The following is a 57,671-nucleotide window of genomic DNA, read 5'->3' as shown; positions in this document are numbered from 1 at the left end:
AATGAACATCAAGCGTTTGGTCGATTTGGGTTGCTACCGTGGTCTTCGCCATCGTCGTGGTCTGCCTGTAAATGGTCAACGTACTAAAACTAACGCGCGTACCCGTAAAGGTCCACGCAAAGCAATTAAAAAGTAACTAACTTAGGAAGCTAAAAGATGGCAAAAGACACTCGTAGCCGCAAAAAAGTGGCTCGTCGTTCGGTATCTGAAGGTATCGCCCACATTCATGCGTCTTTTAATAACACCATTGTAACGATTACTGATCGTCAAGGTAATGCATTGGCTTGGGCCACTTCTGGTGGACAAGGCTTCCGCGGTTCACGCAAATCTACACCATTTGCTGCACAGGTTGCAGCTGAAGTAGCTGGTAAAGCTGCTCAAGAAACATATGGTGTTAAGAATGTCGATGTCTTGGTTAAAGGTCCAGGACCAGGTCGTGAGTCTGCGGTTCGTGCATTAGGTGCATTGGGTTATAAAATTAACAGCATCAGCGATGTAACACCAATTCCACACAACGGCTGCCGCCCACCTAAGAAACGCCGCGTTTAAGGAGATAGACTTATGGCCCGTTATATTGGTCCAAAACTAAAACTATCACGTCGTGAAGGCACTGATCTTCAATTGAAATCAGGCGTTAAAGCTTACGATGTGAAGACTAAGAAAGCAGGTCGTGTACCTGGTCAGCATGGCAACAGCCAAAATAAAACTTCTGAATACGCATCACAGCTTCGCGAAAAGCAAAAAGTTAAGCGTATGTACGGCGTACTAGAGCGTCAGTTCTCTAACTACTATAAAGAAGCTGCTCGTCAGCGTGGTGCTACTGGTGAAAACCTACTAGTAACCCTTGAGCGTCGCCTTGACAACGTTGTATATCGCATGGGCTTTGGTGCTACTCGTGCAGAAGCGCGTCAGTTGGTTAGCCACCGTGCTATCTTGCTTAAAAAAGCAGGTCGTGATGAGTTTGTTCGTGTAAACATTCCATCAATTCAAGTTCAAGACGGTGATGTGATTGCTGTTCACGAAAAATCAAAAGAACAACTTCGTATCAAAAACGCAGTTGAACTTGCGACTCAGCGTGGCATTCCAGCATGGTTGGAAGTTGATCACAGCAAACTACAAGGTACTTTCAAATCTGCGCCAGAGCGTAGCGAATTGCCTGCTGAAATCAACGAACACTTGATTGTTGAGCTATATTCTAAATAATCCGAATTAAATCGAGGTGACACTATGACAAATGCAACTGAGTTTCTAACACCGAGCGCGATTAACGTGGACACGGTTAATGAAACGACTGCAAAGGTCACGCTCGAGCCGTTAGAACGCGGTTTTGGGCATACCCTTGGTAATGCTCTTCGTCGCATTCTGCTTTCTTCATTGTCTGGTGCAGCGGTAGTTGAAGCTGAAATCGAAGGCGTAGATCATGAGTATTCTACCCTAGAAGGCTTGCAAGAAGACGTTTTGGATTTGCTATTAAATCTAAAATCGTTGGCAATTATCCTGCATGACCAGAATGAAGCTTATTTGACTTTGGATAAAAAGGGTGCAGGTGTTGTAACTGCTGCAGACCTAGAACTACCACATAATGTCGAAATCGCCAATCCAAACTTGGTGCTTGGTACATTGAGTGAGCGTGGCCATCTGAAGATGCGCCTGCGTGTGGTGACTGGTCGTGGTTATGAGCCTGCAAATCAGCGTCGTGAAGATGCAAATTCGAAGGTGATTGGTCGTCTAAAACTTGACGCTAGCTTTAGTCCGATTTTGCGTGTTGCTTATGATGTTGAGAATGCTCGTGTTGAACAGCGTACCGACCTTGATAAGCTAATTATCGAGCTTGAAACGAACGGCACGATCGACCCAGAAGAAGCTATTCGCAAAGCTGCGACTATTCTACAACAGCAAATCGCTATCTTTGTAGATCTAGAAGCAGAAGAAGCACCTGAGCCAATCAAAGAAAAAGAAGAGATTGATCCTGTACTACTTCGTCCAGTTGATGATCTTGAGCTAACGGTTCGTTCAGCAAACTGCTTGAAAGCTGAAAACATTTATTACATCGGTGATTTGGTACAGCGTTCAGAAACTGAACTGCTTAAGACACCAAATCTAGGTAAGAAATCATTGACCGAGATCAAAGATGTGTTGGCATCTAAGAATCTTGAACTTGGTATGCGTCTAGAAAACTGGCCGCCAAGTGATTTGCGTGTCGATGATCGTTTCTCTTATCGTAGCCGCTAATTTTAAGGATACTTGACCATGCGACATCGTAAAAGCGGAGTCAAGCTGGGTCGCACCAGCAGCCATCGTAAGGCTATGTTCCAGAACATGACTAACTCATTGTTCGAGCATGAGCTAATCAAAACCACTTTGCCAAAAGCAAAAGAGCTTCGCCGCGTTGCTGAGCCACTAATCACTTTGGCAAAAGAAGACAGCGTTGCAAATCGTCGTCTAGCATTCAGCCGTATGCGTAACAAAGATATGGTAGGTAAACTATTTGCTGAGCTTGGTCCACGCTACCAAACTCGTCCAGGTGGTTATCTGCGTATCATCAAGTGCGGTTTCCGTGATGGTGACAATGCACCTATGGCATATGTAGAGTTGGTTGACCGTCCATAATCAACCACACTGCTAAAAAACCCTGATTATTTAATCAGGGTTTTGTTTTATCTTTGATTTACTTTTCTTATTGTTAATCAATTTGTGCATCACCTTGTATAAGTACGGTGGCACTCTCATCGATAAGACTGACAAGCGTCGGTGTGCTTTGAGCAATTTCACCGGCATTGATATAGCCATCCACCAAATTTTCTACTGCCATTTCCACTTCATAGCTACTGTCATAATTAAGTGGCTCGCCATCGATGATGATGGGTAGGCTCACAAATGCTTCGCCAAGTTTATCAACCAATGCCTGTTCAATGGCTGTGGTGGCTTGTCGTACGGCGATGGTTTTGGTTTTGTCATGGATGAATTTTTTGGGTGTCAGCTTGGTAGGATTAAGGGCAAAATCAATGCCCGTGCCAAGCTTTGATTTCATGATGCGATGGGCAAAATTATCCATGTCAGCATAGTGGGTGATTTGGCTTAAGTTTTGGCAAATAAGCACAGCGTGCGGCATAGTTTGCCAATTGCCCATACGAGATGCTTGTGTATGGGCATCTTTGGCAGATAGGCTCATGGCAAGCTGATAGCCGTGCTGACTTGGATAGACGATCAGTTTGTCATTTTGCAGGGCATCAATGATTTGGTTGATGATGCGCTCTTGTGGGTTGTCGGGGTGTGGATAGTAGGTGTTCATGCAGTTTCCTAGTTGATGGATTGATAAAATGGCGTGTGCGTCAGTGTCAAAAACACCCACAACAGCCGTCTGGCATCTCTTGGCAGGGTGTGTGGCTCATTCAGATAATGCAGTGCTTTGGCATAGACATCTTGGGCAAAGGTGCTTTTGGATGTGTCAAAATCGGCATTGATATTGTCTTGCGAGACATAAAAATAACGCCCAAGTGCAAGGCTTAATAAGCACTCGATGGCTTGTGGGGTGATTTCAACTTGCTCAAAAATCGCCTGCGTCGTCTCATTGCGACCGTCTGCTTCGTACCAATAGCCAAAGTCATTCAGCGTGCGTCTGTGTCTGCCCGCCACGCACCAGTGGCTAATCTCATGTAGCGCACTTTGAAAAAATCCATGTGCAAACTCAATGCGTGCCACATCCTGCTCATCGGCAGGAAAATATTCAGGTTCGCCATCACCACGCACGAGCCGTGTCGGCATTTGCATCAGCTGTGCATTATTAAACAGGGTATCAAACAATCGGATAAGCCAATCGGTGAGTGCGACTTCGGCCTGCGTATCGTGCTTGATGGCTTGCCAAGTGTGATAAAAACTTTGCCAATCATCAGCGCTGATTTGGGCAAATAGATGCTCGGCATCAACAATCAAGGCGTTATTTTGGTGAAAAGCTTGCCATAGTGTATGAATACGATGGGCGTGCGTCGTATCGCTGGCTGCTGTACAGATGTCAATGTCGGGCGAGAGCTGATTAAAGTCAATCATGATTCATCAAAGGTCAAAAACTGTTATTATAATATCTTTGGCTGATTTTGTTTGAGAAATTTTACTTTTGAAATTGGCAAAAATATGCCATAATGCTAGCTTATCCCAAGATTTTGACGACCATGACACACACGCACAAACACCCCGATAATCAAACGCTACCAAACAATATCCTGCTTGAAAAATGGGCGGATATTGGCTTTCATTGGCAAGGTGAGATTGCCATTGATGAATTGCCACGCCTAAATGAGCAGATGGTGGGTGGCGACGCTTTGCAGGTGGTGTTTGATTTGGCAAAACAAGACGGCGTATTGTGGCTGGATTATCAAGTAACAGGCAGTGCCAATGTCGGCTGTCAGCGTTGTCTTGAGCCGTTTACGATTGATTTATCGGGCGAATATCGCTTGGCGTTATTGAGTGATGAGAGCGAAATCGGCTTGGTTGATGGCGCTGAATATGTGCTGATTGATGAGCTTGGTGAATCTGCTCGCCGATTGCTACCTGTCAAAGATTTGCTCGAAGATGAGCTGATTTTGGCATTGCCATTATCGCCACGCCACGCCGACTGTGAGATGCTGGTGGAGTCGGTCGGTGACGAAATCGAAGAAGAAATCCAAGAAAATCCCTTTGCAGCACTGGCAGCCTTAAAGGGTAAATTATCATAATATCAATCACTTAATGAGATTGAGTGTGATTGAAAATACAATTTGATGAAAAGTTTTGTAAATTTTTGCGATTAGGCTTTGAAATTTGCAAGATTTTTGCGTATAATACAGCGTTTATTGTGCATAGGTCTATGATGGACGGCGATTGATGCTTAATCGCATTGACACAAATTGACAAAGACGCACGAACCGTTTATTTCTTGATGGGCACAAACTGCCCACTGACTTAATTAGGAGCTATCATGGCAGTTCAACAAAACCGCAAGAGCCGCTCACGCCGTGACATGCGTCGTTCACACGACCATATCGCTATTGCTGAGCTAAGCATCGATTCTACTACTGGCGAAAAACACCTTCGCCACCACGCGACCAAAGACGGTTTCTACCGTGGTCGTCAGCTATTCAAGGTTAGCCAAGATAGCTAAGCATCACTGTGTGATGATGAAGCCAAGCCAACATTGCAAGTCAATGGGCTTGGTTTTTTATTTGGGTCGGAATAAGATTTTGTGAATTGTGCGGCCAGTTGATACATTTGGGTAAACAAATGTATTTTTTTGTGATAAAATTGGCAAAATATTTTTATTGAATTTTCCAATCAAGCCAAGCGTGTGTTGGCTAAATTTTACATAGGTGAATTATGACACAAGACATCACCACAGTTGCCAAGCGATTGGCGGTGGTTTTCCCTGGTCAAGGCTCGCAGACAGTCGGCATGATGAATGAGCTGGCTGAGACTTATGATGTGGTGCACAAGACGTTTGATGAAGCAAGCAGTGCGCTTGGCTTTGATTTGTGGGAAGTGACCCAAGATGACAGCCGTCTGAACAAGACCGAATTTACACAGCCTGCGTTATTGACCGCAAGCATTGCCATTTGGCGTATTGTTGAGCCGCTACTTGCCAAGCAGTCATTGAAGCCCCTGTATTTGGCAGGACATTCACTCGGTGAATATAGTGCGCTTGTGGCGTCAGGCGTGCTAAGCCTAGGCGATGCTGCCAAGCTTGTGCATGAGCGTGGCAAGCTGATGACTGAAGCGGTCAAGGGCATGGATACGCAGATGGCGGCTGTTTTGGGGCTTGAAGATGAACAAGTGGCAAGCCTATGCGAAGAAGTCAGCGGTAGCACAGGCATCGTCAATGCGGCGAATTTTAATAGCCCGGGGCAAGTCGTGGTCGCAGGCACAGAAGTGGGCGTGGCAGGTGTGCTATCGGCTGTTGAAGCACTTGGCAAAAAAGCCGTACCGCTCAAAGTCTCTGTGCCATCGCATTGTGAGCTGATGAATCCTGCTAGCGATGCATTGGCTGAACTACTAAACCAAACCGCCTTTGGTGAAGCCAAAATTGCCGTTATCCAAAACCGCCATGCCAAAGTGCATTCCGATGTAGCGGATATCAAGCTTGCTTTGACCGAACAGCTGTCTATGCCTGTCCAATGGTCAAAAACCATGCAAAAGCTTGCTGACCAAGAGATTGAGCTGATTATCGAATGTGGCCCGGGCAATGTATTATCCAACCTTGCCAAGCGTCAAGCTACCCCAATCACAGCATTGCCAACGGATAAATTGGCACGATTAGAAAAATTGGAGAATTTGGTATGAGTCGTAAAATTGTACTAGTAACGGGCGCAAGCCGTGGTATCGGTAAGGCAATTGCACAGCGTTTCGCCGACGAAGGGCATTTTGTCATCGGTACAGCCACGAGCGAAAAAGGCGCTGACGCCATCGCAGAATACTTGAGCGAATCAGGCGGTATCGGCCGTGTGCTGGATGTCTGCAGTGATGAAGATGTGGATAAACTGTTTGAAGAAATTGACAGTGTCTATGGCGGTATCAATGTGCTTGTCAATAACGCAGGCATCACTAAAGACGGTCTGTTGATGCGTATGAAAGATGAAGACTGGGCAAGTGTTATCGATACCAACCTAACTTCTATCTATCGCATGAGCCGTCGTGCGGTGCGTGGCATGATGAAAGCCCGTCATGGTCGTATCATCAATATCACATCAGTCGTCGGTCAAATGGGCAATGCAGGTCAAACCAACTATGCCGCCACCAAAGCAGGTGTCGAAGGCTTTAGCCGTGCGCTCGCTCGTGAAATCGGCTCTCGTGGCGTGACGGTGAACTGTGTTGCACCCGGCTTTGTGGAAACTGACATGACCGAAGAGCTGGATGAGCGCCTGCTCAACTCAATGCTAGATGCCGTGCCAATGGGTCGCATGGGTCAGCCAGAAGAAATCGCCGCAGCGGTGTCATTCCTAGCCAGTGATGATGCAAGCTATATTACGGGAGCGGTGCTAGCAGTTAATGGCGGTATGTACATGTAATCGTCTTGCTAATCGTGGCTATTGCGTCGTTAGACTCGCTCGATGTACTAAATGTACACCATCGCTCGTCTGCCTAGCACTAGCCCCGATTAGTGTGACGATGGATTGTGCTTATACACCTGCGTTCGCCTGCCTAGCACTAAACGCCAGCCACTTCGATAACCCGATTGCCTAAACCTAATATATTTGATAACCATTTGTTCCGTGTGTTTAGCGGTTGGTATGGCTTGGCAAACATTGATTGGACTTAAGCGATGATTGCTTAATGTCATAAATTAGTTAAAAGCATTGACAAAGTACAAGTTTGCCATTATCATTGAAAAAAGTGTACATATGTATTCATAAACGCTTGCACTTTTTGGGCAAATGTTTTATGATACGATTCAAGTTTCATATGAGCCAACTTTCAGCGTGGTGCTGATGGCTCTTTTATTCAAAGGAAATTACCCATGAGCGATATCGAAGCCAAAGTAAAAGACGCAGTAGCTGAGCAACTAGGTCTAAGCGTTGATGAAATCAAAAACGACGCATCATTTATGGATGACCTAGGCGCTGACTCACTAGACCTAGTTGAGCTAGTGATGGCATTTGAAAGCAGTTTTGGCATCACCATCCCTGATGAAGATTCTGCAGAACTGACCACAGTTCAAAAAGCAATCGACTATGTAACTGCAAAAGTTGCTTAATAGCGATTATATACTTGAAAAACCGTTGATATCATTATCAACGGTTTTTTGTTGAGTTACAATATCGCTTAGCTTGAGTGCTGATGCTACATAAATTAACACTTCTACTAATATTGCGGATGATTTCTGTTGGGATTGTGCTTTATGATGAAGGTATCCAATGAGTTATTAACAACAGTAGGAGAAAGTACATGGGTATTTTTAGTTTTGCCAAAGACATCGGCGATAAAATTTTTAATCGTGATAAATCAGCACAAACAACCGCACCAGTGGCGAATGAACCAGCCACAACTACACCAGCGACAAGCAGTGAACCAAGCGCACAGCAAATCGCCGAACTGCTATTGGCTCGTATCCAAGAACAAAATGTCAATATCGCAGGTCTAAAAGTGAATTATAACAGCGACAGTGACACCGTCACGCTATCAGGCACTGCTAAGACCCAAGAAGACCGTGAGCGTGCACGCCTAGCGGTGGGTAATGTGCAGTATGTCGAAACTGTCGTTGATGACATCGAAGTAGAAACGCCTGCTGAAGAATCACGCTTTTATACCGTTGTCAAAGGTGATACACTATCAAAAATCGCCAAAGAAATGTACGGCAATGCCAATGATTATATGAAAATCTTTGATGCCAACAAGCCAATGCTAAGCCATCCAGATAAGATTTATGTTGGTCAAGTATTGCGTATCCCTGCTTAATTTGGCACGATAAACGCTCAATCCCCAGGCCATGCGGTTTGGGGATTTTTATTTAAGCTCATCAATCGCCCAATAAATATGCTCATCAAGCATCGCATCCATGCCAAGCCGTGATTGCAGTGCGGTGATGGTGTCTATTTTGGTGGTGTCATCAGGCTGACTGTTGCCAAGAGCAATAGCGGTGTTACGCAGTAGATTGAGATAGCCTGTACGCCGAAGTGGTGAGCCTTCGGTCTTGGTCATAAACTTATCTTCATCCCACGCCCATACATCGAGCAGACGCACTTCATCAAGCCCATGTCGTGGTGCGTAATCAGTCACAGTGGCAATCTTGGCATAGCGATTCCACGGACAAATCAGCTGACAGTCATCACAGCCAAAGATGCGATTGCCGATGGCTTTGCGGTATTTGACATCGATACTGCCCTTGTGTTCAATCGTCAGATAAGAAATGCACGCTCCAGCATCGAGCGTGTGCGGTGCGATGATGGCTTGGGTCGGGCAAATGTCAATGCAAGCGGTACAGCTACCGCAGTGCACCTTGACAGGGTGGCTCTCGGTATCGCCCATCAAATCAAGGCTAATAAACAGCTCGCCCAAGTTAAAAAACGACCCTGCTTGGCGATTAATCAGCAAAGTGTGCTTGCCCGTCCAGCCAAGCCCTGCGGCATCAGCAATCGGGCGCTCAAAAATCGGCGCAGAATCGCTAAACGGCCGAAATACAAAGGGCTTATCAGCACCGATGGATAGGTGTGTCCAATTGGGCAGCTCCGATTCGATGGCACGAGCCAGTTTTTTGAGCTGTTGGCGGACGGTCTTATGATAATCTCGCCCCCGAGCGTAGCGCGCGATGATGGCATGATTGGGGCGTTCATTATCTTCGATGCGTCGTGGTGCAGGCAGGGTATGCAGATAATCCATGCGTACACTGATGATGGTCTTTGCGCCATCAACGAGCTTATGCGGATTGGCTCGCAGTTCGTGATTGTCGTGCATAAAATCCAGCGTGCCGTGCAGTCCTTGATTGAGCCATGCTTTGAGCGCTTGGGTTTGCTCGGCAAAGAGCGGATGATGTACGCTTAAGAATCCGCAATCAGCAAAGCCAAGCTCGTACGCCTTGGCACGAATCCAGTCCTTGACATCATCGACATCGGGCAAGGTGGTGCTGTCTATGCGTGATGGCTGTGATGGTGATGGTGGCGATGATGGCTTAGTCATGGCAGTACTGCGTGAGTGCATCACGGATTTGTGCTTGGCGTTCGCTGACTTGAGCGGGGCTTAGCTGTGTTTTGTTGCCTGATGCGTCAATCTCATGGATGACACCGCCAGCGTTTAGGGTGGTTAGATGTCCTTTGAGTTTTTGGCAGTCTTGTTGCATCTTGTCGCTTTTGGTGGCACTGTGTAGCACGCTGATGGCTTGATAGGGCTTGCCAATGGGCGGTGTTTGGCTATACACCATCTCGCCAAATTGCCCTGTATATTGATAAATAGGTGCAGCGATGGCTGTGGCAAAGATGCCTGACAACCAAGATGTGTGCAAAATCAGCCAAAATAATCGCTTGAGCATGGGTTTTATTTATCAAATCAAAAGGGCTATTTTATCATGCGTTCGGTGGCTTTATTATTTATTTTTTGTCATAAAATTGGATAGATAATAATTAAAATTTATCATACTTGACAAAAATGCGCCAATTTTTACAAAATTTAAAAAAGAACGCCAAAAATAGCAAAATACGCTTGGCAAGGGCGGATTTTTGGGGTAAGATATTCATATTGTTTTGATGACGCTTATAAACCATACTAAAAGTTATAAGCATTATCATGAGTCGGCGTAGCTATTTATCAGGTGCTGCGTTTGTGCGATTGGTGCCGTCGGATTACCGTTCGATGACGCAAGATTGTACATTGCAATAGGACTTATCGGTCTGCAAGACACAAGAAATTATTCCAATTCCTTTCTTGTTGGCATTGTCATGATGCCCTTGCTTTGAAGTCATCTTGTATTTGACAGTCCGTTACTGACCCACGCTACGCCATTTCGTCTGTATATTGCCGATATGATTGGCAAAAGGATGCAACTGATGACGCAAATTACCCAAAAAGATGCGACTGCACATTTTCACGAAGCCCAAGAACGCCTAGCCCGTGGTGAGACGGTGATGATGTCTGGTGGCGAGATGTTGGTTCAAGCCTTGATTGATGAAGGCGTTGAGTACATTTTTGGCTATCCAGGCGGTGCGGTACTGCACATTTATGATGCCCTTTTCAAACAAGATAAAATTGAGCATATCCTAGTTCGCCATGAGCAGGCGGCAGGTCATATGGCAGATGCCTATAGCCGTACCACCGGTAAGACAGGTGTGGTGCTCGCCACTTCAGGTCCAGGTGCGACCAATACCGTGACCGCCATTGCTACCGCTTATATGGATTCTATCCCGATGGTCATCCTAGCAGGTCAGGTACCGACCACGCTCATCGGTGATGATGCTTTCCAAGAGTGTGACATGGTGGGTATCTCTCGCCCAATCGTCAAGCACAGCTTCCAAGTACGCAGTGCCGAAGAAATCCCTGAAATCATCAAAAAAGCATTTTACATCGCAGGCTCAGGTCGTCCAGGCCCTGTCGTGGTCGATATTCCAAAAGATATGACCAACCCAAGCGATAAATTCGCTTATCATATGCCTGAATCGGTAGCGATGCGCTCATATCAACCGACACACAAAGGGCATGGCGGTCAAATCAAAAAAGCCATCGAAACCCTACTTTCTGCCAAGCGTCCAGTACTGTACTCAGGCGGCGGTGTGATTTTGGGTAATGCCAGTGATGAATTACGCCAATTAGCGGATATGCTTAAGCTGCCTGTCACCAATACCTTGATGGGTCTGGGTGCGTATCCAGGTTCAGGTGAGCAGTTCATCGGTATGCTGGGTATGCATGGCACTTATGAAGCCAACATGACCATGCACCATGCGGATGTGATTTTGGCGATTGGTGCACGCTTTGATGACCGTGTGACCAATAATGTCAAAAAATTCTGCCCAAATGCAACCGTCATCCATATCGATGTCGATCCTGCAAGCATCTCAAAGACCATCACAGCACACATTCCAATCGTCGGTGATGTCAAGCTTGTGCTGACTGAGATGTTATCACTGCTCAAAGAAACTGATAAGCGTATCGATGAGCACGCACTGAACGACTGGTGGCAACAAATCAACGAATGGCGTAAGCGTCACGGACTACACTATGATGCTGATGATATGGAAGCTGAAATCCACGCCATCAAGCCGCAGCACGTCGTTGAGACATTGTATAAGCTAACCAAAGGTCAAGCCATCATCACATCTGATGTCGGTCAGCACCAAATGTTCGCTGCACTGTACTATAAATATGATGAACCACGCCAATGGCTGAATTCAGGTGGCCTAGGCACGATGGGTGTCGGCTTGCCGTATGCAATGGCGGCCAAGCTTGCTCGTCCCGAAAAAACAGTCGTCTGTATCACGGGTGAAGGCTCGATTCAGATGAATATCCAAGAGCTGTCAACCTGCTTACAATACAATCTACCTGTAAAAATCCTAAACCTAAACAACGCTCAACTGGGCATGGTCAAGCAGTGGCAAGATATGCTATACGAAGCACGCCATGCACAGTCGTATATGAAGTCGTTGCCTGATTTTGTGAAGCTTGCCGAAAGCTATGGTCATGTGGGTGTCAAGATTACCAACCCTGCGACGATGGAACAAGAGCTGGCAGCGGCGCTAGCGATGGATGATAAGCTTGTATTTATCGATGTCTATGTCGATAAGAGTGAGCATGTCTATCCGATGCAAGTGGCAGGCCAGTCAATGCGTGATATGTGGCTATCAAAAGGGGAGCGCACCTAATGTCAAATCAAGTCCATAAACATCTGATTTCTGTATTGATGGAAAACGAAGCAGGGTCACTATCTCGTGTGGTTGGTCTGTTTTCACAGCGTGGCTACAACATTGATACGCTCAATGTCGCTGCAACCGACGATCCGACGATTTCTCGTCTGACGCTGACGACCATCACTACCAATGATAAGATTGAGCAAATCACCAAACAGCTACACAAGTTGATCGAAGTGGTCAAGGTGCAAAACCTGTCTGAAATTAGTGGCGGTAGTCAAATCGAGCGTGAGCTGATGCTGATCAAAGTGCGTGCTACAGGCTCGCACCGTGAAGAAGTCAAGCGTACGGCGGATATTTTCCGTGCCCAAATCGTCGATGTCACCCCAAATCTTTACACCATCTTGATCACCGGTGATGCCGGTAAGCTGGATGGCTTTATTGATGTCATCGGTCGTGATCGTATCCTAGAAGTGGTACGCTCAGGTGTGATTGGTATTGCTCGTGGTGAGAAGACTTTATCTTTATAAGATAAGGAGCAAATTGTGATTGTGGAATTGGCAAGCTTGCCACCTGTTGTGCAGGCATACATCAAAAATGAGCAACAAGTGCAAATGGTCATCAAAGATGGGCAGGTGCATATCAGCCCTTTGTCGCAACAATTACCGCAATCACAAGGATTAAAACCCAGAGTGGCAGGTCAATTGGCACATCTGAATACTCAAACCGATGATAGTGTGTGGTTTGAGCCGATGAGTGATGAAGAATTGGCTTGGTGGCGTGGCGATCATACTGATGAGTATGGGCTTAGTCAATGAACGGCTATTTGCTAGATACCCATGTATTGATTTGGTGGTGGCAAAATCCAAAGCAGTTATCTGAAGCTGTCCGTCAAACAATTGAAAATCCCCATAACCAAATTTTTGTCAGTGCGATAAATTTGTGGGAAATGAGTATTAAATACCACAAAGGCAAATTGCCAATTGCCAAGCTGATGATTGATGATTTTGAGCATTTGGCGATGAGTAATAGTTTTGATGTATTATCCATAACTACCGCTCATGCAAGATTGGCAGGTGAATTGCCACAAATACACGCTGATCCGTTTGATCGAATGTTGGTTGCCCAAGCCATCAGCGAAGGACTGACATTGATTAGTAAAGATGATAAAATTTATCAATTTGATGCAAAAATTCTTTGGTGAGTTTTATCAATGAATCGTTTGATTTTAACTTGTTGGTGTATTTATACTTTATACACCGTAAATATTTAACTTCACCCTGACTGGATTATCCAGTGTAATTATCAAGGAAACTCTTATGAGCCTAAATATCTATTATGACAAAGATTGTGATTTGTCGATCATCCAAAGCAAAAAAGTTGCCATCATTGGCTACGGTTCTCAAGGTCATGCACACGCATTGAACCTAAAAGATTCAGGCGTTGATGTGACTGTTGGTCTGCGTGCTGGTTCTGCTTCTTGGAAAAAAGCTGAAAATGCTGGTCTAAAAGTCGCTGAAACTGCGGATGCGGTTGCTGGTGCGGATGTGGTGATGATTTTGACCCCAGACGAATTCCAACGCCAACTTTACCGCGATGTCATCGAGCCAAACATCAAACAAGGCGCAACTTTGGCATTTGCCCACGGCTTTGCGATCCACTACAACCAAGTTGAGCCACGCGCCGATCTTGATGTCATCATGGTTGCACCAAAAGCACCGGGTCACACTGTACGCTCTGAGTTCACCAAAGGTGGCGGTATCCCTGATCTAATCGCTGTATGGCGTGATGCGTCAGGCTCAGCTAAGCAGCTTGCGCTATCTTATGCAGCAGGCGTGGGCGGTGGCCGTTCTGGTATCATCGAAACCACTTTCAAAGACGAAACCGAAACTGACCTATTCGGTGAGCAAGCGGTTCTATGCGGTGGCGCAGTTGAGCTTGTGAAGATGGGCTTTGAGACCCTAGTTGAAGCAGGCTATGCACCAGAGATGGCATACTTTGAATGCTTGCACGAGCTTAAGCTAATCGTTGATTTGATGTACGAAGGCGGTATCGCTGACATGAACTACTCAATCAGTAACAACGCTGAGTACGGTGAGTATGTGACTGGCCCAGAAGTCATCAACGAAGAATCACGCAAAGCAATGCGTAACGCTCTAAAACGCATCCAAGACGGCGAATATGCCAAGATGTTCATCGCTGAAGGCATGACCAACTACCCATCAATGACCGCTCGTCGTCGCAACAACGCAGCGCACCCAATCGAAACTACTGGTGCTAAGCTGCGTGCGATGATGCCTTGGATTGGTGGCAACAAAATCATCGACAAAGAAAAGAACTAATTTCTCGGTTCTAATTTGTCCAAAACAGTCATCCTACAGGGTGGCTGTTTTTTTGCACCAAAAAACTTGCAAACTGATAAAGGTGATGCCATCATAGATATCAGCAGGCAGTTTTTGCTGTTTGATTGATTAACAACCCAAGGATAACCATGAAACATTATGACTATATCGCCATCGGTGGCGGTAGTGGCGGTATCGCATCCATCAACCGTGCAGCCAGCTATGGCAAAAAATGCGCCATCATCGAAGCCAAGCACATCGGCGGCACTTGCGTCAATATCGGCTGTGTCCCCAAAAAAGTAATGTGGTATGGGGCGCATATTGCTGATGCGATTCATAAATACGCACCTGATTATGGCTTTGATGTGACGGTGAATCGCTTTGATTTTCAAACTTTGATTGCCAATCGCCAAGCGTATATCGGGCGTATTCATCAGTCTTATCAAAATGTCTTTGCCAAAAATTCGGTGGATGTCATCACAGGCTTTGCCAAGTTGATTGACAAAAATACCATCGAAGTTGGTGGCGAGCGTATCACGGCTGAGCATATCTTGATTGCGACAGGTGGTCGCCCAAGCCGTCCTGATATCACAGGCGCTGAGCTTGGTATTGATTCGGATGGATTTTTTGAATTGACCGAATTGCCACAGCGTATCGCCATCGTCGGTGCAGGCTATATCGCTGTAGAGATGGCAGGTGTGGTCAATAGTCTTGGGGCAAAGACGCATCTGGTGGTGCGTGGTGATAAGCCGCTGCGTAAATTTGATGCTGATATCGTCGATGTACTGGTTGATGTGATGAAAAAAGATGGTATCGAGCTACACACCCAAGCCAATCCGCAATCACTGACCAAAAACGATGACGGTAGCATCACCATCATGATGGCGGATGGGGCAAGTCTTGTGGTGGACTGCGTGATTTGGGCGATTGGGCGTACGCCTGCCACCGATGGTATCGGGCTTGCAGAAGTTGGCGTAGCGATGAATGAGCGTGGGCAAATCATCGTCGATGAATACCAAAACACATCGGTCGATGGCATCTATGCAGTGGGTGATATCATCGCAGGCGGTATCGAGCTAACCCCTGTGGCGGTGGCGGCAGGTCGCCGTCTGTCTGAGCGACTGTTTAATAATAAACCGAACGAAAAACTGGATTATTCGCTCATACCGACGGTGATGTTTAGCCATCCGCCGATTGGTACGATTGGCATGAGTGAAGCGGACGCTCGGGCAAAATATGGCGATGATGCCATCAAGGTCTATCGCTCAAACTTCACGCCGATGTATAGTGCCATCACAGCACATCGTGAGCCTTGCCGTATGAAGCTAGTTTGTCTTGGTGATGATGAGAAAATCATCGGACTGCACGGCATTGGCTTTGGTGTCGATGAGATGATTCAAGGCTTTGGCGTGGCAATCAAGATGGGCGCAACCAAAGCAGATTTTGATAATACTGTCGCTATCCATCCAACAGGTGCAGAAGAGTTTGTAACCATGCGCTGATTGTCCGCTGTTAAGACTGCTGATATCAAATACGATAACAAGCACGACAATAAACAAAAGCCACGATATGTATAAATATCGTGGCTTTGTTGTCTGCTATCGGCGTGCTGTGTTATTGTGCTTTTTTGGCATCAAACATCAAGCGAGCAGTTTCAAGCACATAGGCTTCGCTCTCGGGCAGCTTAGGGCGTTCATTTTCTTTCATTGCACCACGCTCTTCACTGATGGCATCAAGACTGGCTTGATAAGTGGACCAATCAGTATAAGGTGCTTCGCCAGTGGCTTGACGGCGAGTATTTTCGGCCGCCAAGGTCTGATTTTCGATCGAAGTTAGCTTGGCGCGGCGTTTATCCAGGCTTACTTCGGCAGGTTTTTTGTCATCATCAAGCGCACGAATGTCATTGAGTTTATTTAAGAAAACAAACTGCGGATCTTTGGCTTGGCGAGCCTTTGACTGTGCTTGAAGTGTGTCAATCAGCGCCTTAGAATATTTGCCGGCTGCGACATAGTTGGTCGAGTCGATGGTATCCCAAGGCAGTGGATTCTTGTATTCTCGTTCGCCAAATTCTACGCCTTGATAGATATTGACAAGCTCGACATCAGGGACGACGCCTTTGTTCTGCGTACTGCCACCATTGATACGGTAGAATTTGTTTTGGGTGATGGTCATTGAACCAAGCGCTAGATCATCACGCTGTGCTTGGGCTGAGCCTTTGCCTGTGGTGGTACTACCGACGATAAGTCCGAGTCCATAATCTTGGATAGCGGCAGCAAAAATCTCACTGGCAGATGCCGAACCAAGATTGACAAGCACCGCCATATCGCCATTATACAGCTGCTTGCCACCATCGCCATCACGATACACTCGGACATTGCCACGGTTGTCACGGATCTGTACAAGCGGGCCTTCTTTGACAAAAAAGCCAAGCATCTTTGCCACTTCATCGAGCGAGCCGCCCGGGTTGTTACGCAAATCCACCACCAGGCCATCGATGCCTTGGGCGGTGAGGTCTTTTAGGGCTTTTTCGGTGTCATTGCTGACGCTGCGATATTGGCTGGCATCCAGCCCTTCTCGGCGAGCTTGGAAATTCAGATAAAATGATGGAATCTCAAGCACGCCCACACGCTTGGTGCCGCCTTCATATGGTATCTCGATCACTCGGTGCTGTACGCCCGACTCTTCTTGTTGAATGACATCACGGGTGAGCGTCACGGTGCGAGCTTGTGAATCGGGCGTGTTAGGCTGTTTGACCTTGACGGTGACATTCGTGCCACGCTTACCACGAATCAGCGCGACGATCTCACGAGTGGTATAGCCGACCGTATCGACCATCGGCTCACCATCTTGGGCGACGCCGATGATCAAATCATTGGCACGCACCTGTCCTGACTTGGCAGCAGGGCCACCATCGACTAGGCTGATGATGCGGATGTAGTCAGGATTTTTGCGGTCGGGACGGATAGAGACGCCAATACCTTCAAGCTGTAGGCTGCTTTGGATCTGCATATCTTGCGCTTGCACAGGGGCAAAGTAGTTACTGTGCGGATCATAAGTCAGCGTCGCCGAATCAAGGATGTATTCCATGATTTCATCATTTTTTAGGCGAGCTAATTGTTCTTGTTGGCGGTTTAGGCGATTTTGCAGAATCTCAGTTGGCGTGCGAGATTCTGCCTTGACCAAATCTTGACCACGAGACAGATCAGGATTATTCAAAAATGCTTGGTCTTTTGCCTTGTCATCTTCTTGGCTGATGGTCAAATTGATGAGTGAATAGGTCAGCTGATTTTGCCAATAAGTGCGCTGTTCGGCGGTGCTGGTAAAGCGTGGCGCATCTTCACGATCGATGACGATGCTTTGATCGGTGTTGAGATTGACGGGTTTTGCCAAAAATGCTTTGGCAAAGTCATAATACTCATTTGAGCGAGTGCGATAACGCTCAAAAATCTCAATGCCTGCGCTCAAATCGCCACGCAACAGACGCTGAGCGTAGTTATTGCCATATTTGGCGGTAAATTCGTCAATGTCGGACTGCAAAAATAGCGTACGGCTTGGATCAAGCTTATCAAAATACATTGCCAAAATCTTCTGGCTCATCTGTGCATCCATGCGAGCATCGACATAGTGCGCACGGTCGAGCAGTAGGGCAACTTGGCGCGCGGTGATGCGCTGAGCTGGTGTCGGCTCAAAGGCGGCTTGGTCAGCGGCGCTGGCAACTGTCACATAACTTTGGGCAAAAATAACGCCTGCAACCGCAGTGGCGATGCCTGAAAGCAAATATTGGCGTTTTGACATAAGATTATCCTAACTATTGTTATCAATGGGTCTGTCTATATTAGCACAATTTTCCCAAATATTTTTTGCATTCATGAGAGTTTTTGTAGATGGAATTGGGTGGTGGGTTACACTTGGGCAAGTTTTGGTGATTTTTGCAAGAATTAAGCAAGGCATGATGACAAGCCAAAGTGTCATAAGTCATTAGCTAAGGCAAGCTGGTAAGTAGTGGAAAATCGCCATCACGGATGATTCGGCAACAAATCAGCACTAAAAAATCTTGGCAATTCATGGCATAATAAGCTATTTATCCAACAAAATCACTTGAATAAGGCGAAAACTATGGCAACAGGCATTATCATGGCGGATGTGGCAGGCAAGGTGCTCGATGACAGCGATGTGGCATTACTTGCCAATCCTGAAGTGGGCGGGATGATTTTATTTGCACGCAATGTCGAAAGCCCTGAGCAGGTGCGTGCCTTGACCGATGCGATGCGTGCCGCCAATCCTGATGTGCTGATTGCGGTGGACCAAGAAGGCGGCCGTGTGGCACGGTTTCGCACAGGCTTTTCGCCATTGCCTGCGATGGGGCGACTGGGCGAGCTGTATGACATCGATGCTGATAAGGCGTGTCAGCTTGCTTATGACTGTGGCTATCTGATGGCGGCAGAAGTGCTGGCGGTGGGTGTGGATTTTAGCTTTGCGCCTGTACTTGATATTAATGGAGTCAGCCTAGTGATTGGTGATCGTGCGTTTCATGCCAAGCCTGATGCGATCGTGGCACTGTCGGCACGCTTTATGGATGGGATGAAAGATGCTGGCATGGCGACGACGGGCAAGCATTTCCCGGGGCATGGCTCGATTGCGCCTGATTCTCATGTGGCGGATGCCATTGATGAGCGCAGTTTTGATGAGATTTTTAATTTTGATACCCAAACCTTTGTCAAAACACTGGATAAGCTTGATGCTTTGATGCCGGCGCACGTGATTTTTAGTCAAGTGGATGATAAGCCTGCGGGGTTCTCAAGCGTGTGGATTCATGAGATTATCCGTGAGAAGCTTGGCTTTGATGGGGTGCTATTTTCGGATGATCTTAACATGAAAGCTGCTCATGTTGCAGGCGGGGTGGATGCTCGCGTGCGGGCGGCGATTGATGCTGGCTGTGATATGGCGCTCGTGTGCAATGATCGAGCAGGTGCGCTACTTGCCATCGAGACTGCCAAGCAGATGCAGACGCTACCGCATCAGCGTTTTGGGCGGATGAAAGGCAATATCCCTACATGGCTTGGCGATCTTGAGACGACTTGTCAGCAGTTTGCGTATTGGGCACACGCCAAAGCATCGGTACAGGCGGCGTTTTTTGCTGAAGTTACCACCCCTTGTGACACCAAAGATCCGACCAATTATACCGCTTAATGCGTATATCACATGAAGTATGACAATGTGATGCGATATTGACATACTTATCATGCAAATTTATGACAAACACCGAATAAGCCATTGGGATTTTTTGCAAATCGTGATGGCGTTCGGTGCTATACTAACTTGTCTATTCAACTCACCCATCGAACGGACAAATAGGGACACATTTGCATGACGATTGAGTTTATTGAAATTTATTCTGACATTGGCGCAGGCAAACACGGCACGACGCATGGCGTGGCGATGTTATCCGAGCATTGTGAAATGCATTATCCGAGTGCGCCTGTACACAAGATTTATGCCAAGCATGATAAGCTTGCGCCTGCTCATCCATCGGCGAAATATATCGAAACTCTGTTGCCGTTTTTTGAACAGACGCTCGTGCCGCAGGTGGGTGAGCGCCTACAGCAGATGGATGGTCAATCTTTTCCCGTCATCATCAGCGGTGATCATTCTAATGCCATTGGCAATTTGGCAGCGTTTATGAATCATCATCGTGATCAGCGTATCGGCGTGGTATGGATTGATGCGCACGCTGATTTACATTCGGCATTGACCACGCCATCGGGCAATATGCACGGGATGCCACTAGCGACAGCATTGAGACTCGATAACGTCGATTGCCAAATCAACACGCTTGATGAGACGGCGGCAGATTATTGGCATAAGCTGAAATCACTCTCAAGCCATGATGGTATCTTGCCAAGCGATGTGTTCTTTTTGGGATTGCGTAGCTTTGAGCCACCTGAAGCGCATTTGATTACAGAGCATCAGATGTTTGCTTATTCTGCCAAAGGCACGCCGATTGCCGGCGGCGATCGCCAATCACTGGATGTGATATTGGATGCGATGATTGACAAGCTTGCAGGACTAGATGCGGTTTATGTCAGTTTTGATGTCGATGCACTCGATGATACGCTGATTCCTGCCACAGGTACGCCTGAGCCTGATGGCTATCAAGCTGATGAAGTCAGACGGATTTTTGATCGTGTGTTGATGTTGGATAATGTCAAATTGTTTGAAATCACTGAGTTCAACCCAACGCTTGATGATGACAGCGACAAGCACCGCACCATCTTTGGACTACTTGATCATGCGTTGGCATTGATTCATCAGCGTAGCTAAGTGATTGATATGATTGATATGATTAATATCGCTCAAGTCAGCTTGGGCGATATTTTTTGTTCAAGGCTTGTAAAATTGCCCAAGTCTCAGCATCCATCAGGCCTGTGGGCTGTTTTGGGCGAAAGTGTAGCTGAAAGGCATAGATGACATTTTGGCTCGGTCTATCCCATTCGGCGGTGTCATTGACGGTGTAGCCATAACGACGCAATGCCGATTTGATTTGCGTAATCATCTCGGGCTGATTAAAATCCGTTTCGCCATCCATCATCGCCAAAAACGCCTGCTTGTCGGCTTCATCATACCATGCGCCGATACCATGATGGCGATATAGATACTCCCAAGGGAATTTGGCGCCGGGGTCGATTTTGCGGTTCGGGGCGATGTCAGAATGCCCAAGAATACGTGTGGGGTCAATGGCGTATTTGACACTGAGTTCTTTGAGTAATTGGGCGGTTTGGGCGATTTGTTTGGGTGTATAATCGACATAGCCATCATAAGGGCGATAGCCTGTATAGTTGCCTGTGATGCCATCACTGACGATTTCGATACCCAGCGAGATGTCATTGAGTGATGATTTGCCACCAAAGCTACTGACACCTGCGTGCCATGCTCGCTTATCATCAGCCACCAGTTGATATATCTTATCATCATCGCCATCAGGGATGAGATAGTGGCTACTGACCCGCCCTTGGGTTAGGACATTGACCGAGCCATCATAATCTTCGGCGGTATAGTGTAGGATAATGTATTCGATGCGTTCGGATTGTCCGATGGCATGATAAGTCGTGCGGTCAATGGGATAATATGGCGTGGTCGCACAGCCTGTCAGGGCAAGGATACTCAGTAGTAGGATGATGGATTTTGGCATAGCTAAAGACGGCTTGGAAAGTGGCTTGAAATATGGCTTAGAAGGCGGATTGCACTGTGGGTGATGATAGCAAATTGGGCGTGATGATATTGTCAAATTTTGTGGCAAATTTCTTAAACATTCATTCAAACTAGCCTAATGGCAGATGCTAATTTTTACAATTCTCTTAATAAGCTTATTTATAAAATAGCATCAATCCAGCCAAGCTTGCCCAAAATCTTGGCGATGCCATCTTCATCATGGCGTAGGCAGACGATATCGGCGTGGCGTTTGAGCTCATCATGGGCATTACCCATCGCAATCGCTGTGCCGACCAGCTTATGCATCTCAACATCATTGAGCCCATCGCCAAATGCGCAGGCATCTTTGGCATCAATACCAAGCTTATCAAGCACTCGTGCGATGGCACGAGCCTTTGAACCATCACTATCAAGCACATCGACAGCAACCTGATGCCAGCGTACTGTCTTGGTCTGTGGTGGCAGTGCAGGCGTGTATTTGCCATCGGCATAAAACGCCAAAATCTGATACACCGCTTGGGTGTCATCAAAATCATCATGCGACACAAACCGATAAGGAATGTGCAGTGATGCCAATGCCGTACGCAGATTTGGCGTATCACGCATCGCATAGATGGTGTCATGCGTCATGCAGGCGTGCCCGATACCGTCAGCATCGAGCGTCTGAATGATGGTACGCACCTTGTCCGTGGCTAAGGGGAAATCAAGAAAAGGCTTGCCTTGCCATAGATTATACCCGCCATTGATGGTCAGTAGTAGCTCAATGCCAACATCATCAATCAGCGTGCGTACCACGGGCGGTATCACCCCTAGACTGCGACCTGATGCGATGGCGATGAGTGTGCCTGTGGCTTTGAGTGCTTTTAGGGCAGGGGCGACAGATGGCGGCACATGGTTGGTATCTTTGATGTACAAGGTGTCATCGATGTCAAAAAAGACAATCTTTGGGCGGGGTGTGTGGGGAAGTTGGGCAGCTTGGTTCATTTATTTTCTCAAAAAACTTTTTAATCGGATTAATACCACAAACAGCACAATCACACCTACCGTCCAGCCAACAGCGCTGCTAATCGGTGCGATAAAATCAGCGACTTCTTGATAATTGACACCAAGAACAAAGCCTGCATACGCCAAAATCGTCGTCCAAATCGCCGAGCCCAATGCAGTCAAAGTCAAAAATGGCAACATCGGCATCCGAGCCATCCCAGCAGGAATGGAAATCAGCGAGCGAATGGCAGGTATCATCCGCCCAAAGAATATCACCGATTTGCCATATTTGGCAAACCAGGCTTGAGCATTGATGATGTCATCAGGCTTGAGCAGTAGATATTTGCCGTATTTTTCGGTCAATGTATATAGTCGCTGTTCGTCAAAGACCGTGCCCAGATAGTATAGTGGCAACGCCCCAAGCACCGAGCCTATCGTCCCTGCGATAATCACCAAAAACAGCTCCATGCGACCCATCGCCGCCGCAAACCCTGCTGCTGGCATAATCAGCTCGGACGGTATCGGCGGAAACACGTTTTCCAAAAACATCATCAGCGCTACGCCAAATAAGCCAAGCTTATCCATCGTCAGTAGCACCCAGTCGCTTAATTGATTCATCATGGTGTCAAAAAAGATAGAATTTTTCAAAGAATTTATTGTACCACAAGATGAGTTTGCGCGTCTGTTAGGGATTGTATGAAGCAAGCCGAGTCTTTTAATAATCATATAATATTATTAGTTTATTCGTATATCATATAAATAATATTAATATTATTAACTTATCATATCATAATAAAAACTGATAAATAATATCAAATTCACAAAATTAAACTATTTTACACTGAATTACCTGTAGATATATAATTCAAATCACCAGAAGATAGCGCTATCAAGTCTCAACATTGTTATAAATTTTATCATAAATCAAATTCATGATTTTGATATTATGCGGAGAATGAATAATGTCAGCAGTTGAACATGATGAAAGTTGGCTTGAAAAAACACCTGAATCTCATCGAAAGGGATTTTTGCCCATTACTTTGGTTATTTTTGGGTTTACTTTTTTTACAGGTACGATGTTTGCAGGCAGTAAAATCGGTGTGGCTTTTGATTTTATTGATATCCTGTGGATTGCAATATTGGGTAATTTTTTACTTGCTAGTTATGCGGCAACTTTGGGTTATATTTCTGCCAAAAGTGGTCTAAATACAGTGCTGATGGGGCGGTTTTGCTTTGGTAATATTGGCTCAAAGCTGTCTGATATGGTGCTTGGTTTTGCTGAGCTTGGTTGGTATGCGTGGGGTACGGCGACGATTGCTATTTCATTGGTAAAGCTGCTTGATTTGTCCGAATCTCTGACCATACCGCTGATGATTGCTTTTGGCTTGGCGTTTGCAGTGACGGCTATTGTTGGTTCAAAAGGGCTTGCTATGCTTGCCAAATTATCCATCCCTGTGATGAGTGTGATTTTGGTATGGTCAATTGTGACTGCCACCAAAGATGTGGGCGGTTTTGATGGGCTGTTTGCTGCCATGCCAACGGATAAGCTAACAGTCGCTCAAGCGCTGACCATTGTTTTTGGTACTTTTGCATCGGGTGCAACTCAAATCACCAACTGGACTCGCACTGCCAAAAATGGCAAAACTGCCATTTGGGTATGCTTGGTAAGTTTTGTGGTGGGTAATGGTGCGATGGTGCTAGCAGGTGCTTGGATGGCGATTGCTTATCAGCAGGCGGATATTGTGGAAGTGCTGATTTTGCAAGGTTTATCCATTGCGGCAGTTGTAATGTTATGCCTAAACCTTGCCACTATTCAAGGACCAACGATTTACAATGTCTCGGCAGCTGCATGCCATCTGGTGCGTTCAGATCGCCATAAGCTGATGACTTTTGCGGCGGCGATTGTGGGTATTGTATTGGCAGTTGGCGGTATGTATGAAATGTTGATTCCATTTTTGGTATTGCTTGGCACTTTTATGCCACCGATTGGCGGGGTGATTATGGCAGACTTTTGGATTAAGCATCGTGGACAATATCCTGAACTGTGGACTAAATTACCAAATTTCAATTACCTTGGCTTGACGGCTTATGTGATCGGTTCAGCAGTGGCGTATTTTAGTCCTTGGTTTGCGCCGATTGTAGGCATCGTAACTTCAGTAGTGGTATATGGTGTGGGTGTAAAAGTGCAGCAAGCTTACAAAAACAAATCCACTAACCTAACTTTGGCAAAATCATCTTAATGTAATGAATGAAATTCGAATTGGAGAATCAATGATGAAAATTATTAATGCACGACTGCGTCAGCAAACAGAACTGTTTAGTGTTGAATATGAGCATGGCAGATTTACCGCCATCACGCCACAAGAGAGTAAGCTTGCTCTTGAGCCAAATGAACAGCTTATTGATGCCGATGAAAACCTACTCATGACACCACTGGTTGAACCGCATATCCACTTGGACTATGTGCTGACAGCGGGTGAACCTGAGTGGAATATGACAGGTACATTATTTGAAGGGATTGAGCGTTGGGGTCAGCGCAAAGCATGGGTTAAAAAATCTCAAACCGATCAAATTGAAGATACCAAGCGCCGAGCCAGACAAGTGGTTGAGATGCTTGCTAGTCACGGTATCCAATATGTTCGTACTCATGCTGACACCACAGACCCTGCCATGATTGGTATGCAGGCATTGCTTGAAATCAAAGATGAAGTTAAGGATTTGATGGATATTCAGATTGTGGCATTTCCCCAAGAAGGCATTGAATCATTTGATAATGGCAGACATTTGCTCGAAAAAGCGGTGCAGATGGGTGCTGATGTCGTCGGCGGTATTCCGCATTTTGAATATACTCGTGATAAAGGTGTATCATCCGTCAAATTCTTGGTGGATTTGGCGGATAAATATGACAAGCTCATCGATGTGCACTGCGATGAGACTGATGACCCAAGCTCAAGATTTTTGGAAGTGTTGGCGGATGAAGTGTTGCAGCGTGGTATGGGCGAGCGAACAACAGCTAGTCATACGACCGCTATGGGCTCATATGACAATGCTTATTGCTTTAAGTTGTTTCGCCTGCTTAAGCAATCAAAAATCAACTTCATTTGTTGCCCGACCGAGAGTATTCATTTGCAAGGGCGATATGATGGTTATCCAAAACGCCGTGGCTTGACCCGTGTGCCTGAGATTGATGCAGCGGGAATGAATGTATGCTTTGCCCAAGATTCAATCCGTGACCCTTGGTATCCAGTGGGCAATGGCAATATCATGAGAATTTTGGATGCAGGGCTGCATATTTGCCATATGCTAGGCTATAAAGATTTGTCCAGATGTTTGGATTTTGTATCGGTCAATGGTGCTAAAACACTCAATGTTCACAATGATTATGGCATTGAAATTGGTAAGCCTGCCAACTTTATTATCCTAAATGCCAAAGATGACTATGATGCACTTGCCAATCAAGCCAAGGTGATGCTGAGCGTCAGACATGGCAAGGTGATTATGCAAAGACAGCTAGAGTATTGCAAGATTCTGAGTGAATAATAGGAAGTAAACCGTCAAATAATCACTTGTGCATAAACAATAAAAATCCTAAGTAACTGATTTACTTAGGATTTTTATTGGAAAATTGGTGGAGATGGCGTTACTTGAACAAATATCATAACTTATTGATTTATAAACAGTTATCAAAAAATGTACCTAGTAGAGATACAAATAGAGATACAAAAAACAAGGTGCTATGATTTGGCAATTGCCCCAAAAAATCCTAGTTTTGTAACGGATATACCCCCTATGGGGTTTTGACCGTGTGAAAAAAATATTGCGGGTCTGGGTTTCTAGCGATAGACAATTTCACTTTGAAACCACCCCTATAGGCTTTGGCGGTCTGAATGTTTTTCCGCCTAATTTATCCCATGTATTACCAATCTTATCATGGGGATGGGATTTATACAATAATTTCCGCCTGTTTGGGGTATCTTTGGAGAAAAGCGGAAAAAATTTCGGAAAATGGAAATTTTTTTATGCACGGGATGGGGCGTGGTGTCCGCTGGGGGTGCTGTCTGAAACTTTTTCACCACCCCCCAGCCATCCCACCAAGCAAACATGATTTTATAGCAAGTATGGCAGGGCTTGGCGGTTAATGTGCATCTTATAACACAATTGCTTATTTTAACCCTGTTAAGCTTTGCTTGGCTGTGTCGGCTGGTCTATGTAATACTAGGTGGGATGGATAAGGCGTATTGATACCGCTGGCATGGTGCTGGCTATCCAGTCATTAACCCACAACAACACAAAGTTATAAAAAACTGGGAAAATGGGGAAAATGGGAAAATGACACCAGCAAAGCTATATATAGCAAGGCTTGCCCCGTTTTCCCCTATTTTAGGCAAATGGGAAAATGGGGGAAAATAAGGGGAAAATGGGTAGCTATCACGCCTGCCACAATGCCACCAATAGCATGATGGCTGGTGGTGCTGGCAGTGCTGGTTACTTGGTGATGCCATTGCCTACACTGGTAGCGGTGCTGGCAATTGGTGGCGGTGATATATGGCAATAACTATGATATAATACCCACAAACACAATCCAAAAAAAACACAATAAGGACAAGCCTATGATAATTGACTTACCACCACAAATAGAACAAGCCATCACCGCCAAGGCACAAGCCCAAGGGGTTAGCGTGGCAGAGTTGTTACAACGCACCTTTTTTGATGAACCCCAGTTAGATGCAGACCCGACAAGCTTTGTCATTGGGGTACAAGATGGGGCGTTATTACAAGAACTATTGGATAATCCACCACCGCCAAGCCCTGCCATGCGTGAGTTATTAGCATTGCATGGGGCTAATCATGCTTAAGATACAGCCATTAAACAAACAGCACGACAAACAAAGCTTTGATTGTGGCAATGCCAGTATTAACCACTATTTACAACACCTAGCAAGTCAGCACTGCAAAAAGGGCATTGCACAAGTCCACGCCTTGACAGACGGGGTAACCATACAAGCATTTTATACATTATCAGCCATAAGCCTAGATAACACCCAAGGAGCTATCAAAGGCTATCCCAAGCAGATACCAGCGGTATTGATTGGGCGTTTGGGGGTGGCAATCGGTGAGCAGGGCAAAGGCTTAGCCAATCAGCTAATTAGCCATGCCATGCACCAAGCCAAAAGTATTAGCACAATGGCAGGCGTGGCATTTGTGGCGATAGATGCCAAGACCGAAACGCTGGCAGAATATTACGCCAAGTTGGGTTTTATTCGTTTAGTGTCCAATCCCTTAAGGCTGGTTTATCCAGTTAGCCAAATTTAACCTTTTTGCATGGCTAGGAGTAGCTACCGAACGGCGTTACCATCCACACCATAACGCCAACGCCATGCACCCTATAAATATTTGGTGTGGTTAGGTGTGGAATATGAGTGATAACCCAAACAAGAAACCCCCCTTAACCAATCTTATGCAAGGATTGCGTGCATCTCAAGAGCGGTTAGAGAGCCTTGCCGCCCCTATGTTTGAACAAATTGAACATTTGGGGCGTATAGCCAAAGCATTTGCAAACCCATTTGGCGAAAACGCTATTCCTGCCAAACCTACCCCCGTTGTAATTGACCATGAAACAGGCGAAACCCGACCCGCACAATCGCCTAGCAACACGGGCAAAAGCAAAAAAGAACTAAAAAACGAAATAAAAGACTTAAAAAATGAAAATAATGAGCTAAAAAACCGTCTTATTACTGTAATGGAAATGGCGTTTGGTTTGTCAGAAAAGCCATTAACCGCCATTGAATACCGCCCAAAATCATCAAATGAGTTGCAAGAAAAAAATGATGAAATAGCCCGCCTAAAAGACCAGCTAAACCAAAAAGAGCAGAAAATTAACGAACTACAAACCCAAATTGACCAGTTACAAGCAACCGCCAAGCCTGCCACTAATTCGAATGATAAAGAGTTGCCTACAAGAACCGCAAACAATGCAGGTAAAATTATTTCAGCCTTAGCCGTTGAATTGCTAGGATTGGATATAACCCAGCCATACGGTGAAGCAAATAGAAAAATACGCACCAACATGGAATTACAAGGCAATACCCTTAGTGATGACACCGTTGCCACATGGTTAAAGATAGCCCACGAAATGAGCAAGTAACTACCCTGCCACGCCATGAACCCTAGTTAGGATGAACAAAATCCTAACTAGGGTTTTTTATGCTTTTCATTTTTTATCATATCCCCACACAGCCAAGCATGGCATGACTTTAACCAATATCACCAAATGGGGGAAATATGACCTTAAAACCTATCAGAGTAACCAAAAAACAAGCGTGCGAACTACTGGCAATTGGGCGTGAAAAGCTTAGAACGCTGGTAGAGAATGACCCAACATTTCCTAGACCCTACAAAACGGGTAACAAAATGCAATCATCTGTTTATTTTGACTATCAAGCATTGATTGACTGGCACAAAGCACAAGGGGAAAACGCATGAAACAAGCACCATTGACCCAAAAGCACAAAAAATCATTATCAGATACCACCAAGCGCATGTTTGAGTATCTACTCAAGGGCAACAGCCTAACCGCCCTTGATGGTGTGCAGTTGTTTGGGTGTCTATGCACTACCCAGCGACTGGGCGAACTTAGACGCATTTACGGCGTACCTATTCATGGCGATTATTTCTTTACCAGCAATGGCAAACGCCTAAAACGCTACTACCTAGATGCGGACTATATCAAACGGCATCAAAACAGCCCTAACCGCCCATGGGATACCAGCCATTCCACCAATCCAACCAATGACCAATAAGGATTAATCATGACAAACTCAAACCAACAATCCACTTTATCGCCACAAGCCAAAACCCACCGACAAACCATGTGGCAAGTAGAACCCTACAACCGCCAAGGCAGACGCCTAAACCAAAACGCCTACTTGAATAAGCTAATACGCCATGGCGAAAAAGCAGAATTATCATTTGTGGGAGTGGTAATTTATTGTCGCAATATGTGCGTCAAACATGGCTATCCCACTGCCTTTTAGTGCGAGTTTAAGCGGTGCAGGCGTGAACTGGTACAAAGCACCGCCCACGCCTGCAACAGGGTAAAAAAACGCACAAAAACCGCCCTAATGCACACTTATCACCGCAACCGCCAATAAAAAAGCCCCTTACACTAGGCAAGGGGTGATGATGAAAAACAACAAGGTAATTATATCATGCAATTTACTATTTTTTCGCAATTATCGCAATATTTGCAAAAATCGCTTGAATTTTTTGCTTGGCATAGCGATAATAACGCCACTACTAAACACATAACGGCATTGCCAAGCCGTCATTCATTGGCTATTTTTACGCCTACTGTTAGCGATAACAGCCCCACAAGCGTAAATATTCCGTCATTACAAGATACATACAGTATCACCAGTTATGGCGGGGTGATGGGGGTAAATACAATACCTTTTTTAGGAAATAGCCCCAGCCGTTTATGTGCGGTAGTTCAGCCCCGCCACCCTTTATTATGGGTGGCAACACTAACTAAACACATAGGAGCGTTCGCCATGAATGCAATCACCCATACCATTTCAACCACCATTCAAAAATTTTCCATTTTTACCCCAGTAGAAAGCCTTGTTTTGGGCTTTGTGCTTGGCTTGCCTATTGCTTGCCTTGTTGTCGCTATTTTAGCGGTTATGGGGGTATAAGATGGTGCATTTTCAAATTTACTGCAAAGAATTGGATATTTTGCAAGTGTTTAGCCAAGAATATGATGCCATCAAGCGGTATTACCAGCTACAACAGGCTAATCCAAAGGCGGATATCAGATTATCAAAAATCACCCGCCTAGTTAAAAGCCTAAACCCTAGCAAACAAGCTGGCTATATCTTAACCGCCCCAAAGCTTGGCATTAAACGGCTTTTTGATAGCCAACGCCAAGCCGTCAGCATGGCGGAACTTATCGCCAAAGACTATCCAGCAACACCCATTAGCATTGAGCAAGTGCCACACTAAGCATACGCCAAATTAGGCGGTTTATTCCAAGAATAGCACCGCTTAGGGCTTTATTACCCAAAATTTGGCTTTTGTATAACAGCATTGAATGAACAAATTAGGATTATTTATGAAAAGTACACAACATACCATCCACACCACCAGCAGTATCACCGAAATTAACGCATTATCGCAATCGCCTACAACCATTGAAATAAATGCGTGCGATTTTGCGGATATGGTGGGTTTTTTGCTATTTCTTAGCGGTGGATTGGAAAACATGATAGAGCTGGTCAAGGTGCTGGCAGATGGCAACATTTCCGCCCAGCTTGAACCCAAACAAAAATTTGCCCTAGCCCTAAGCGTGATAAACAAGGGCGAATATTTGGCGGATTTGGCGTTTGGTGATGCACAAAGCCTAAATGAACACCTAAAAGGCACACGCCATTACAAGGACTTTTGCGAAACGCTAAGCCGTGAGATTGTCGCAAAGCAAGCAATATCACTTATCACAAGCCATAAGGGGCAATCATGACAACAGACACTAACGCCACCACCAATCCAGCAATGGGGCAATCCGCCCCATTTGCCAAGCGTACAACGGGCGGTATTGGCAAACGCCACCCAGCACACCACTACCGCCACACGCACCATCAGCCACGCCACGCCCACAGGATGACATGGCAAGGCAAAACCACCAGCCACACCCAAAACCCCCAAAAAACCGCCCAAAATGGGGCAAATACAGGGGCAAACAAGGCAAGCTTTGGCATGGGTAGCAATCAGCAACCGCCACGCCAAGCACCCAGCCAAGCAAACCGCCAGCACAAAGCCAAGCCCCAGCAAAAACAACGCCAAAGAGCGGATTTATCACGCCTGCCAAGCCCGATAGATTTTTATCATACTTATGGGCTAACGCTTAAAGGCGGTGGCGTGTGGCGTTCTGCACTTTGCCCATTTCACGGTGATAAACACCCCAGCTTATCTATCAATACAGACCATGGGGGCTATATCTGCCATGTATGCGGTGCTAGTGGCGATATGGTGGGTTTTTATATGGCACGCTTTGGGGTGGATTTTGTGCAGGCGTGCAAAGACTTGGATTTATACCGCTAATCACGCCAGCACCAGCCAAACAACCCCTTTATTTATGATGATGAATGACTAGGAATAACAACAAATGTACAATCCAAACGAATTAACCCCCATTGCCAAAGGTTTATTTGGCAAACTGATAAATCAAGGCTATGATGCCATCACCATTCACCAGTACACCGATGCACAGGGGAACACGATTTACGCCAAAGCACGCCTAAAAAACGCTCAAGGCAAAAAACATATCCGCCCATTCTTTTTTGGTGTGGATAATCAGTGGAAAATGGGCGAACCAGTCTTTACGCCCAACCAAAAACCCTTGTATTACCTGCATAAGCTTAGCCAATCACAATCCGTATGGATTTTTGAAGGTGAACAAAAAGCGGATTTAATGGACAATTTGGGCTATATCGCCACCACAACAGGCGGTAGCAATACCATTACCGCCCATGATTTACAGCCCTTGGCAGGTAAAGAATGTGTATTATGGCGTGATAATGATACCGCTGGCATTTCATGGCTGGATACCTTTATTCAAGCCTTGCAAGCACTATCACCACCGCCCACAATCCGTATTGTAGATGTAGATAAGCTGGGCTTGGTAGAAAAAGGCGATATTGTCGATTATATGCAAGGGTGCGACATTGCCACCATGCACGCCAAATTACAGGCTTTGCCAATGCTGGATAATGACCGCTTGCAACAGCTTTTACACGCTACCAGCACCGCCAAAACAGCACCAAACAACCAGCCAGCAACCGCCACGCCTGTACCAAAACAGGATGAACCATGGGGCGAACCGTTACCACTGGATGACAAGTACCACAAAGAAAATGATTATCCGCTTGATAGCTTTGGCAGTGAATTGGCGGATGTAATCACACAAATCGCCTATTATGCACAAGTCCCTTTGGCGGTAGCTGGGCAAAGTGTGCTGGGCGTGTTATCTGCCATTGGTCAGCGTATGGCAAACGCCCCATTTTTAAACACCCATATCCCTGCCAGCTTGTTTTTAATCACCGAATTTCCCAGCGGTCAAGGCAAATCACAGGCAACCAAATTGGCTAACCATGAATTGGCAGAATGGGAAAAAGAAAACTATTTAAACTATTTGGCAGTACTCAATGAATGGGAACGCCAGCCACCAAAAGAAAAAGCGAACAACCCAAAGCCAAAAAGCTACACTTACATGGTATCAGATGGCACGATAGAGGCGGTTACGGATAAGTTTATTTTGGATGAACAAAAGGATGTTTATTGGAATACGGATGAAGCTGGGCAATTTTTTAATGGGTATAGCATGAAATCTGATACCGCTGGTAGTAGCATTTCAAGCTTAACCAAGCTTTGGGATGGTAGCCCAGTCAGTAAAATTAGAAGTCAAAGGGGTAAAACTGGGCAAGATAGAACAAATGCCTATGATGCACGCCTAACGCTGGATGTTATGGGGCAACGGGTGATATTAGAACCTGCCATGACAGACCCCGTATTAATCAATCAAGGCTTTTTGCCTAGGGCGTTATTGGCTTGCCCAAAGAGTTTCCAAGGGTACAGACAATACAACACGCCCGACCGCATGAACGCTAGCCCTAGCCAAGATTGGCATTTGACCAAGTATTATAAAAAATGTAGGGATTTACTGATTGATAAACCTATAGAGCGTGTAAATATGCCATTTAAAGACCAAAGTGCAAAGCAAGCCTTGGCGGATTATATGCAGGATGTAGAAACCAAGCAACGCACTGGCGAACCATACGCCCAAATCCCTGCATTTGCTGGGCGTATGGGCGAAAATACCGCCCGTATCGCTTGCCTGCTGGCATTATTCCAAGGCGAAAAGGCAGTAAGCAAAGAACATATCATCAATGCTAGTAAGCTGGTGGATTTTTCCATTGCAGAACGCTTGAAATATTGTGATATTACAGATGGCAACAAAGGGGATGCAGAACTATTGATAGAATGGCTTGTTAAGCGTGCCAAGATGCGAAATACAGCAAGCTTTGGTTATTCAGAAGTACAAAGCACCATTAGCCCAAAAGTACTTAGACAAAAGGCGGTTTTTGAATTGGCGATAGATTATTTGCTAGAAAAACAGCATATCCGCCTAGCCTATCAAGATGATTGTAGATTTATTGAGATTAACCCAAAGTTATTGACCGCCTAAGCCTACCGCCCAAAAAGCCTTTGCATTGCAGGGGCTTTTTTCTTTGGCATAGCCTACCACCAGCACCACCAGCCATCACCAAGCAAGCCAAACACCAGCCATCATGCCATTGGTGGCATTGTAGCAGGCGTGATAGCTACCCATTTTCCCCTTATTTTCCCCCATTTTCCCATTTGCCTAAAATAGGGGAAAACGGGGCAAGCCTTGCTATATATAGCTTTGCTGGTGTCATTTTCCCATTTTCCCCATTTTCCCAGTTTTTATAACTTTGTGTTGTTGTGGGTTAATGACTGGATAGCCAGCAATGCTACCAGCTTAGGCGATAGCACCACCAATCACCAGCACCGCCAGCCATCACCAAGTAACCAGCGGTATAATAACGACGGTCAAAATGACCGCCATTACCAATAATGGGCAATGGCTGGATAACTTGCCCTAATGCCACCAGTGGGCAACTGCCAATATCATGCCAGCGGTATCACCGCCACCAATTGCCAGCACCGCTACCAGTGTAGGCAATGGCATCACCAAGTAACCAGCACTGCCAGCACCACCAGCCATCATGCTATTGGTGGCATTGTGGCAGGCGTGATAGCTACCCATTTTCCCCTTATTTTCCCCCATTTTCCCATTTGCCTAAAATAGGGGAAAACGGGGCAAGCCTTGCTATATATAGCTTTGCTGGTGTCATTTTCCCATTTTCCCCATTTTCCCAGTTTTTATAACTTTGTGTTGTTGTGGGTGGGGTGGTGCTGGTATATCTTTATATGATTATGTGCCGACACGCCGAGCACACAAGCTAAATTTAATGGCTGGGCGGTTGCTGGTGATAGGTTTGCTGGGGTTGCCTTTGGGTGCTGGGCTTGGCAGGCGTGGGCGGTTGCTGGTATCTTGCCAAATGTGGCGGGTGCGATAATCACCAGCACCATGCCAACACTGGATAACCGCCAATGCCAATAATGGGCAATGGCTGGATAACTTGCCATGATGCCACCAACGGGGGCAACTGCCAATATCATGCCAGCGGTATCACTGCCACCAATTGCCACCACCGCTACCAGTGTGGGCAATGGCATCACCAAGTAACTAGTACTATGCCAGCACCACCAGCCATCATGCTATTGGTGGCATTGTGGCAGGCGTGGGCGGTTGTCATCCAAATGGCGGATTTATGGCGATTTATTTTATTTGATAAATGCTTTTTTAATTTCCCCTTTCCTTATTATATATATCTGAAATATTATTAAGATATTCTATATTATATATATTTTATATTATTATTTATTAGCCTGCATAAGCCCAAAAACAATCCGCCTATGTTGCATCATGGGCGGATTTATTCATTTTATGACTATGTTATGACTATTCTATGACTTTTTATAATCAATCATCATTAGCTTGTACAAGGCTATCCAAAAAATCGCTATACCATTGATTGATGATTTTTCTATCATGCAGATATTCCGCCTTGTTATAAACGCCTGCCACCCCTTGCACCTTGTGGGCTAATGCAAACTCAATCACACGCCCATCAAATTTCATACCGTTTTCATCTGTATAGTTATTTAGTTTGGTGCTAGCGATATGACGGAAACCGTGTAGGGTTTGTTCATCAAGATAGCCAAGGCGGTTTAATGCCATTCTAAAACGCTGGTGGGCGTTTTTACGGTCTTTGGCACGGCTGGGGAATAGATGGGTATCAAAGCCAGTCAAGCTATGCAATTGCTGTAATAGGGCAAGTGCCTGTTTGGATAGTGGCACAAGGTGGGGGCGTCGTTTTTTCATGCGTTCCGCTGGGATTTCCCAAATGCCATTATCAAAATCAATTTCCGCCCATTCACCATCCAACACTTCATTTGGGCGTAAAAATAGATGGCTAAGCAATTGCACCCCTAAGCGTGTGATTTCGCTGGGGATGGTTTGAATATCCAATAATAGCTTTTGTAAATCTTGTTCGCTAACATGGGCAAGCTGTTTGGGTTCGTGCTTTTCCAATCGTTCGTGCAAGTGTTCCAAAGGGTTAGACTGTACCCCTGCTAATTCATGGGTAAGGGCAAAACGATAAATACGGCTACACACCTGCAAAGCTCTGTTTGCGGTTTCTATGATGGGCTTGCCCGTTTGGGGGTTTGGCGTTTCTTGTAGCCTTTTAAAAAAGGTAAGCCATACTTGGCGTGATATATCGCTAATGGCTTTTTTGCCCATGGTGGGGAATATGTGTTTTTCTAGTAGGCTAAGATATTTGGATTTTGTGCCATTATCCAGCTTTTGAATGTTGGGCTCATTGTACCATTCCAAAGCCACACTTTTAAAAGTTTGGGCGGTGGGCGGTGCAGGCTTGGCGGTCAATTCATCTGCACCAAGTGCCAATTCTACTAATTTTTCTTGCACCAGCTTTCTAGCCATTGCCCCAGTAACGGCAGGATAAGCACCCAGCCCAGTCCAACGCCATTTGCCCTTACTATCCTTATAACGCATTTTCCAAGATTTCGCCCCAGTGGGTTTGACGAACAAATATAAACCTTTGCTATCTTTTTCATTGTACTCTGTCATTTCGGGTTCTAGGTTGGCAATAACCGTATCAGATAGGGGGCGTTTTTTAATATCGGTTCTTTTCATTCTTGTATCTCTCAATTTAGCTAACTTGTATCTCTGAAAAGTAAACTGGGGTTTTGGCTAATCTGTTTTGTATCTCTATTTTTGTGAACATAAAGAGATACAAATAGAGATACAAAAATGATTATAATATAGGGGGTAATAGGTGGCAATATAAGGCAATAAAAAAACCCTAGATGCTTGATTTATCTAGGGTTTTTTATCGTGTGTGGTGGTGTGTGGTTATATGTATGGTGGAGATGGCGGGAGTTGAACCCGCGTCCGCCAGCACTACGCCCATAGCTCTACATGTTTAGAATCTGTCTATGGCTTTAATCCGCACCGAACCGACAGTCAGGATGGATTGGACGATTTGCTAAAAGTTTCGCACCCATCATCGCAACGCTAACAGATGCTATCCTTTGTGCGTTCGCTTCGGGGAGAGTGACCAGACCAAAGGCAATCTGCACCGTCCCAAGCTGCCCTTAGGCTGCTAGAGCGTAAGTTTCGTCGTTTGCGACTATTTTAAATGTATGTTGATTTACAAGAGTCACACGCTCTTGACATGCACTATTGAGTTTCATTACCAGCGTCGAAGCCAGAACATCCCCATAGTTTTTTGATTATAGCAAGTCTTGTACAAAAACTCAATGATTTTGCCAGACTTGCCGTATCTCAATTTATGTATCAGTTGTAGTTTGGCATTTTGGTTGGCTTGCCGTCTTTGTCAATAAAATACACCTGCTCACCTTCGATGACGAATGCCGCACCTTCGACAAAGTCAGACGCCAAGTCATATTTGATTGGGATAACGACTTTGCCCGTCTTGTCAATAAAGCCAAATTGGTGCAGCTCTTCACCGTCGGCATCTTTTTTGCCGGTTTTTTTGCTGACCGCAGCACGACCTTCGGCAAAATCTTTGGCAGAGTCAAACTGTGGTTTGATGGCGACTTTACCCGATTTGTCCAAAAAGCCGTATTGGTTACCTTGCTTGAATAGCACCAAGCCATCTTCGAACCAGTCACCTGTCATTGCGTAGGTAGGCTTAATGACAATCTTGCCTGTGGTGTCAATAAAGCCGTATTTGCCATTTTGTTCAATCTTGGCACGACCTTCCCAAAAACCCCAAGCGTCGGTATATTGTGGCTTGATGGCGATTTTACCTGATTTGTCGATATATCCGTATTTGTCCGCTTGTTTGATGAGCGCCAAATTATCGCTAAACGGATGTGCTTCTTGGTAAATAGCAGGGATAACAAGCTTGCCTGATTCATCCACAAAGCCGTATTTGTCGTCTTTTTTGATGAGTGCAAGCCCTTGGGTATAACCGCAGTCAGGATAAACGACGGCAAAGCTTGCGCCGGTTGGTAGTGGCGTGCTGGCACAGGCAGGAGCTTCTTCATCATCAAAGCCATAAGTGCCAAGCGTGTCATCATTTGCCATCGCAGGCAGGGTGGTGAGCGATAGTCCGATTAGGCTTGCGATGCTGATTTTTTTTAATAAAGTTGTCATGGTATAGGTCCGTATCGATGGATAATTTGACACATTTTGACACAAAAAATGCCCAAATGCCACCATCATTGACGATGATTTCGTATCAATTTGGTGGCAAAACTTAAGCAAATTTTGCACAACTGCCAAAGTTGACAGGTGCAAAATTGCTTTTGAGGCAGTTTAGCTAAGTGCCGTGATGATGGCAGTTTTTAGTTTCGCTAATTTATCATCACTGAGTACACCACCATGACGATCGCTGACATAGAACATATCTTCGGCACGCTCGCCAAGTGTGGTAATGCGTGCGCCATGCACTTCGATGTGGTGCTGACTAAAGACAGCGCCGACTTTGGCAAGTAGGGACGGACGGTCTTTGGTAATGAGCTGCATTTGATGATGTCCTTGATGTGCAAGCGGTGTGGCGCTACTAAATTGCACGGTCGTCGGCACGGTGAAGTGCTTAAGCTTGGTATTAAAGCCATAAGTGCGTGGCGGAACTTTGCAGCCGCCTTGCTTGAGCCCATCAATCAGCCGTGTCATCACCGTCTGAATGCGTTCGGGATTGGACAACAAATCCACCTGATCGCCTGTGGTCGCCAAGCGGTCAATCACTACATAAGAATCAAGCGCAACCGAGATACCGTCAATCGTGGCGGTCAAGATGTTGGCATCAAGCACGCTCAAATCAAGCTGGTCAAGGATGCAGACAGTGGTGGCAAATAGATTGTCCTGATCAGGGGCGCAGATGAGTAGCTGGATACCGCCATGACTTAGATCACTGTGCGCACGCAAGGCGATGATCGGCTCACCGCTTGCAAGTTTGGCTTTGGCTTTGATGATTTCATCTGACTGCCAAGCGATGTCAAAGTGTTTTTGCTTAAGAAAATATTCTTCGCCAAAATTCGCCCACAGTGCATCCAGCTTTTCTCGCTCGACATCAGGTAGGATGTCGCAGGCTTTGTTTTTGCGGTTTTCGATCACCACATCTTTGTCGGTGACATGAGCACCAAGACTATGCACACGGTGCACCGAGATGTATAGCTGCTTGAGTAGGGCGGCTCGCCAAGTATTCCACAGCTGGCTATTGGTGGCGTTCATATCGGCGACGGTCAGCACATATAGGTGATTGAGCCGTGTGATACTACCGGTAAATTCGGCAAAGTGTGCAATGACTTCAGGGTCTGAGATGTCCTGTTTTTGGGCAGTCAATGACATGGTCAGGTGCTCAAGCACGAGCCATTCGACCAGTCGGCTATCCGCTTCGCTCATGCCATGACTTTGGCAAAATTCATAAGCGTCCACCGCCCCCAGCTTGCTATGGTCACCGCCACGACCTTTGGCGATGTCATGAAAGATGGCGGCGATGACCAAGATGTCTTTGCGGACGATTTTTTGATAGACTTCAGATACCAGCCCAAAATTATCCGCACGAGCATCATCACCAAAGCGATGCAAAATCCGCACGAGCAGCAAAGTATGCGCATCCACCGTATAGCGATGGAACAAATCATACTGCATCAGCCCCATGATTTTGCCAAAGGCAGGCAGATAATTGCCAAGCACGCCAAAGCGCTTCATCAGTCGTAGGCGGTGAAACAGATAATTGCCTTCTTGTAAATTCGCCAAAAATAAGCGTCGATGTTCGCTATCGGCACGATAATTATCATCAATATGGGTGCTGGCTTGATAAATGGCTCGCAGGGTGCTTGCGGTGATTTGTTTGATGCCAAGCTGACCCATCATCAAAAAAATCTTCAGCAAATTGGCAGGATTTGCCAAAAAAACATCAGGGCGAGTGATGGCGATTTTGGGCGGCGCGGTATCGGATTGTTTATTATTGACTTCACAAGTCCCATCATGGGTATCACTCTCTTGAATCAGACAAAAATCATCATCAATCGGTGTGGTGCTGATGGCAGGTGATAGATAAGTTTCATAAAAATACGCACACAGCATCTCGGATAGCGCCGCCACACGCATGGCATGGCGATAATACAGACGCATCATCGCTTCAAGGGCGGTTTTGACATCGCTGTGGGTGGCATTCGATGAGTCGAGATAATAGCCAAATCGCTGAGCGACGGTTTTTTGATGGTCAAATAGCAGTCGATCTTCGTGGCGAGCGGTCTGCATATGCAGATGATGGCGGATACACCACAAGAATCGCTGTGCATTTTGTAAGATGGTGCATTCTTCGGGACTGATAAAGCCTGTTGCTACAAGGTTATCAAAGCTTTTGCCATGCCCAAAATAAAAGCGACCCAGCCAGCCAATCATGTGCAGATCTCGAAGTCCACCGGGCGCGTTTTTGATGTTTGGCTCAAGGTTGTATTCGGTGGCGTTTTGGGTAAGATAGCGTTCTTTGGATTCTGCCATTTTGGCGTCATAATACGCTTTGGCACTCCAAGTCTCCTTGACCGCTTGATAAGGAACATCTGCCCATGCCACATTACCTGCCAGTAGCCGTGACTCAATCATGGCACTGGCGATGGTCTGATCGGTGGCGGCAAGCTTGGTTTCATCTAGGCTACGCACCGAGATGGCAGGCGTGATACCGATGTCCCACAGCATCGCCACAAATGCTTCAATCTGTGTTTTGAGCGCATTGGGATTTTGACCGATTAATAAAATATCAATATCGGATGCAGGTAGTAGCTCAGCTCGACCATAGCCGCCAACTGCAAATAACGCCAGCTCATCCCCAAAGCCAAAAGCATGATAAATTTCACTCAAAATCGCATCAATCGCCAAAGTGCGAATACCAATCAAATCGGTGATATACGAAGTGGCATCCACGCCATAAGCGATGATGTGCTGATCGATGGCGTGATTGAGCGTGCCAAGCCATGTGCGGATGGCAGTGCCATCAAGCGTATCGGCGCTGATGGCAGGTGGTGGCGTGATACTCAGATGCAGTGCTTGGCTTTGGCGCATCAGGCGCTCATAGGCTGAGTGTGGCATACGATTTCCTTGTTTTTTTGTTATAAAAAATGGGCGAAGTCATCAGCTTCGCCCATAGCCATACGACCCATCACAGGGCAGATTAGCTGTTCAAAAAGCTTAAATCTTCTTCGGGGCGAGCAGTGGTAACGATACAGCCAGTGTCCGTGACAATCAGCGTATGCTCCCATTGGGCAGATAGCTTACGATCTTTGGTGATGGCGGTCCAGCCGTCTTTCATGACTTTGGTTTGCCATACGCCTTGGTTGATCATCGGCTCGATGGTGAATGCCATACCAGTTTTGAGCTCGACGCCTGTGCCTGCTTTGCCGTAGTGTAGCACCTGCGGCTCAGCGTGAAAGGCCTCACCGATACCATGACCACAGAACTCACGCACGATGCTAAAGCGTTCTGGCTCAACGACTTTTTGGATGGCGGCACCGATATCGCCAAGTCTTGCGCCATTTTTGACGACTTTCATGCCGGCGTACAGTGCTTCTTGGGCGACACGACAAATACGCTCAGCCATCACCGAGCCTTCGCCGATGATCCACATTTTTGATGTGTCACCATAAAAGCCATCTTTAATCACTGTGATGTCAATATTAATAATGTCGCCATCTTTTAATAGGCGTTCGTGATCGGGTATGCCATGGCAGACCACATGGTTAATCGATGTGCAGATCGATTTTGGAAAGCCGTTATAGTTAAGCGGTGCAGGGATTGCGCCATGATCAAGGATGTATTGATGAGCGATATCATCAAGCTTACCTGTGCTGACACCTGCTTTGACATATTCATCAAGCATGATAAGCACATCGGCAGCAAGCTTGCCGGCAATCTGCATTTTTTCGATTTGCTCGGCGTTTAGGATGGGAATATTTTTACTCATAATAAAGTCGATGTATAAAATAAAAAATGGTTATGAAAAACTCATAACCATTTTACCGTAAATGATAAGTTTTCACAAATCAAAGCGTCATTTGCCAAGAAATTTTTTGTGCAAATCATCACTTTGTGCGACTTATCCACTGTGTATCAATCTTCATCCAGCAAATCTTGCTCACGAGCCGCTTGCAAGATGATGCTAGAGCGATTGCCCGAGCGACAAAAGATGTGCAATGGGCGTTCGGTTCTATTAAAAAAATCCGCAAATTCTTGGACATGGTGCATCTCAAGCATCCCGCCGCTGAATGGGATGTGGGCATAGATGATACCGTGCTCGGTGGCGGCGGCTTTGATGGCGTCGCTGGTCGGCTGTCCTGCTTCTTCGCCGTCTGGACGGTTATTGATTAGGGTTTTGTAGCCTTGTTCGGCAAGCGTCTTGACATCATCGACGCTGATTTGACCTGAGATGGTGATGGTATCGCTCATGGATATTCCTTAATGGTAAAAATTATTTAAGTAGCTTACTCTGATTTTGATGATTTGGCAAATGATTTTAAACGCTTGGCAAAGCTGAACAAAATCTCGCCACATCGCTGTCGCAAATTAAGCGTACACTGATATACTGACCATGCAGTCACAAAATAAAAAGCGTGTTTAGATAATCCTAAATTATGATAAAATAGGTTACTTAGCCAAATCGCCTGATGAGCCACGAGCCTTTTTTGGTCTGTGCTTGTTGGGCTTTGATAGCAAAACGGATTTTTATTATGCCAATACCTTTTTTAAAAAAACGCCTAGCCAAACTTATCCCAACCAAAACCGCCGAGCCGACCGCAGTCGAGCCGACGCAGTATCCGCATCTGTTTGAGCCGTTGGATTTGGGCTTTACCACCCTAAAAAACCGCCTTGTGATGGGCTCGATGCACACGGGGCTAGAAGACCGTTTTTATAATTATGGCAAATTGGCTAGCTATTTTGAAGCACGAGCCAAAGGCGGTGTGGGGCTAATGATTACAGGTGGTATCTCGCCCAATCGTGAAGGTTGGTTAACCCCGCTTGGCGGTACGCTCAATCGCCGTGCTGATGTCATCCATCATGCTCGAGTGACCCGTGCCGTGCATAAGCATGGTGCAAAAATCTTATTACAAACCCTACACTCTGGTCGCTATGGCTATCATCCGTTTGTGGTTGCGCCAAGCCCCATCAAATCACCGATTTCGCCGTTCAAGCCACGACAGATGAGCCTAAAGAATATTCAGGCGACGATACAGGACTTTGCACATACGGCAAGCCTTGCCAAAAAAGCAGGTTATGACGGCGTTGAGATTATGGGTTCTGAAGGATATCTTATCAATCAGTTCTTGTCAGCACGCACCAACAAGCGAGATGATGCCTATGGTGGTAGCCTTGAGAATCGCATGCGTTTTGCCATCGAGATTGTACAGGCGGTCAGAGCGGCAGTGGGCGTGGATTTTATCATCAGCTTTCGCTTATCGATGATTGAGCTGGTTGAGAATGGGGCGACGATGGCAGATGTCATCAGCTTGGCGCAGGCGCTTGAGACAGTAGGCGTGACCTTGATTAATACGGGTATCGGCTGGCATGAAGCGAGAGTGCCGACCATTGTGACAAGCGTGCCACGAGCGACTTTTGTGCGTTATACCGCAGCGGTCAAACAAGCGGTATCCATCCCTGTCATCGCCGCCAACCGTATCAATATGCCCGATACTGCAGAAGCCATCATCGCCAGTGGTCAGGCGGATATGGTGCAGATGGCACGACCATTTTTGGCGGATAGTGAGTGGGTGAATAAGGCATATCATAATCAAGCCAATCTTATCAATACTTGTATCGGCTGTAACCAAGCTTGCCTAGATCATACCTTTAGCGGTGAGCGGGCATCGTGCTTGGTCAATCCTTTGGCGTGTCATGAGAGCGAGTATGATATCAAGCCCGCCAAAAAACCCAAAAAAGTCATCGTCGTCGGTGCAGGCGTGGCAGGTCTGTCAGCGGCGGTGACAGCGGCATCTCGTGGGCATCAGGTGAGCCTGTATGAAGCCAAGCCGTTCATCGGTGGGCAGTTTAATATGGCAAAGGTTATTCCGGGCAAAGAGGAGTTCTTTGAGACGATTCGATATTTTCGTGAGCAGATTGCTACACTTGGCATTGATTTACACCTAAATACTGCGGTGGATAAGGGCTTTTTGGATGCGCAATCAGCCGATCATATCATCATCGCCACAGGTGTTGTGCCACGAGAGATTGATATCACAGGTCGGCAGTTGCCACAGGTGATGAGCTATAGTGAGTTATTGACCGGTCAAAAAGTCGCCGGTGAGCGTGTGGCAGTGCTGGGTGCAGGCGGTATCGGCTTTGATGTGGCGGAATTTTTGGTACATGGTGCAAGTGTGCCCACTGCTGTCAATAATGCAGACTATCAGCCACAGGCGCAGACGGCAGAGGCGTTCTTTGAGCAGTGGGGCGTCGATGGCGATGCTCATTACCAAAGCGTCGGTGCGCTACAGCCTGCCAATCCACCGACGCCTGCTCGCCAAGTGTATCTACTACAGCGTAGCAAGGGTAAGCTTGGCAAGAGTCTCAATAAAACCACAGGCTGGGTGCATAAAGCGGCTATCAAGCAAGCAGGGGTGATTCAGATGGCAGGTGTGACTTATGACAAGGTCACGGATGAAGGGCTATGGGTGACGGTCGATGGCACAAGTCAGCTACTGCGTGTCGATACTGTGGTGCTGTGCGTCGGCCAAGAGTCAGTCAATCATCTAATGCCACAGCTTGGCGATACGCCAAAAGCTGATTATCAAGTCATCGGCGGTGCTAAGCTGTCTGATCGACTCGACGCCAAGCGTGCCATCCGAGAGGGCTTTGAGGTGGCGGTGCATTTGTGATGGTTTTTGGGGATTTTAGCCTAAATCATTGATAAATGAATGGGTGCGATTATCGTCATGTATTATCATGGCTATCAATATTACCATCTAGCTACAAAAAACTCGCCTGATACACTGTCAGGCGAGTTTTTTATCAAACCATCAACAACCGCTGATTACTTCGCATTACGCTCATAAACAGGCAGTTTTTTGCAGATGGCGGCGACTTTTTCACGAGTGGCAGCGATAACGGCTTCATCACCACGAGCATCTAGCACATCGCAGATCCAGCCTGCCAGTTCACGGCATTCAGCTTCGCCAAAGCCACGAGTAGTCACCGCAGGCGTACCGATACGGATACCTGAAGTGACAAATGGCGATTTTGGATCGTTTGGTACTGAGTTTTTGTTCACAGTGATGTGTGCATCGCCCAGCCATTTGTCCGCTTCTTTACCGGTGATTTCTTGCTTGATTAGGCTAATTAGCATCAGATGGTTCTCTGTACCACCTGAGACGATGTCATAGCCACGAGATTGGATGACTTCTGCCATTGCTTTGGCATTGGCGACGACTTGCTGTTGATAAGCTTTGTATTCATCGCTCATCGCTTCTTTGAAGCAGACAGCTTTGGCAGCGATGGCGTGCATCAGTGGGCCGCCTTGGTTGCCTGGGAATACAGCAGATGCCAATTTTTTCTCAATCTCCGGATTGGCTTTGGCTAGGATCAGACCTGAGCGTGGGCCACGCAGAGTTTTGTGGGTGGTGGTTGTGGTGACATCAGCGATTTGTACTGGATTTGGATAGACGCCAGCTGCGACCAGACCTGCCACGTGTGCCATGTCCACCATCAGATACGCACCAACTTCATCAGCGATGTCACGGAATTTTTGCCAATCAACGACTTGGCTGTATGCTGAGAAACCTGCGATAATCATCTTTGGCTTGTGCTCACGAGCTAGGCGTGCCACTTCATCATAATCAATCAAGCCAGTTTCGGTGTCTAGACCATATTGTACCGCATTATAAGTACGGCCTGAGAAGCTCACTGTCGCACCGTGTGTCAAGTGACCACCGTGTGCAAGGCTCATACCAAGCACCGTATCGCCTGCTTCTAGTAGTGCAAGATACACAGCGCTGTTGGCGTTCGAGCCTGAGTGTGGCTGTACATTAGCGTAGTCTGCGCCAAACAGTTCTTTGGCACGATCGATGGCGATTTGTTCGATGACATCGACATACTCACAGCCGCCATAATAACGCTTACCTGGATAACCTTCGGCATATTTGTTGGTCAAGGCAGTGCCTTGAGCTTCCATCACTGCAGGCGAGCAGTAGTTTTCAGAAGCGATGAGCTCAATATGATCTTCTTGACGCTGTGCTTCGGCATCGACTTGAGCGGCGATCTCTGGATCGTATTGATGAAGTGAAATTTCTTTAAACATGGTGTTTCCTTGTTTGTATCAAATATGGAAGGATAAAACAGTGTCCCTAGTGTAGCATATTTATCTATCGATACACTAGGGGCGAGCGAGTTTTTACAAAGAAAATTTATCAATGCCAAAATTGGCACACAAAACTCATCACGCCGAGAGTCATCAAGCCGAGAGACTGTCAATAAAAGCAGGCAAAAATCGCTCATCAATCAGCAATTTTTTGCCATGATACTCATAAACAGTGCGTCTGCCGTGACATGAATTTTCATCATAATAATGACGCACATGGGGCAAGGTGCGATGTCCCTTAAATAGTACATAGCCAATCGGCGTACGCCCCAGATGACGCAGACGCTTGAGCACGCCTGTCAAGGTCGGTAGCGGAAAGATGCTTGTCGCCATCACCCACGCATCATCACTATTGCCGTATAATTTGACCGTGCGTATCCAAGCCAGTTGTGGCTTATGCACAGGCAATGACAGTAGGCGTTTTTGATGTTGATTGAGCAGGGCATGACCTTCATGCAGGACGACGACACGCAGCGCCTGATGTGCGTGTGCTTCAAGTAGGGCGGTCAGCGACCCTTTGGATGTCAAAAATGCCTGTAATTTTGGCGGTGCTTTGGGCGCTGCTGTCGGCGAATTGGCACAAAATGATGATGACATGACATTCAAGATAATAGATACAGGTGTTCAATTTTAGCATAAAATCCACAAAATGCGATGGGGTTTTGTGATATTAATAATTTATAATAATATAATAAATTTAAAATACTAACCATAAATCTGAATCTTGATAATTTTACTCATAGAAAATCAAGCACTTGCATCGATATACTATTATTTATTCTATTTGTAAATGATTTTGTAATAGCCATTTATTTATGAAATATTGAACATTGGCACAGGCTATTGGATTTGTGATGCGATTTTGGCTATTCTGTAGTCAACGGAGCAAGCACCCAAAGAATCGGGAGCTTTGGGTGTTTACTCTTAATATCGCAGTATGCATTTTTAAGTTGTCAATCAAAGGAGTTAGCCATGACTTATCAATCAGCACTAGACCATGTTCGTAAAGTTAAGGAAAAATTGGGTGGTACTTGGGATGCCATTCGCCCAGAAGATGCAGCACGCATGATTGTCCAAAACCGCTTTAAGACCGGTCTTGACATCGCCAAATACACCGCCGCCATCATGCGCCGTGACATGGCAGAATACGATGCGGACAACAGCAAATATACCCAATCACTTGGCTGCTGGCATGGCTTTATCGCTCAGCAAAAAATGATTGCCAACAAAAAATACTTCGGCACAACCAACAAACGCTACATCTACCTATCAGGCTGGATGGTGGCGGCACTTCGCTCAGAGTTTGGCCCGCTGCCTGACCAATCTATGCACGAAAAAACCGCTGTGCCAAAATTGATTGAAGAAATCTACACTTTCCTTCGTCAAGCAGACGCCAAAGAGCTAAACGACCTATTCCGTGCGATGCAAAAAGCAGAAGCGGCAGGCGACAGCGCCAAAGTTAAAGAAATCGAAGCGCAAATCGATAACTTTGAAACGCATGTTGTGCCTATCATTGCGGACATCGACGCAGGCTTTGGTAACGAAGAGGCGACTTACCTGTTGACCAAGCAAATGATTGAAGCAGGTGCTTGTGCAATCCAAATCGAAAACCAAGTATCTGATGCCAAGCAGTGTGGTCACCAAGCAGGTAAAGTAACTGTACCGCACGAAGATTTCTTGGCGAAAATCAACGCTGTGCGCTATGCGTTCTTAGAATTAGGCGTGGATGATGGCGTGATTGTTGCTCGTACCGACTCAGAAGGTGCTGACTTGACCCAAAAAATCCCTGTATCTCGTGAGCCGGGCGACCTAGCATCTAAGTACATCAGCTACCTAGAGACTACTGAGATTGACATCTCTGAAGCCAAAGAAGATGAAATCCTAATCAAGCGTAACGGCAAACTACATCGCCCAACTCGCTTGCCATCAGGTCTGTATCAGTTCCGTGAAGGCACACAGCATGACCGTGTGGTACTTGACTGTGTAACAAGCCTACAAAACGGCGCGGACATGATTTGGATTGAGACACCAACCCCAGATGTGGCGGGTATTGCAAGCTTTGTGAATGACATCAAAAAACAAGTGCCAAATGCTAAGCTTGTGTACAACAACTCGCCATCATTCAACTGGACCATCAATTTCCGTCAGCAAGCGTATGACCGCTGGGTGGCTGAAGGTCGTGATGTCTCAGGCTATGAGCGTGACAAGCTAATGGATGCCAAATATGACGGTTCTGAACTTGCGAACGATGCAGATGAAAAAATCCGTACATTCCAAGCGGATGCAGCCCGTGAAGCAGGCGTGTTCCATCACCTAATCACCTTGCCAACTTACCACACTGCGGCACTATCAACGCATGAATTGGCAAAAGGTTACTTCGGTGATGAAGGTATGCTAGCCTATGTTGCAGGCGTACAACGCAAAGAAATCCGTGGCGGTATCGCTTGCGTCAAGCACCAAGCAATGGCGGGTTCTGACATCGGTGATGACCACAAAGAGATTTTCTCTGGTGAGAATGCCCTAAAAGCAGGGGATGCGACTAAGAACACCATGAACCAATTTGGCGGCTAAAAACCGTCGTGGGTAACGCTACTACTTCGTCAAACTCGCTCGTAGTACTACTTGTACAACTTCGCTCGTTTTCCTTGTATTAGCATTTACCCACTTGGTTTTCCTTTATTTAAAAAGGCAATTCAAACGGTGTTTTGACAAAATGTTGAAACACCGTTTTTGATTTTAAGATAATGATTTTTAAGGATAAAACTATGGCGACACAACGCATCCAAAAAGGCAGCTTTGCCATTGACAAGATTTTGTATGATTTTATTGAAAATGAAGCTTTGCCATTGTCTCATGTTACTAGCGATGAGTTTTGGGCGGGGTTTGAAAAAATTGTCAAAGACCTAACCCCAAAAAACAAAGCCTTACTCGCTCGCCGTGATGACTTGCAAGCACAGATTGATGAGTGGCATGAGCATAACACCTATGAGCTTGGTGCTTATAAACAGTTTCTGACCGACATCGGCTATCTTGAGCCTGAAGTGGCGGATTTTACCATCACCACCAACAATGTCGATGACGAAATCGCCACCATCGCAGGGGCGCAGCTCGTTGTGCCTGTGCGTAACGCTCGCTATGCGCTGAACGCAGGTAATGCTCGCTGGGGTAGCCTGTATGACGCACTGTATGGCTTTGATGTCATCAGCGAAGAAAATGGTGCGGATAAAGGCAAAGGATACAACCCTGTGCGTGGGGCAAAGGTGATTGAATTTGCCAAAAATTTCTTAGATGAAACTTATCCGCTAGCATCAAGCTCGCACAGTGATGTCACCGCTTATGCTATCAAAGATGGCAAGCTTGTGGCGACTTTGGCAGATGGCGAAACCACCCTAAAAGACAGTCAGCAGCTACAAGGCTACAACGGTAGTAGTGATGAGCCATCAGAAATCATCTTAAAAAACAATGGCTTACATACCATCATCCAAATTGACAAAACTAGCCAAATCGGTCAATCGGACACAGCGGGCGTCAAAGATGTTATCCTAGAAGCCGCCGTCACCACCATCCAAGACCTAGAAGACTCGGTCGCTGCCGTCGATGCCGAAGAAAAAGTCGAAGGCTATCGCAACTGGTTAGGCTTAATGAAAGGTGATTTGTCAGAAACTTTGGAAAAAAATGGCAAAACCATCACTCGTACGCTAAATAGCGACCGCACCTACACCGACCTAAATGGCAACACCCAAACTCTGCACGGTCGCTCGGTCATGCTACTGCGTAATGTGGGCCACTTGATGACCAACCCTGCGATTTTGGTGGATGGCGAAGAGATTTTTGAAGGGATTATGGATGGGGTAATCACGCCACTGCTATCTACCATTGATATCACGGGCAAAAATACCCTGCGTAACTCTCGCACAGGCTCGATGTATATCGTTAAGCCAAAAATGCACGGCTCGGACGAAGTGGCGTTTGCGGTGGAGCTGTTTACCCGTGCTGAAGAGTTGCTAAAACTGCCAAAAAACAGCATCAAAATGGGCATCATGGATGAAGAAAAACGCACCAGCGCGAACCTAAAAAACTGTATCTCGGCAGCGCGTGAGCGTACCATCTTTATTAACACGGGCTTTATGGATCGCACAGGCGATGAAATCCACACTGCCATGAAAGCAGGCGCATTCGTGCGTAAAGGCGAAATCAAGGGTCAAAAATGGTTTACTGCCTATGAAGATCGCAATGTCATCATTGGTCTAAAAGCAGGACTAAAAGGCAAAGCACAAATCGGTAAAGGGATGTGGCCAAAGCCTGATGAGCTTGCCGATATGTACCGCACCAAGATCGAGCACCCACAAGCAGGTGCAAGCTGTGCATGGGTACCAAGCCCATCAGGTGCGACCATCCATGCGATTCATTATCATCAGTGTAGTGTGGCTGAGCGTCAAGCGGCACTGCAAAATGCTCAAGTGCCATCAATTGATGACTTGCTCACCATTCCGCTAGCGACCGATACCAACTGGAGCGACAGCGACAAGCAAAAAGAGCTTGAAAACAACTGTCAAGGCATCTTGGGCTATGTCGTGCGTTGGGTGGATTTGGGCGTGGGCTGTTCAAAAGTCCCTGATATTAACAACATCGGACTGATGGAAGACCGTGCCACCTTGCGTATCTCGTCTCAGCACATCGCCAACTGGCTAGCACACGGCATCGTCACCGAAGATGAAGTGTGGACAGTGCTAAAACGCATGGCAAAAGTCGTTGATGAACAAAATGCAGACGACCCTGATTATCGTCCAATGTCGGCAGACTTTGATAATAACATCGCCTTTAATGCAGCGGCGGATTTAATCTTTAAGGGGGCAACCCAGCCATCAGGCTATACTGAGCCACTACTGCACAAGGCTCGATTGAAGCTCAAAGGCTATACGGGTGATTGATAATTAATCATCTGATCCAAAACCACGATAGGACAACTTATCGTGGTTTTGATTATTAAACTTTTAGATAAAAACGCTTGACAAACCATCCAAAATACGGTTTAATATGCACCACTTTGGCGTGATAGCTCAGTTGGTAGAGCAACGGATTGAAAATCCGTGTGTCGGCAGTTCGATCCTGCCTCTCGCCACCATATTAAAAAAGCCTTTCGATGATGTCGGAAGGCTTTTTGTTTGGTTATTCGGTGGTCGTGATCAGCTGTTGGATGTGTTGATATTCTCGTAGATGCTTTGCAAAAATCGGCAGTACCGTGCTTTGACGATGACGGATGTGAGTATGATTTTCAATCAAGCTGAATAATTCGGCTGGGATGTCATCGTATGGCATCGGCTGGCATGGATTGCCTTGTAGGCAGGCAACTTTACGCATACGGTTAAAATGGGTAATTGTCCCCTTGGGGCTATCATACAGCCCTGCAGTATAAACTTTATGTTGATGATTGTAATAAAATCCGCACACAGCCTTGACCGTGCTCGAATCTTGATGCCTTAGGCTGGCGTTATATCTATGATGATAATTTTTAAACACCCAATCCAAAAACGCTCTACCTGCACCTTGATAAGCGATACCGATTTTATCAAAGACATCTATAGGTAAAATCGGTGCCGGATACTGACAAATTTGCAGTAGCTGTGACTGTAGTTTGGCAGGAATTTGTGGGATTTGCTTTAGATAATCTACCGCCCATTGCTTTTCAAAACCATGTTGTCTAGCATTTGCAATCTCTGTCATCACTTGCCAGATATCGAACACATCAGCGGTGGGTAGTAGATTGCTTTCTCTGATTAAATAATACTTATGTGTATTTTCATCAATTCTTTGGATTAATACATGATCATCAGTATGTGGCTTGGCGTCTATTTTGCCATTGATTGCATTGAGTAGCTGTAGATAAATAAAGCTAAGCTCATCAAATCTTTGACTATCTTTTGGGTCGTTGTCCATTTGGTTATCCAATGTCCAATGGTGTAGCCGATTGGATTTGGGGTGATAATCCACGCCATCAAAACGATTGACATATTTGCGCCCATCATCCAAGAGTGTGGGCTTGATGAGTTGCCAATGGTGAGTGGGTTTGGCTTCAATTAATAAGGCTTGTTGTTGATTTTCAAGTTTAATAAATAGTTCGCATAGGCATTTTTCAAGCCCATTACTGTTTAATCGATTTTCAGGATAAATTTCTTCGACAGTCAAGCTTTGAGCGATACTGTTTTGACGGATGACTTGTTGGTGCCAAGTCCGATAAGGGTCATCAAGATTGTGATCAACATAGTGTTGCTGGTCATGATGTAGCAGTAGATAGATGGCTGTGTTTGGTGCGTTGTCGCCGATTTTTTGGATGGGCGTGGCATTGATTTGCCAAGTTTGTTGCAGATGGTTTCGTACATCATTGGCAAACATCGTGCTCACATTTTCATGCGTGAGCAGATAGATAGGATGCTTACGCAGCATCTCAATCATGGCGGCAAAATATCTGTTAAATGATTTGTGATTAGGTAGTGCTGCTTGATAGTCTTTGCTGATTTCTTGAAATTCTAGCTGTATATATTTTGCCAAATACAGCTTAACATCAAGCATGAATTGTGCCAAACAACCACTTTTTGAAGCAAAAAATTGCAACGGATTTTTGGGATTGAGAACAATATTTGGATTGGTTAAACGCTTGCTTTTACCTTTAGCCTTATTTGGCGCACGCATGATGTAGTCTGTGCTGTTATTGCAAATCGCTTGCAACTCTTGTTGCTTGACTTTGGGTTTTTGATGCTTGACGATATGTGTTACTTCTCCGAAGTTTGCAAGTTCAAAACTTGGCAATTTGGCGATTTTTTGTTGATAGTCATGACGATTAGCGAAATATTGTCTTGGTGTAAAGCAAACAGAGCGTACGGTCAAAACCACTTGTGATTCATCGCCAGTTAAATATTGTGCATCAACTTCATGAGCACGGCTGATCAGATGATTGTGGTGCAATTCATGATGAAAACAGTAATAAACCCCTGATTCGCAGACGACGGGCGCAGGTTGATCGGGCATTGTGGCTTGGTATTTATTGAGTGTTAAAGTGCGAAAAACTAGCCGTACCCAGTCAAGTAATGGCATGCCATCGATGGTGGTGATGCGAGCTACGGTAAAGTCCTTGAATGAGTGATGGGTCAAAGGCTGAGCTGTCAGCGCAAAGAATGTTTTGGGCTGATCGCTTGCTTTGATGAGTGCAATTGGTGATAGCTGTTGTTTAATACTGCTAACTTTTTCTCGGTAATTATCCTGCAAATTGTCCACAGTTACTTGATAAATAACAAAATCTGCCATAATGACATCGTGGTGGATGGTGGGTTTGATTAGGTTGGTAAAAATGCGCTGATTCATGATATTTCCCAAAAAAAGTTTATTATCTGCCGATTGTTCCAAAACTTATTTTTGCAAAAAGTGCAGAATTTCAGCCACAGCAAGTGGGTTGGTGTTACCAGTGCGTTCATCCAGCAAGGCGGCAATGGTAAGTATGCGCCCATCAAGATGGCTGTGTGCTGACTTGTTGATGTCTGCTAGAGTGTTGCAGACGATAAGCCGAGTTGGTAAATCTTGGGCATTAGGGTTTGGGTGAATGTGCTGGGCAATAAACTCAAGCTTTTGTTGTAAGTGAGCAAGATCTTGCTCTCGTTGGGACTGTGTTTGGGCTAAATATCCATCTATGTCCCAATGTTTAAAATCAATAAAAGCCATCTTGTCGCCATGCATGATGATGGCATCAAATAACTCAAAGTACTCATCAGGCATGGGTAGAAACTGACAGCCATGCGCTTCTAGAATTGCTTTGCAGGCAACTTCACCTAATGCGCCCTTATATATGTTATTGACCAAAATTGGAGTTAGGATAAACTTGGCATCATCTTGCCATGTGGTCGCATAGCCATGCTTTTCAAAATACGCCTTGATAATCTCATTTTGCATGAGTATAGTTAGGCATGTACTGTTTGCACTGATGCTTTGTGCATTTTTATCATCACAAAAGAATTGTTCGCCCGTGATGGTATCTTTGTCAAGATTTCCTAAATAAGTGTATTCGCCAGCAGGTTCAGGCAACTCAAGATAATACTGATAAAGCGTCTTGTCGGGAGTGATATTTGTTGGGTGCGTTAGACAAATGTCACGCAGTGTATGCCACTGATGGATATATTGCTGTGCCTGCTTACCGGTGAGCTCACCTTGCCATATTCTGCTAAATTGCTGTAAATGCTTATTAATCCAAGCGTGATGCTTAATGGTGCTATTGCTTGCTCTGGTCTGTAGTCGTAGGCGTGTATAATCCTGTACAGCTGATGGCGGTGTGTACTGATGGCAATGAGTCATCAGCCCAAGATATTCATGTGTGGTGATGTGTGACGGCATGGGTGCTTGCGCAAGCCGTACACCAAGCTCTTCGGCGTACAAAATCAGCGGATTTTTGCGTTTATACGCACTGCGGTTCATGCGACCGATTGCTTGTTCAACTTGTCGGCATAGCGCATGGGTGAAGTCACCGTTAGCGTTATTTGTTGCGCTATAACAATGTGTTTTGATGGATTGGGAAGATCTGGCGTCGCCTTTGAGTATGTTTTTTACCCAACCATTGCAGGCATCTTGGCTGATTTTACCTGCATCCTTGAGTGTCATGGCCTGCACGAGTGATTTTAGTCTTGAGCTATGTGGATGTTCATCATCTGGCGATGGCGTGCTAATCAGATGAGTGGGCGAGTCCAAATACATAGTATCAATGTCGCAAGTTGGTTCATCATCAGCCAAGATTGATGTGCAAATCCAATCTGTATCGTCTGCATGAAGCCGATAGTCAGGATTGGCACCTGATGACAATGTCTGATAAGTGGTAAAGACAATGACCTTATCGGTAGTATTTGTTAAGATATTTTTAATATTTTGATTGAATTTATTGGATTTTAGGTAGTTGGCATTGACAAAGTGTAGATGGATCTTGTGATTGGCTTGTGATTGAATTTGCTTAATGAAATCTTTCAAGCAGCGCTGTTCTTCAGTATTTAAAAAGCGATTAAGCATCAGCATCATATAGCGACTGCCTGTGTGATGTTGATTGACAAATGCTTGTATGGCTTGCTGATAGCCATCAAGTAAAGTTAGGTAATGTATGATTTGACGAGTTTTGTCATTTTTGGAGCGGTCATCATCAATATTGTTGCCATATAATAAGTTTTTCCCAACCTGTATAACCAAATGCTCATCTAGGCGATTTGGCGGTATCGGTGTTTGCAAGAGTCTAGAGTGATGCGTGCGAACAAACTGCAAAGCATTGCCTGTGATGGCTTGATAGTCAAGCTTGATTTGCTGATAATTACGCAGCTGATTGTAATGTGTTTGAATGGCGATTTTTTCATCATCTTGTGCAATCAAAAATTTATCACCAATGCGCCGTTTGAGATAATCAATGTCAAAATTGTGCACGACGCTTTGATTATTTGCTGTGGCGCTGATGCCAATAATGCCAGCACCACTGTCGATCCAACGAGCGAGCATAGCGGTAGGCGATTCATCAAATTGTGTGGTATGAAAACTGACAAAATCACGAGTATTAAGCGGTGTCAAAATCTGAGTCAAAGCAAAGCCCGCTGTATGAAAGCTACCATCTTTGATGGTAGTTGAGCTTTGCTTTTTGTGATGCAAATCGAGTAACGGTTCGATAAGCTCATCTACTGTATCTAGATGATAAAATTTAAGTAAACGCTGACGATATAAATAAAAATCAAGGTTTTCTAATAAGCCTTCATCAAATAAGCTTTTGTCATCGAGATGCTTGTCAGCAGAATTTGCCGCTAGACGGCGACAGGCATTTTGTAATGCATAAATAAAATCCCGAGCGACTAATTTGCTTAAAAGATTGAATAGCTCATACAGTGGATAGTGATGATCGGGCAAATTATCAGGAGCAAAGCACTGCTGATCAAAAATAACATTGGATTGGCTTTCGTCATCAAAATACACCCAAAGCATCTGGTTGATGCTAAAAAAGTGCGTAGTATAAAAATCTGTAAACAGCGCAGGCGTGTGCGGGTCTGTTAATTTTTCATGCAAACGAAAGCTGTAAGTTAGACGATAGCGATTACTGACAGGTAAAAGTTTTTGATAATATGCCTGAAAAATTTCATTCACCCCTTGATAGATCGGTAGTCGTGGCGGTTCAAAAATAGGCAATTTAGAGCATAGTTCTTGGACGAGTTTTAATAAATCCACCGATGATTGTTTGCATAAAAAGCTTGTAATTTCATCATTTTGACGGTCAATTTCATCAATCAATAACAGATGGCGCTGTATGTTTTGGTCAAAACTGTATTGGGATTTAAAAGGTAATTTTGCTCCATGCAGTAATTTCGTCGTTGTCATAAAAACTGCAAGCGCTTGAAAATTTTCAATCCGCAAAGCGGGGTAAAGTTCGGATAAAGCACGCTGCTGACTTTTAGATAGTAGGGATTTTTGTAGATGCTCGCTGTTTGAGATTGTGTTATGGATTGCTGAGAAAGTACGCTCTAGTAAATTTTGTAGCATCGTTGCAGCAGCACCCTTATTGGCATCTGATTCCAAAGAGTTAATAATACTGCACCAAATGTTAATATTTTTAAAATTATCCTGTAGTGGCTTAGATGGATGTACGCCAAGATCTGATAAAATATCTTTAATGCGGTCTGTTTCGATGAGTTTAAGCAAATGATTGGTATTGCTAGACAGTAGCACAGTTTGATCTATCAACCAGTTTTGCTGATCAGTAGTTAGGCGATTATCAGCCCGAATTAGAGAGTGTAATTTCTCAAAGGCATCGCGCACATTATCAACTGAATTGGTGAGATATATGGGCAGTAGTTGAAGTTGATAAGAGCTATTATGATTGGTATTGGGATAAAGTTGTCTTTGCACCCGATAGAGTAAAAATTCCAACAGAACTAACATTGAGTTATGAGTCTTGCCAATGCCTGTGGGAAAATCAATGGGTGAGAAACTGCCATCAGTGGATGGGCTAAACAGCATACGCTTAGCAAGAAACTGTGCGATAGGACTGTCAAAATCAATCGCAGATTGCTTAAGTTTAGAAAAGTCAAAGTCAGAAAAAGGATGTGGCGACATATAATCAACTCCATTTGATTAAATTTTGAACAGTATAAGCAAAAATACGCACAATGTAAATACATAAATAAAAAAATAAATCATTAAATTTCAAAGAGTTATAAACTAAATAATAAATATCAGAATAAAGCTATTGACTCCCCACCAAAACAGCGTATAATACGCACCCACTGACGACGACACAGCGA

57 protein-coding genes, 1 tRNA gene and 1 other RNA gene (1 of these 59 running past the window's edge) are annotated in these 57,671 nt (G+C 45.5%); 38 read left to right on the top strand and 21 right to left on the bottom strand.

The features are described from left to right. The 5 genes in view from rpsM to rplQ are tightly spaced (at most 24 nt apart) and all read left to right on the top strand, a layout consistent with a single transcriptional unit that may run on beyond the window. Positions 1-136, top strand: partial view of a 30S ribosomal protein S13 gene (gene rpsM / locus Q0N89_RS04670; protein WP_078254895.1) — the 3' portion only. 221 nt of this gene lie to the left of the window's left edge; only the last 136 of its 357 coding nucleotides appear in the window; its start codon lies beyond the left edge, outside the window; its stop codon occupies positions 134-136. A gap of 20 nt (positions 137-156) precedes the next feature. After that, positions 157-549, top strand: coding sequence for a 30S ribosomal protein S11 (gene rpsK, locus Q0N89_RS04665; RefSeq protein ID WP_036364258.1), 393 nt, complete (start codon positions 157-159; stop codon positions 547-549). A 12-nt stretch (positions 550-561) separates the two neighbouring features. Further along, positions 562-1,203, top strand: a complete 642-nt coding sequence (gene rpsD / locus Q0N89_RS04660) for a 30S ribosomal protein S4 (protein WP_078254894.1) — start codon at positions 562-564, stop codon at positions 1,201-1,203. A 24-nt stretch (positions 1,204-1,227) separates the two neighbouring features. After that, positions 1,228-2,232, top strand: coding sequence for a DNA-directed RNA polymerase subunit alpha (gene rpoA / locus Q0N89_RS04655; protein ID WP_078254893.1), 1,005 nt, complete (start codon positions 1,228-1,230; stop codon positions 2,230-2,232). Positions 2,233-2,250: 18 nt separating this feature from the next. Continuing rightward, positions 2,251-2,610: a 50S ribosomal protein L17 gene (gene rplQ / locus Q0N89_RS04650; RefSeq protein WP_078254892.1), complete on the top strand. Its 360-nt coding sequence runs from the start codon at positions 2,251-2,253 to the stop codon at positions 2,608-2,610. A 73-nt stretch (positions 2,611-2,683) separates the two neighbouring features. Here the strand turns inward: rplQ and Q0N89_RS04645 are convergent, their stop codons facing one another. Together Q0N89_RS04645 and Q0N89_RS04640 are read right to left on the bottom strand one after the other, a co-directional pair. Then, on the bottom strand, positions 2,684-3,292 hold the full coding sequence (locus tag Q0N89_RS04645; protein WP_294033929.1) for a Sua5/YciO/YrdC/YwlC family protein: 609 nt from the start codon (positions 3,290-3,292) through the stop codon (positions 2,684-2,686). Positions 3,293-3,300: 8 nt separating this feature from the next. Next, on the bottom strand, positions 3,301-4,047 hold the full coding sequence (locus tag Q0N89_RS04640; RefSeq protein ID WP_294033927.1) for an elongation factor P hydroxylase: 747 nt from the start codon (positions 4,045-4,047) through the stop codon (positions 3,301-3,303). 92 nt (positions 4,048-4,139) lie between these two features. Here Q0N89_RS04640 and Q0N89_RS04635 point away from each other — a divergent pair, with 92 nt between their 5' ends. From Q0N89_RS04635 to lysM, 6 genes are all read left to right on the top strand, one after another. Next, positions 4,140-4,712, top strand: coding sequence for a YceD family protein (locus tag Q0N89_RS04635; RefSeq protein ID WP_294033925.1), 573 nt, complete (start codon positions 4,140-4,142; stop codon positions 4,710-4,712). 242 nt (positions 4,713-4,954) lie between these two features. Further along, entirely contained in the window at positions 4,955-5,137 is a 183-nt protein-coding gene (gene rpmF / locus Q0N89_RS04630) for a 50S ribosomal protein L32 (RefSeq protein WP_003656952.1), read from the top strand. A 212-nt stretch (positions 5,138-5,349) separates the two neighbouring features. Next, on the top strand, positions 5,350-6,309 hold the full coding sequence (fabD, locus tag Q0N89_RS04625) for an ACP S-malonyltransferase (protein WP_294033862.1): 960 nt from the start codon (positions 5,350-5,352) through the stop codon (positions 6,307-6,309). After that, positions 6,306-7,034 (top strand): 3-oxoacyl-ACP reductase FabG, encoded by a 729-nt coding sequence (fabG, locus tag Q0N89_RS04620; RefSeq protein WP_078254888.1) that lies wholly within the window; start codon positions 6,306-6,308, stop codon positions 7,032-7,034. Before fabD ends, fabG begins: the two co-directional genes overlap by 4 nt. A gap of 449 nt (positions 7,035-7,483) precedes the next feature. Beyond that, positions 7,484-7,720 carry an acyl carrier protein gene (acpP, locus tag Q0N89_RS04615; protein WP_078254886.1) on the top strand — a complete coding sequence of 79 codons (237 nt, stop codon included), beginning with the start codon at positions 7,484-7,486 and terminating at the stop codon, positions 7,718-7,720. A 191-nt stretch (positions 7,721-7,911) separates the two neighbouring features. Next, positions 7,912-8,421: a peptidoglycan-binding protein LysM gene (gene lysM, locus Q0N89_RS04610; RefSeq protein WP_294033858.1), complete on the top strand. Its 510-nt coding sequence runs from the start codon at positions 7,912-7,914 to the stop codon at positions 8,419-8,421. Positions 8,422-8,469: 48 nt separating this feature from the next. On the opposite strand, the gene queG is transcribed toward lysM, so the two are convergent. Together queG and Q0N89_RS04600 are read right to left on the bottom strand one after the other, a co-directional pair. Continuing rightward, positions 8,470-9,639 carry a tRNA epoxyqueuosine(34) reductase QueG gene (queG, locus tag Q0N89_RS04605; RefSeq protein ID WP_294033856.1) on the bottom strand — a complete coding sequence of 390 codons (1,170 nt, stop codon included), beginning with the start codon at positions 9,637-9,639 and terminating at the stop codon, positions 8,470-8,472. Further along, complete coding sequence (locus Q0N89_RS04600; protein WP_294033854.1) at positions 9,632-9,988, bottom strand: DUF4124 domain-containing protein; 357 nt, start codon at positions 9,986-9,988, stop codon at positions 9,632-9,634. The genes queG and Q0N89_RS04600 overlap by 8 nt, the downstream gene beginning before the upstream one ends. A 592-nt stretch (positions 9,989-10,580) precedes the next feature. On the opposite strand from Q0N89_RS04600, the gene Q0N89_RS04595 reads away from it, so the two are divergent. The 6 genes from Q0N89_RS04595 to gorA all read left to right on the top strand — a co-directional run bounded on the left by Q0N89_RS04595 (position 10,581) and on the right by gorA (position 16,137). Beyond that, positions 10,581-12,308: an acetolactate synthase 3 large subunit gene (locus tag Q0N89_RS04595; protein ID WP_294033994.1), complete on the top strand. Its 1,728-nt coding sequence runs from the start codon at positions 10,581-10,583 to the stop codon at positions 12,306-12,308. Then, positions 12,308-12,823 (top strand): acetolactate synthase small subunit, encoded by a 516-nt coding sequence (ilvN, locus tag Q0N89_RS04590; RefSeq protein ID WP_078254880.1) that lies wholly within the window; start codon positions 12,308-12,310, stop codon positions 12,821-12,823. Before Q0N89_RS04595 ends, ilvN begins: the two co-directional genes overlap by 1 nt. 15 nt (positions 12,824-12,838) lie before the next feature. After that, positions 12,839-13,111, top strand: a complete 273-nt coding sequence (locus Q0N89_RS04585) for a hypothetical protein (RefSeq protein ID WP_294033851.1) — start codon at positions 12,839-12,841, stop codon at positions 13,109-13,111. Further along, the gene (locus Q0N89_RS04580; RefSeq protein ID WP_294033849.1) at positions 13,108-13,497 is read left to right on the top strand and encodes a type II toxin-antitoxin system VapC family toxin; all 390 of its coding nucleotides are present in this window, start codon (positions 13,108-13,110) and stop codon (positions 13,495-13,497) included. The genes Q0N89_RS04585 and Q0N89_RS04580 overlap by 4 nt, the downstream gene beginning before the upstream one ends. Before the next feature lie 115 nt (positions 13,498-13,612). Beyond that, entirely contained in the window at positions 13,613-14,635 is a 1,023-nt protein-coding gene (gene ilvC, locus Q0N89_RS04575) for a ketol-acid reductoisomerase (RefSeq protein ID WP_294033847.1), read from the top strand. A 149-nt stretch (positions 14,636-14,784) separates the two neighbouring features. Further along, the gene (gorA, locus tag Q0N89_RS04570; protein ID WP_294033845.1) at positions 14,785-16,137 is read left to right on the top strand and encodes a glutathione-disulfide reductase; all 1,353 of its coding nucleotides are present in this window, start codon (positions 14,785-14,787) and stop codon (positions 16,135-16,137) included. Between the two features lie 112 nt (positions 16,138-16,249). Here gorA and Q0N89_RS04565 read toward each other — a convergent pair whose 3' ends face one another. After that, a complete protein-coding gene (locus tag Q0N89_RS04565; protein ID WP_294033843.1) occupies positions 16,250-18,430 on the bottom strand; it encodes a carboxy terminal-processing peptidase in 2,181 nt (726 codons plus the stop codon). A 321-nt stretch (positions 18,431-18,751) separates the two neighbouring features. Between Q0N89_RS04565 and nagZ the strand changes: the two genes are divergently transcribed. Together nagZ and Q0N89_RS04555 are read left to right on the top strand one after the other, a co-directional pair. Further along, positions 18,752-19,825, top strand: a complete 1,074-nt coding sequence (gene nagZ, locus Q0N89_RS04560) for a beta-N-acetylhexosaminidase (RefSeq protein ID WP_294033841.1) — start codon at positions 18,752-18,754, stop codon at positions 19,823-19,825. Positions 19,826-20,002: 177 nt separating this feature from the next. Then, positions 20,003-20,956: an arginase family protein gene (locus Q0N89_RS04555; RefSeq protein WP_294033839.1), complete on the top strand. Its 954-nt coding sequence runs from the start codon at positions 20,003-20,005 to the stop codon at positions 20,954-20,956. Between the two features lie 37 nt (positions 20,957-20,993). Here the strand turns inward: Q0N89_RS04555 and Q0N89_RS04550 are convergent, their stop codons facing one another. The 3 genes from Q0N89_RS04550 to Q0N89_RS04540 all read right to left on the bottom strand — a co-directional run bounded on the left by Q0N89_RS04550 (position 20,994) and on the right by Q0N89_RS04540 (position 23,446). Further along, entirely contained in the window at positions 20,994-21,824 is an 831-nt protein-coding gene (locus Q0N89_RS04550; RefSeq protein WP_294033837.1) for an N-acetylmuramoyl-L-alanine amidase, read from the bottom strand. A 179-nt stretch (positions 21,825-22,003) separates the two neighbouring features. Beyond that, entirely contained in the window at positions 22,004-22,828 is an 825-nt protein-coding gene (locus Q0N89_RS04545; protein ID WP_294033835.1) for a Cof-type HAD-IIB family hydrolase, read from the bottom strand. Next, positions 22,829-23,446, bottom strand: coding sequence for a DedA family protein (locus tag Q0N89_RS04540; protein WP_078253949.1), 618 nt, complete (start codon positions 23,444-23,446; stop codon positions 22,829-22,831). A 344-nt stretch (positions 23,447-23,790) separates the two neighbouring features. Between Q0N89_RS04540 and codB the strand changes: the two genes are divergently transcribed. The 14 genes from codB (at position 23,791) to Q0N89_RS04470 (ending at position 34,067) form a co-directional block, all read left to right on the top strand. Further along, the gene (gene codB, locus Q0N89_RS04535) at positions 23,791-25,068 is read left to right on the top strand and encodes a cytosine permease (RefSeq protein WP_294033831.1); all 1,278 of its coding nucleotides are present in this window, start codon (positions 23,791-23,793) and stop codon (positions 25,066-25,068) included. Between the two features lie 31 nt (positions 25,069-25,099). Further along, positions 25,100-26,368, top strand: coding sequence for a cytosine deaminase (gene codA, locus Q0N89_RS04530; RefSeq protein WP_294033829.1), 1,269 nt, complete (start codon positions 25,100-25,102; stop codon positions 26,366-26,368). Between the two features lie 877 nt (positions 26,369-27,245). Continuing rightward, on the top strand, positions 27,246-27,383 hold the full coding sequence (locus tag Q0N89_RS04525) for a hypothetical protein (RefSeq protein WP_294033827.1): 138 nt from the start codon (positions 27,246-27,248) through the stop codon (positions 27,381-27,383). Positions 27,384-27,438: 55 nt separating this feature from the next. Next, complete coding sequence (locus Q0N89_RS04520; RefSeq protein WP_294033825.1) at positions 27,439-27,684, top strand: hypothetical protein; 246 nt, start codon at positions 27,439-27,441, stop codon at positions 27,682-27,684. Further along, a complete protein-coding gene (locus Q0N89_RS04515; RefSeq protein ID WP_294033823.1) occupies positions 27,677-28,141 on the top strand; it encodes a hypothetical protein in 465 nt (154 codons plus the stop codon). Before Q0N89_RS04520 ends, Q0N89_RS04515 begins: the two co-directional genes overlap by 8 nt. A 103-nt stretch (positions 28,142-28,244) precedes the next feature. Next, positions 28,245-28,973, top strand: coding sequence for a hypothetical protein (locus Q0N89_RS04510; RefSeq protein WP_294033821.1), 729 nt, complete (start codon positions 28,245-28,247; stop codon positions 28,971-28,973). A gap of 137 nt (positions 28,974-29,110) precedes the next feature. Next, positions 29,111-29,311 carry a transcriptional regulator gene (locus Q0N89_RS04505; protein WP_294033818.1) on the top strand — a complete coding sequence of 67 codons (201 nt, stop codon included), beginning with the start codon at positions 29,111-29,113 and terminating at the stop codon, positions 29,309-29,311. Next, positions 29,308-29,628: a hypothetical protein gene (locus tag Q0N89_RS04500; RefSeq protein WP_294033816.1), complete on the top strand. Its 321-nt coding sequence runs from the start codon at positions 29,308-29,310 to the stop codon at positions 29,626-29,628. Before Q0N89_RS04505 ends, Q0N89_RS04500 begins: the two co-directional genes overlap by 4 nt. A gap of 9 nt (positions 29,629-29,637) precedes the next feature. Beyond that, positions 29,638-29,862, top strand: coding sequence for a hypothetical protein (locus tag Q0N89_RS04495; protein ID WP_294033814.1), 225 nt, complete (start codon positions 29,638-29,640; stop codon positions 29,860-29,862). 174 nt (positions 29,863-30,036) lie between these two features. Further along, positions 30,037-30,522, top strand: coding sequence for a hypothetical protein (locus Q0N89_RS04490; RefSeq protein WP_294033812.1), 486 nt, complete (start codon positions 30,037-30,039; stop codon positions 30,520-30,522). A 1-nt stretch (position 30,523) separates the two neighbouring features. Further along, a complete protein-coding gene (locus tag Q0N89_RS04485; RefSeq protein ID WP_294033810.1) occupies positions 30,524-30,829 on the top strand; it encodes a hypothetical protein in 306 nt (101 codons plus the stop codon). Between the two features lie 109 nt (positions 30,830-30,938). Then, positions 30,939-31,343: a hypothetical protein gene (locus tag Q0N89_RS04480; protein ID WP_294033808.1), complete on the top strand. Its 405-nt coding sequence runs from the start codon at positions 30,939-30,941 to the stop codon at positions 31,341-31,343. Then, complete coding sequence (locus Q0N89_RS04475) at positions 31,340-31,924, top strand: CHC2 zinc finger domain-containing protein (RefSeq protein ID WP_294033806.1); 585 nt, start codon at positions 31,340-31,342, stop codon at positions 31,922-31,924. Before Q0N89_RS04480 ends, Q0N89_RS04475 begins: the two co-directional genes overlap by 4 nt. Before the next feature lie 64 nt (positions 31,925-31,988). Then, positions 31,989-34,067 (top strand): DUF3987 domain-containing protein, encoded by a 2,079-nt coding sequence (locus Q0N89_RS04470; RefSeq protein WP_294033804.1) that lies wholly within the window; start codon positions 31,989-31,991, stop codon positions 34,065-34,067. A gap of 307 nt (positions 34,068-34,374) precedes the next feature. Here Q0N89_RS04470 and Q0N89_RS04465 read toward each other — a convergent pair whose 3' ends face one another. The 3 genes from Q0N89_RS04465 to Q0N89_RS04455 all read right to left on the bottom strand — a co-directional run bounded on the left by Q0N89_RS04465 (position 34,375) and on the right by Q0N89_RS04455 (position 35,053). After that, positions 34,375-34,512, bottom strand: coding sequence for a hypothetical protein (locus tag Q0N89_RS04465; protein ID WP_294033802.1), 138 nt, complete (start codon positions 34,510-34,512; stop codon positions 34,375-34,377). Continuing rightward, positions 34,503-34,670 (bottom strand): hypothetical protein, encoded by a 168-nt coding sequence (locus Q0N89_RS04460; RefSeq protein WP_294033800.1) that lies wholly within the window; start codon positions 34,668-34,670, stop codon positions 34,503-34,505. The genes Q0N89_RS04465 and Q0N89_RS04460 overlap by 10 nt, the downstream gene beginning before the upstream one ends. Before the next feature lie 116 nt (positions 34,671-34,786). Further along, the gene (locus tag Q0N89_RS04455; protein WP_294033798.1) at positions 34,787-35,053 is read right to left on the bottom strand and encodes a hypothetical protein; all 267 of its coding nucleotides are present in this window, start codon (positions 35,051-35,053) and stop codon (positions 34,787-34,789) included. 108 nt (positions 35,054-35,161) lie between these two features. Here Q0N89_RS04455 and Q0N89_RS04450 point away from each other — a divergent pair, with 108 nt between their 5' ends. After that, positions 35,162-35,314 (top strand): hypothetical protein, encoded by a 153-nt coding sequence (locus Q0N89_RS04450; protein WP_294033796.1) that lies wholly within the window; start codon positions 35,162-35,164, stop codon positions 35,312-35,314. Between the two features lie 136 nt (positions 35,315-35,450). On the opposite strand, the gene Q0N89_RS04445 is transcribed toward Q0N89_RS04450, so the two are convergent. From Q0N89_RS04445 to Q0N89_RS04420, 6 genes are all read right to left on the bottom strand, one after another. After that, the gene (locus Q0N89_RS04445) at positions 35,451-36,686 is read right to left on the bottom strand and encodes a tyrosine-type recombinase/integrase (RefSeq protein WP_294033794.1); all 1,236 of its coding nucleotides are present in this window, start codon (positions 36,684-36,686) and stop codon (positions 35,451-35,453) included. Between the two features lie 228 nt (positions 36,687-36,914). Then, positions 36,915-37,273: a transfer-messenger RNA gene (ssrA, locus tag Q0N89_RS04440) on the bottom strand. Between the two features lie 76 nt (positions 37,274-37,349). Continuing rightward, positions 37,350-38,174 (bottom strand): WG repeat-containing protein, encoded by an 825-nt coding sequence (locus Q0N89_RS04435; protein ID WP_294033793.1) that lies wholly within the window; start codon positions 38,172-38,174, stop codon positions 37,350-37,352. Positions 38,175-38,336: 162 nt separating this feature from the next. Next, entirely contained in the window at positions 38,337-41,117 is a 2,781-nt protein-coding gene (glnD, locus tag Q0N89_RS04430) for a [protein-PII] uridylyltransferase (RefSeq protein ID WP_294033792.1), read from the bottom strand. Positions 41,118-41,199: 82 nt separating this feature from the next. Continuing rightward, positions 41,200-41,988 (bottom strand): type I methionyl aminopeptidase, encoded by a 789-nt coding sequence (map, locus tag Q0N89_RS04425; RefSeq protein WP_294033790.1) that lies wholly within the window; start codon positions 41,986-41,988, stop codon positions 41,200-41,202. Positions 41,989-42,134: 146 nt separating this feature from the next. Then, the gene (locus tag Q0N89_RS04420) at positions 42,135-42,470 is read right to left on the bottom strand and encodes a TIGR01244 family sulfur transferase (RefSeq protein ID WP_078253033.1); all 336 of its coding nucleotides are present in this window, start codon (positions 42,468-42,470) and stop codon (positions 42,135-42,137) included. A gap of 281 nt (positions 42,471-42,751) precedes the next feature. On the opposite strand from Q0N89_RS04420, the gene Q0N89_RS04415 reads away from it, so the two are divergent. After that, positions 42,752-44,890 (top strand): NADPH-dependent 2,4-dienoyl-CoA reductase, encoded by a 2,139-nt coding sequence (locus tag Q0N89_RS04415; RefSeq protein ID WP_294033787.1) that lies wholly within the window; start codon positions 42,752-42,754, stop codon positions 44,888-44,890. 155 nt (positions 44,891-45,045) lie between these two features. Here Q0N89_RS04415 and glyA read toward each other — a convergent pair whose 3' ends face one another. Further along, a complete protein-coding gene (glyA, locus tag Q0N89_RS04410) occupies positions 45,046-46,308 on the bottom strand; it encodes a serine hydroxymethyltransferase (protein WP_294033785.1) in 1,263 nt (420 codons plus the stop codon). Between the two features lie 153 nt (positions 46,309-46,461). Further along, complete coding sequence (locus tag Q0N89_RS04405) at positions 46,462-46,965, bottom strand: chorismate lyase (RefSeq protein ID WP_294033783.1); 504 nt, start codon at positions 46,963-46,965, stop codon at positions 46,462-46,464. Positions 46,966-47,340: 375 nt separating this feature from the next. Here Q0N89_RS04405 and Q0N89_RS04400 point away from each other — a divergent pair, with 375 nt between their 5' ends. The 3 genes from Q0N89_RS04400 to Q0N89_RS04390 all read left to right on the top strand — a co-directional run bounded on the left by Q0N89_RS04400 (position 47,341) and on the right by Q0N89_RS04390 (position 51,493). Further along, entirely contained in the window at positions 47,341-48,939 is a 1,599-nt protein-coding gene (locus tag Q0N89_RS04400) for an isocitrate lyase (protein WP_294033781.1), read from the top strand. A 194-nt stretch (positions 48,940-49,133) separates the two neighbouring features. Further along, a complete protein-coding gene (locus Q0N89_RS04395; protein ID WP_294033779.1) occupies positions 49,134-51,299 on the top strand; it encodes a malate synthase G in 2,166 nt (721 codons plus the stop codon). A gap of 118 nt (positions 51,300-51,417) precedes the next feature. Beyond that, positions 51,418-51,493, top strand: a tRNA-Phe gene (locus Q0N89_RS04390). A gap of 44 nt (positions 51,494-51,537) precedes the next feature. On the opposite strand, the gene Q0N89_RS04385 is transcribed toward Q0N89_RS04390, so the two are convergent. Both Q0N89_RS04385 and Q0N89_RS04380 read right to left on the bottom strand, forming a co-directional pair. Beyond that, complete coding sequence (locus Q0N89_RS04385; RefSeq protein ID WP_294033776.1) at positions 51,538-53,727, bottom strand: hypothetical protein; 2,190 nt, start codon at positions 53,725-53,727, stop codon at positions 51,538-51,540. A 45-nt stretch (positions 53,728-53,772) separates the two neighbouring features. Continuing rightward, a complete protein-coding gene (locus Q0N89_RS04380) occupies positions 53,773-57,483 on the bottom strand; it encodes a hypothetical protein (protein WP_294033774.1) in 3,711 nt (1,236 codons plus the stop codon). Positions 57,484-57,671: the final 188 nt, after the last annotated feature.

This window comes from uncultured Moraxella sp., from assembly GCF_945873075.1.
In the GTDB taxonomy this organism is placed as follows: Bacteria; Pseudomonadota; Gammaproteobacteria; order Pseudomonadales; family Moraxellaceae; genus Moraxella.
The sequence above is the reverse complement of the archived record's forward strand: the minus strand, read 5'-3'. Positions and strand labels throughout refer to the sequence as shown.

Bases quoted from the DNA above. Each gene is read 5' to 3' on its own strand.
- rpsK (WP_036364258.1), top strand. From the start codon at position 157: ATGGCAAAAGACACTCGTAGCCGCAAAAAAGTGGCTCGTCGTTCGGTA.
- rpsD (WP_078254894.1), top strand. From the start codon at position 562: ATGGCCCGTTATATTGGTCCAAAACTAAAACTATCACGTCGTGAAGGC.
- rpoA (WP_078254893.1), top strand. From the start codon at position 1,228: ATGACAAATGCAACTGAGTTTCTAACACCGAGCGCGATTAACGTGGAC.
- rplQ (WP_078254892.1), top strand. From the start codon at position 2,251: ATGCGACATCGTAAAAGCGGAGTCAAGCTGGGTCGCACCAGCAGCCAT.
- Q0N89_RS04645 (WP_294033929.1), bottom strand. From the start codon at position 3,292: ATGAACACCTACTATCCACACCCCGACAACCCACAAGAGCGCATCATC.
- Q0N89_RS04640 (WP_294033927.1), bottom strand. From the start codon at position 4,047: ATGATTGACTTTAATCAGCTCTCGCCCGACATTGACATCTGTACAGCA.
- Q0N89_RS04635 (WP_294033925.1), top strand. From the start codon at position 4,140: ATGCTAGCTTATCCCAAGATTTTGACGACCATGACACACACGCACAAA.
- rpmF (WP_003656952.1), top strand. From the start codon at position 4,955: ATGGCAGTTCAACAAAACCGCAAGAGCCGCTCACGCCGTGACATGCGT.
- fabD (WP_294033862.1), top strand. From the start codon at position 5,350: ATGACACAAGACATCACCACAGTTGCCAAGCGATTGGCGGTGGTTTTC.
- fabG (WP_078254888.1), top strand. From the start codon at position 6,306: ATGAGTCGTAAAATTGTACTAGTAACGGGCGCAAGCCGTGGTATCGGT.
- acpP (WP_078254886.1), top strand. From the start codon at position 7,484: ATGAGCGATATCGAAGCCAAAGTAAAAGACGCAGTAGCTGAGCAACTA.
- lysM (WP_294033858.1), top strand. From the start codon at position 7,912: ATGGGTATTTTTAGTTTTGCCAAAGACATCGGCGATAAAATTTTTAAT.
- queG (WP_294033856.1), bottom strand. From the start codon at position 9,639: ATGACTAAGCCATCATCGCCACCATCACCATCACAGCCATCACGCATA.
- Q0N89_RS04600 (WP_294033854.1), bottom strand. From the start codon at position 9,988: ATGCTCAAGCGATTATTTTGGCTGATTTTGCACACATCTTGGTTGTCA.
- Q0N89_RS04595 (WP_294033994.1), top strand. From the start codon at position 10,581: ATGATGTCTGGTGGCGAGATGTTGGTTCAAGCCTTGATTGATGAAGGC.
- ilvN (WP_078254880.1), top strand. From the start codon at position 12,308: ATGTCAAATCAAGTCCATAAACATCTGATTTCTGTATTGATGGAAAAC.
- Q0N89_RS04580 (WP_294033849.1), top strand. From the start codon at position 13,108: ATGAACGGCTATTTGCTAGATACCCATGTATTGATTTGGTGGTGGCAA.
- ilvC (WP_294033847.1), top strand. From the start codon at position 13,613: ATGAGCCTAAATATCTATTATGACAAAGATTGTGATTTGTCGATCATC.
- gorA (WP_294033845.1), top strand. From the start codon at position 14,785: ATGAAACATTATGACTATATCGCCATCGGTGGCGGTAGTGGCGGTATC.
- Q0N89_RS04565 (WP_294033843.1), bottom strand. From the start codon at position 18,430: ATGTCAAAACGCCAATATTTGCTTTCAGGCATCGCCACTGCGGTTGCA.
- nagZ (WP_294033841.1), top strand. From the start codon at position 18,752: ATGGCAACAGGCATTATCATGGCGGATGTGGCAGGCAAGGTGCTCGAT.
- Q0N89_RS04555 (WP_294033839.1), top strand. From the start codon at position 20,003: ATGACGATTGAGTTTATTGAAATTTATTCTGACATTGGCGCAGGCAAA.
- Q0N89_RS04550 (WP_294033837.1), bottom strand. From the start codon at position 21,824: ATGCCAAAATCCATCATCCTACTACTGAGTATCCTTGCCCTGACAGGC.
- Q0N89_RS04545 (WP_294033835.1), bottom strand. From the start codon at position 22,828: ATGAACCAAGCTGCCCAACTTCCCCACACACCCCGCCCAAAGATTGTC.
- Q0N89_RS04540 (WP_078253949.1), bottom strand. From the start codon at position 23,446: ATGAATCAATTAAGCGACTGGGTGCTACTGACGATGGATAAGCTTGGC.
- codB (WP_294033831.1), top strand. From the start codon at position 23,791: ATGTCAGCAGTTGAACATGATGAAAGTTGGCTTGAAAAAACACCTGAA.
- codA (WP_294033829.1), top strand. From the start codon at position 25,100: ATGATGAAAATTATTAATGCACGACTGCGTCAGCAAACAGAACTGTTT.
- Q0N89_RS04525 (WP_294033827.1), top strand. From the start codon at position 27,246: ATGGGTAGCTATCACGCCTGCCACAATGCCACCAATAGCATGATGGCT.
- Q0N89_RS04520 (WP_294033825.1), top strand. From the start codon at position 27,439: ATGATAATTGACTTACCACCACAAATAGAACAAGCCATCACCGCCAAG.
- Q0N89_RS04515 (WP_294033823.1), top strand. From the start codon at position 27,677: ATGCTTAAGATACAGCCATTAAACAAACAGCACGACAAACAAAGCTTT.
- Q0N89_RS04510 (WP_294033821.1), top strand. From the start codon at position 28,245: ATGAGTGATAACCCAAACAAGAAACCCCCCTTAACCAATCTTATGCAA.
- Q0N89_RS04505 (WP_294033818.1), top strand. From the start codon at position 29,111: ATGACCTTAAAACCTATCAGAGTAACCAAAAAACAAGCGTGCGAACTA.
- Q0N89_RS04500 (WP_294033816.1), top strand. From the start codon at position 29,308: ATGAAACAAGCACCATTGACCCAAAAGCACAAAAAATCATTATCAGAT.
- Q0N89_RS04495 (WP_294033814.1), top strand. From the start codon at position 29,638: ATGACAAACTCAAACCAACAATCCACTTTATCGCCACAAGCCAAAACC.
- Q0N89_RS04490 (WP_294033812.1), top strand. From the start codon at position 30,037: ATGCAATTTACTATTTTTTCGCAATTATCGCAATATTTGCAAAAATCG.
- Q0N89_RS04485 (WP_294033810.1), top strand. From the start codon at position 30,524: ATGGTGCATTTTCAAATTTACTGCAAAGAATTGGATATTTTGCAAGTG.
- Q0N89_RS04480 (WP_294033808.1), top strand. From the start codon at position 30,939: ATGAAAAGTACACAACATACCATCCACACCACCAGCAGTATCACCGAA.
- Q0N89_RS04475 (WP_294033806.1), top strand. From the start codon at position 31,340: ATGACAACAGACACTAACGCCACCACCAATCCAGCAATGGGGCAATCC.
- Q0N89_RS04470 (WP_294033804.1), top strand. From the start codon at position 31,989: ATGTACAATCCAAACGAATTAACCCCCATTGCCAAAGGTTTATTTGGC.
- Q0N89_RS04460 (WP_294033800.1), bottom strand. From the start codon at position 34,670: ATGGGTAGCTATCACGCCTGCCACAATGCCACCAATAGCATGATGGCT.
- Q0N89_RS04455 (WP_294033798.1), bottom strand. From the start codon at position 35,053: ATGGCAAGTTATCCAGCCATTGCCCATTATTGGCATTGGCGGTTATCC.
- Q0N89_RS04450 (WP_294033796.1), top strand. From the start codon at position 35,162: ATGCCAGCACCACCAGCCATCATGCTATTGGTGGCATTGTGGCAGGCG.
- Q0N89_RS04445 (WP_294033794.1), bottom strand. From the start codon at position 36,686: ATGAAAAGAACCGATATTAAAAAACGCCCCCTATCTGATACGGTTATT.
- Q0N89_RS04435 (WP_294033793.1), bottom strand. From the start codon at position 38,174: ATGACAACTTTATTAAAAAAAATCAGCATCGCAAGCCTAATCGGACTA.
- glnD (WP_294033792.1), bottom strand. From the start codon at position 41,117: ATGCCACACTCAGCCTATGAGCGCCTGATGCGCCAAAGCCAAGCACTG.
- map (WP_294033790.1), bottom strand. From the start codon at position 41,988: ATGAGTAAAAATATTCCCATCCTAAACGCCGAGCAAATCGAAAAAATG.
- Q0N89_RS04420 (WP_078253033.1), bottom strand. From the start codon at position 42,470: ATGAGCGATACCATCACCATCTCAGGTCAAATCAGCGTCGATGATGTC.
- Q0N89_RS04415 (WP_294033787.1), top strand. From the start codon at position 42,752: ATGCCAATACCTTTTTTAAAAAAACGCCTAGCCAAACTTATCCCAACC.
- glyA (WP_294033785.1), bottom strand. From the start codon at position 46,308: ATGTTTAAAGAAATTTCACTTCATCAATACGATCCAGAGATCGCCGCT.
- Q0N89_RS04405 (WP_294033783.1), bottom strand. From the start codon at position 46,965: ATGTCATCATCATTTTGTGCCAATTCGCCGACAGCAGCGCCCAAAGCA.
- Q0N89_RS04400 (WP_294033781.1), top strand. From the start codon at position 47,341: ATGACTTATCAATCAGCACTAGACCATGTTCGTAAAGTTAAGGAAAAA.
- Q0N89_RS04395 (WP_294033779.1), top strand. From the start codon at position 49,134: ATGGCGACACAACGCATCCAAAAAGGCAGCTTTGCCATTGACAAGATT.
- Q0N89_RS04385 (WP_294033776.1), bottom strand. From the start codon at position 53,727: ATGAATCAGCGCATTTTTACCAACCTAATCAAACCCACCATCCACCAC.
- Q0N89_RS04380 (WP_294033774.1), bottom strand. From the start codon at position 57,483: ATGTCGCCACATCCTTTTTCTGACTTTGACTTTTCTAAACTTAAGCAA.